General features: G+C 49.8%; 47 protein-coding genes (2 of these 47 only partly in view). 28 read left to right on the top strand and 19 right to left on the bottom strand.

Annotated features, from left to right (window positions below; all coding sequences use genetic code 11):
* The 3 genes in view from ACFS7Z_RS09500 to ACFS7Z_RS09490 are tightly spaced (at most 29 nt apart) and all read left to right on the top strand, a layout consistent with a single transcriptional unit that may run on beyond the window.
* Positions 1-444, top strand: partial view of a TonB-dependent receptor gene (locus ACFS7Z_RS09500; protein ID WP_377483762.1) — the 3' end only. It extends 2,328 nt beyond the left edge of the window; the window shows 444 of its 2,772 coding nt (coding positions 2,329-2,772); the start codon falls outside the window, past its left edge; the stop codon is at positions 442-444.
* 20 nt (positions 445-464) lie between these two features.
* The gene (locus tag ACFS7Z_RS09495) at positions 465-1,619 is read left to right on the top strand and encodes a DUF4249 domain-containing protein (protein ID WP_377483760.1); all 1,155 of its coding nucleotides are present in this window, start codon (positions 465-467) and stop codon (positions 1,617-1,619) included.
* 29 nt (positions 1,620-1,648) lie between these two features.
* Positions 1,649-4,087, top strand: coding sequence for a hypothetical protein (locus tag ACFS7Z_RS09490; RefSeq protein WP_377483758.1), 2,439 nt, complete (start codon positions 1,649-1,651; stop codon positions 4,085-4,087).
* A 128-nt stretch (positions 4,088-4,215) separates the two neighbouring features.
* On the opposite strand, the gene ACFS7Z_RS09485 is transcribed toward ACFS7Z_RS09490, so the two are convergent.
* A complete protein-coding gene (locus ACFS7Z_RS09485) occupies positions 4,216-5,406 on the bottom strand; it encodes a sensor histidine kinase (protein ID WP_377483756.1) in 1,191 nt (396 codons plus the stop codon).
* A 268-nt stretch (positions 5,407-5,674) separates the two neighbouring features.
* The gene (purB, locus tag ACFS7Z_RS09480) at positions 5,675-7,027 is read right to left on the bottom strand and encodes an adenylosuccinate lyase (RefSeq protein ID WP_377483753.1); all 1,353 of its coding nucleotides are present in this window, start codon (positions 7,025-7,027) and stop codon (positions 5,675-5,677) included.
* A 314-nt stretch (positions 7,028-7,341) separates the two neighbouring features.
* Here purB and ACFS7Z_RS09475 point away from each other — a divergent pair, with 314 nt between their 5' ends.
* From ACFS7Z_RS09475 to ACFS7Z_RS09465, 3 genes are all read left to right on the top strand, one after another.
* Complete coding sequence (locus ACFS7Z_RS09475) at positions 7,342-9,336, top strand: transglycosylase domain-containing protein (protein WP_377483751.1); 1,995 nt, start codon at positions 7,342-7,344, stop codon at positions 9,334-9,336.
* Between the two features lie 97 nt (positions 9,337-9,433).
* Positions 9,434-10,483, top strand: coding sequence for a bile acid:sodium symporter family protein (locus ACFS7Z_RS09470; protein WP_377483750.1), 1,050 nt, complete (start codon positions 9,434-9,436; stop codon positions 10,481-10,483).
* Between the two features lie 46 nt (positions 10,484-10,529).
* A complete protein-coding gene (locus ACFS7Z_RS09465; RefSeq protein ID WP_377483749.1) occupies positions 10,530-12,047 on the top strand; it encodes an ATP-binding cassette domain-containing protein in 1,518 nt (505 codons plus the stop codon).
* Positions 12,048-12,671: 624 nt separating this feature from the next.
* Here the strand turns inward: ACFS7Z_RS09465 and ACFS7Z_RS09460 are convergent.
* The 8 genes from ACFS7Z_RS09460 to hemG form a co-directional block, all read right to left on the bottom strand.
* Positions 12,672-12,992 carry a DUF3817 domain-containing protein gene (locus tag ACFS7Z_RS09460; protein ID WP_377483747.1) on the bottom strand — a complete coding sequence of 107 codons (321 nt, stop codon included), beginning with the start codon at positions 12,990-12,992 and terminating at the stop codon, positions 12,672-12,674.
* A gap of 109 nt (positions 12,993-13,101) precedes the next feature.
* Entirely contained in the window at positions 13,102-14,223 is a 1,122-nt protein-coding gene (locus ACFS7Z_RS09455; protein ID WP_377483744.1) for a chorismate mutase, read from the bottom strand.
* Entirely contained in the window at positions 14,210-15,403 is a 1,194-nt protein-coding gene (locus tag ACFS7Z_RS09450; protein WP_377483742.1) for a pyridoxal phosphate-dependent aminotransferase, read from the bottom strand. The genes ACFS7Z_RS09455 and ACFS7Z_RS09450 overlap by 14 nt, the downstream gene beginning before the upstream one ends.
* Position 15,404: 1 nt before the next feature.
* Positions 15,405-16,280, bottom strand: coding sequence for a prephenate dehydratase (locus ACFS7Z_RS09445; protein WP_377483739.1), 876 nt, complete (start codon positions 16,278-16,280; stop codon positions 15,405-15,407).
* Positions 16,281-16,597: 317 nt separating this feature from the next.
* The gene (locus ACFS7Z_RS09440) at positions 16,598-17,704 is read right to left on the bottom strand and encodes a 3-deoxy-7-phosphoheptulonate synthase (RefSeq protein ID WP_377483737.1); all 1,107 of its coding nucleotides are present in this window, start codon (positions 17,702-17,704) and stop codon (positions 16,598-16,600) included.
* Between the two features lie 309 nt (positions 17,705-18,013).
* On the bottom strand, positions 18,014-18,958 hold the full coding sequence (locus ACFS7Z_RS09435) for a TerC family protein (protein ID WP_377483735.1): 945 nt from the start codon (positions 18,956-18,958) through the stop codon (positions 18,014-18,016).
* 283 nt (positions 18,959-19,241) lie between these two features.
* The gene (locus ACFS7Z_RS09430; protein WP_377483733.1) at positions 19,242-19,976 is read right to left on the bottom strand and encodes a polyprenol monophosphomannose synthase; all 735 of its coding nucleotides are present in this window, start codon (positions 19,974-19,976) and stop codon (positions 19,242-19,244) included.
* 17 nt (positions 19,977-19,993) lie between these two features.
* A complete protein-coding gene (gene hemG, locus ACFS7Z_RS09425; RefSeq protein WP_377483731.1) occupies positions 19,994-21,340 on the bottom strand; it encodes a protoporphyrinogen oxidase in 1,347 nt (448 codons plus the stop codon).
* A 143-nt stretch (positions 21,341-21,483) separates the two neighbouring features.
* On the opposite strand from hemG, the gene ACFS7Z_RS09420 reads away from it, so the two are divergent.
* A complete protein-coding gene (locus ACFS7Z_RS09420) occupies positions 21,484-22,014 on the top strand; it encodes a D-glycero-alpha-D-manno-heptose-1,7-bisphosphate 7-phosphatase (RefSeq protein ID WP_377483728.1) in 531 nt (176 codons plus the stop codon).
* 35 nt (positions 22,015-22,049) lie between these two features.
* Here ACFS7Z_RS09420 and ACFS7Z_RS09415 read toward each other — a convergent pair whose 3' ends face one another.
* Together ACFS7Z_RS09415 and ACFS7Z_RS09410 are read right to left on the bottom strand one after the other, a co-directional pair.
* The gene (locus tag ACFS7Z_RS09415) at positions 22,050-22,214 is read right to left on the bottom strand and encodes a hypothetical protein (protein ID WP_377483725.1); all 165 of its coding nucleotides are present in this window, start codon (positions 22,212-22,214) and stop codon (positions 22,050-22,052) included.
* Between the two features lie 94 nt (positions 22,215-22,308).
* A complete protein-coding gene (locus ACFS7Z_RS09410; protein ID WP_377483722.1) occupies positions 22,309-23,709 on the bottom strand; it encodes an arginine decarboxylase in 1,401 nt (466 codons plus the stop codon).
* 204 nt (positions 23,710-23,913) lie between these two features.
* Here ACFS7Z_RS09410 and rocF point away from each other — a divergent pair, with 204 nt between their 5' ends.
* The 4 genes from rocF (at position 23,914) to ACFS7Z_RS09390 (ending at position 28,456) form a co-directional block, all read left to right on the top strand.
* Complete coding sequence (gene rocF, locus ACFS7Z_RS09405) at positions 23,914-24,885, top strand: arginase (RefSeq protein WP_377483719.1); 972 nt, start codon at positions 23,914-23,916, stop codon at positions 24,883-24,885.
* Positions 24,885-26,675, top strand: coding sequence for an arginine--tRNA ligase (gene argS / locus ACFS7Z_RS09400; RefSeq protein ID WP_377483716.1), 1,791 nt, complete (start codon positions 24,885-24,887; stop codon positions 26,673-26,675). The genes rocF and argS overlap by 1 nt, the downstream gene beginning before the upstream one ends.
* Before the next feature lie 167 nt (positions 26,676-26,842).
* Positions 26,843-27,460 (top strand): glutathione peroxidase, encoded by a 618-nt coding sequence (locus tag ACFS7Z_RS09395; protein ID WP_377483714.1) that lies wholly within the window; start codon positions 26,843-26,845, stop codon positions 27,458-27,460.
* 63 nt (positions 27,461-27,523) lie between these two features.
* Positions 27,524-28,456: a 1,4-dihydroxy-2-naphthoate polyprenyltransferase gene (locus tag ACFS7Z_RS09390; RefSeq protein WP_377483711.1), complete on the top strand. Its 933-nt coding sequence runs from the start codon at positions 27,524-27,526 to the stop codon at positions 28,454-28,456.
* 154 nt (positions 28,457-28,610) lie between these two features.
* On the opposite strand, the gene ACFS7Z_RS09385 is transcribed toward ACFS7Z_RS09390, so the two are convergent.
* The 4 genes from ACFS7Z_RS09385 to ACFS7Z_RS09370 all read right to left on the bottom strand — a co-directional run bounded on the left by ACFS7Z_RS09385 (position 28,611) and on the right by ACFS7Z_RS09370 (position 34,622).
* Entirely contained in the window at positions 28,611-29,330 is a 720-nt protein-coding gene (locus tag ACFS7Z_RS09385; protein WP_377483709.1) for a hypothetical protein, read from the bottom strand.
* A 249-nt stretch (positions 29,331-29,579) separates the two neighbouring features.
* Positions 29,580-32,015 (bottom strand): outer membrane beta-barrel family protein, encoded by a 2,436-nt coding sequence (locus tag ACFS7Z_RS09380; RefSeq protein ID WP_377483707.1) that lies wholly within the window; start codon positions 32,013-32,015, stop codon positions 29,580-29,582.
* Between the two features lie 399 nt (positions 32,016-32,414).
* Entirely contained in the window at positions 32,415-33,026 is a 612-nt protein-coding gene (pncA, locus tag ACFS7Z_RS09375) for a bifunctional nicotinamidase/pyrazinamidase (protein WP_377483705.1), read from the bottom strand.
* Between the two features lie 141 nt (positions 33,027-33,167).
* Entirely contained in the window at positions 33,168-34,622 is a 1,455-nt protein-coding gene (locus tag ACFS7Z_RS09370; RefSeq protein ID WP_377483703.1) for a DEAD/DEAH box helicase, read from the bottom strand.
* Positions 34,623-35,275: 653 nt separating this feature from the next.
* Between ACFS7Z_RS09370 and ACFS7Z_RS09365 the strand changes: the two genes are divergently transcribed.
* The 5 genes from ACFS7Z_RS09365 (at position 35,276) to ACFS7Z_RS09345 (ending at position 40,977) form a co-directional block, all read left to right on the top strand.
* A complete protein-coding gene (locus ACFS7Z_RS09365; protein WP_377483701.1) occupies positions 35,276-36,028 on the top strand; it encodes a YebC/PmpR family DNA-binding transcriptional regulator in 753 nt (250 codons plus the stop codon).
* Positions 36,029-36,256: 228 nt separating this feature from the next.
* On the top strand, positions 36,257-37,372 hold the full coding sequence (locus ACFS7Z_RS09360) for a CaiB/BaiF CoA transferase family protein (protein WP_377483699.1): 1,116 nt from the start codon (positions 36,257-36,259) through the stop codon (positions 37,370-37,372).
* A gap of 137 nt (positions 37,373-37,509) precedes the next feature.
* Positions 37,510-38,190: a hypothetical protein gene (locus tag ACFS7Z_RS09355; protein ID WP_377483697.1), complete on the top strand. Its 681-nt coding sequence runs from the start codon at positions 37,510-37,512 to the stop codon at positions 38,188-38,190.
* A gap of 381 nt (positions 38,191-38,571) precedes the next feature.
* Entirely contained in the window at positions 38,572-39,693 is a 1,122-nt protein-coding gene (locus tag ACFS7Z_RS09350; RefSeq protein WP_377483695.1) for a sulfatase-like hydrolase/transferase, read from the top strand.
* 171 nt (positions 39,694-39,864) lie between these two features.
* Positions 39,865-40,977 carry a hypothetical protein gene (locus tag ACFS7Z_RS09345; RefSeq protein WP_377483693.1) on the top strand — a complete coding sequence of 371 codons (1,113 nt, stop codon included), beginning with the start codon at positions 39,865-39,867 and terminating at the stop codon, positions 40,975-40,977.
* A 54-nt stretch (positions 40,978-41,031) separates the two neighbouring features.
* Here ACFS7Z_RS09345 and ACFS7Z_RS09340 read toward each other — a convergent pair whose 3' ends face one another.
* The 3 genes from ACFS7Z_RS09340 to ACFS7Z_RS09330 form a co-directional block, all read right to left on the bottom strand.
* Complete coding sequence (locus tag ACFS7Z_RS09340; RefSeq protein ID WP_377483691.1) at positions 41,032-42,918, bottom strand: ABC-F family ATP-binding cassette domain-containing protein; 1,887 nt, start codon at positions 42,916-42,918, stop codon at positions 41,032-41,034.
* 94 nt (positions 42,919-43,012) lie between these two features.
* Positions 43,013-43,402, bottom strand: coding sequence for an SPW repeat protein (locus ACFS7Z_RS09335; RefSeq protein ID WP_377483688.1), 390 nt, complete (start codon positions 43,400-43,402; stop codon positions 43,013-43,015).
* Between the two features lie 91 nt (positions 43,403-43,493).
* Entirely contained in the window at positions 43,494-43,994 is a 501-nt protein-coding gene (locus tag ACFS7Z_RS09330; RefSeq protein ID WP_377483686.1) for an RDD family protein, read from the bottom strand.
* Positions 43,995-44,309: 315 nt separating this feature from the next.
* Between ACFS7Z_RS09330 and murI the strand changes: the two genes are divergently transcribed.
* The 12 genes from murI to ACFS7Z_RS09270 form a co-directional block, all read left to right on the top strand.
* Complete coding sequence (gene murI, locus ACFS7Z_RS09325; protein WP_377483683.1) at positions 44,310-45,125, top strand: glutamate racemase; 816 nt, start codon at positions 44,310-44,312, stop codon at positions 45,123-45,125.
* Positions 45,126-45,286: 161 nt separating this feature from the next.
* Entirely contained in the window at positions 45,287-45,835 is a 549-nt protein-coding gene (locus ACFS7Z_RS09320; protein WP_377483681.1) for a hypothetical protein, read from the top strand.
* 31 nt (positions 45,836-45,866) lie between these two features.
* A complete protein-coding gene (locus ACFS7Z_RS09315; protein ID WP_377483679.1) occupies positions 45,867-47,045 on the top strand; it encodes a glutathionylspermidine synthase family protein in 1,179 nt (392 codons plus the stop codon).
* 2 nt (positions 47,046-47,047) lie between these two features.
* Positions 47,048-48,184 (top strand): glycerate kinase, encoded by a 1,137-nt coding sequence (locus tag ACFS7Z_RS09310; RefSeq protein WP_377483676.1) that lies wholly within the window; start codon positions 47,048-47,050, stop codon positions 48,182-48,184.
* A 19-nt stretch (positions 48,185-48,203) separates the two neighbouring features.
* On the top strand, positions 48,204-49,562 hold the full coding sequence (locus ACFS7Z_RS09305) for a GntP family permease (RefSeq protein WP_377483674.1): 1,359 nt from the start codon (positions 48,204-48,206) through the stop codon (positions 49,560-49,562).
* A gap of 145 nt (positions 49,563-49,707) precedes the next feature.
* Positions 49,708-50,811, top strand: a complete 1,104-nt coding sequence (locus ACFS7Z_RS09300; RefSeq protein ID WP_377483672.1) for a complex I subunit 1/NuoH family protein — start codon at positions 49,708-49,710, stop codon at positions 50,809-50,811.
* 199 nt (positions 50,812-51,010) lie between these two features.
* Positions 51,011-51,625 (top strand): NuoI/complex I 23 kDa subunit family protein, encoded by a 615-nt coding sequence (locus ACFS7Z_RS09295; protein WP_377483670.1) that lies wholly within the window; start codon positions 51,011-51,013, stop codon positions 51,623-51,625.
* A gap of 80 nt (positions 51,626-51,705) precedes the next feature.
* Positions 51,706-52,218 carry an NADH-quinone oxidoreductase subunit J family protein gene (locus ACFS7Z_RS09290; RefSeq protein WP_377483668.1) on the top strand — a complete coding sequence of 171 codons (513 nt, stop codon included), beginning with the start codon at positions 51,706-51,708 and terminating at the stop codon, positions 52,216-52,218.
* 2 nt (positions 52,219-52,220) lie between these two features.
* Entirely contained in the window at positions 52,221-52,532 is a 312-nt protein-coding gene (gene nuoK, locus ACFS7Z_RS09285; protein WP_377483666.1) for an NADH-quinone oxidoreductase subunit NuoK, read from the top strand.
* Positions 52,533-52,543: 11 nt separating this feature from the next.
* Positions 52,544-54,730: an NADH-quinone oxidoreductase subunit L gene (gene nuoL / locus ACFS7Z_RS09280; RefSeq protein WP_377483663.1), complete on the top strand. Its 2,187-nt coding sequence runs from the start codon at positions 52,544-52,546 to the stop codon at positions 54,728-54,730.
* A gap of 179 nt (positions 54,731-54,909) precedes the next feature.
* Entirely contained in the window at positions 54,910-56,655 is a 1,746-nt protein-coding gene (locus ACFS7Z_RS09275) for a complex I subunit 4 family protein (RefSeq protein WP_377483661.1), read from the top strand.
* Positions 56,656-57,671 carry the 5' portion of an NADH-quinone oxidoreductase subunit N gene (locus ACFS7Z_RS09270; protein WP_377483659.1) on the top strand. It continues 484 nt past the right edge of the window, so only the first 1,016 of its 1,500 coding nucleotides appear in the window; its start codon is at positions 56,656-56,658; its stop codon lies beyond the right edge, outside the window.

Genomic DNA, 57,671 nt, shown 5'->3' with positions numbered 1-57,671 from the left:
GATGCGGTGACCGGCGAAAAGATAAACAACGGCGAATATTACCCGAGCAATTTCGATAAGCCGCACGATGTGACCATGATAAGCAATTACCGCTTCAGCCAGCGTTTCAGCACCTCGGTGAACTTTACCTACAGCACCGGCAGGCCAATCACGCTGCCGCTTGCCAAGTACACGATGGGCAACAGCCAGCGCATCTACTACTCCGAGCGAAATGCCTACCGGGTTCCTGACTATTACCGCCTGGATCTGGCGCTGAATATAGAGGGCAACCATAAAATAAAGAAACTGGCCCACAGTTCATGGACCCTGGCGGTTTACAACCTCACCGGGCGGCGAAACCCTTACTCCATATACTTTAAGTCAGAGGAGGGCAGGATACGAGGGTATAAGATGTCCATCTTTGGCCAGCCTATTCCAACCATCACCTACAACTTCAGATTTTAACGCAAATGTATACCCGAAGCTTGAAAAGCATTATTTACTGTTGTTTATTACTGCTGTTTGGCTGTGTGGAGCCGTATGCGCCGGAAGTAATCGAAGGGCCAAACAACTACCTGGTGGTGGATGGTTTAATCAACGCTAACGGCACCACGCGTGTCAAGCTGTCGCGCACTCAGAATATCTCAGAAACGCTTGCACCGATGGTGGAGGCAGGAGCCACCCTGTTGCTGGAAGAGGAGCAGGGGGCGCAGTATCCTTTGACAGAGATGACAGCCGGTACTTATGTCAGCAATGACCTTGACCTGAATCTTAATCAGAAGTACAGGCTTTACATCCGGTTGAGCTCTGGCGAAGAGTATGCCTCCGACTTTGTTTCCGTGAAGCAAACACCGCCAATTGACCAGGTGGGTTGGCTGGCGCAGGACGAAAGGGTGAACATCTACGTAAGTACCCATGATTCTCAGAACGATACCCGCTATTACCGCTGGGAGTACGATGCCACCTGGGCCTATACTTCAGCCTTTGCAGCCAGTATCCGCTACGATCAGGCAACTGGCACCATCATCCCCATTACGGGTAAGGATGAGGACATCTATCACTGCTGGAGAACAGAGTCTTCGACAGACATAAAGCTGGGCAATACAGTGAAGCTCGGCCAGGATGTCATCCACGAATACCCCATCGTATCGCTGCCTGCCGGCACCGAGGAACTGCGTATTAGATACAGCATTCTGGTGAAGCAGTATGCACTGACCCGGGAGGCATACCAGTATTGGGAAACACTCATGAAAAACACCGAGAGCATCGGCACATTGTTCGACCCGATGCCTGCGCAGTTAACAGGTAACGTGCATCGCCTGACTGACCCGGATGAGCCTGTTATTGGCTATGTCGGCGCCTCATCGGTGCAGGAAAAACGGATTTTCATAAGTGGAGAGCAATTGCCGCAAGACTGGCGGTCATTTTATCCTACCTGCCAGCTGGATTCTCTATTACCAGCAGAAAATCAGTCGTTGGCTGAGCTGGCCGGCGTGTTCCAGAACGGTAATTATATGCCTGTCGGGGAGATTTATCCTCCGGTCGGATTGCCTGTTGCCATTGGCTACCTGGCTGCGCAAAAAGGATGTGTCGACTGCCGGACACGCGGCACGAACGTGAAACCTAGTTTCTGGGAATAAAGCAACACCGACGCATGAAAAGCAATCTGATGAAATTACGAAGCCTTTCAGTTAAAGCTGCCATCAGGGGCAGCCAGTATTTTGTGCTTGGAGCTACACTTGTCATGGCCGCAACAGAGCACACGCACGCCCAGTCCGAACCATTGGGGAATATTGTGCAGCAGTTTGATGCTTACCGAAGTAAGGCGCTTCAGGAGAAGTTGTACCTGCACCTCGACAGGCGCTTCTATGCCTGCGGCGAAACCATGTGGTTTAAGGCCTATAATACAGATGGGGTACTGCACAAGCCGCTGGATGTAAGTAAAGTAGTGTACGTAGAGGTGCTGGACGAGACACAGAAGCCTGTACTGCAAGGGAAAATAGCCTTGAAAGACGGCACAGGCAACGGTTCTTTTGTACTGCCTGTTTCACTGGCATCAGGTAAGTACAAGGTGCGCGCCTATACCAACTGGATGAAAAATTTCGGGCCGGAGTTCTATTTTGAGGCGCCTGTTACAATAGTTAATTCTTTTACCAGCCTCGGTCTTGCCCCTGAAAAGGCTGCTGCGGCTTACAGCGTGCAGTTCTTCCCGGAAGGTGGAAACCTGGTGCAGGGTGTATCCAGCAAAGTGGCCTTTCAGGCAGTGAACACTAAAACCGGCAAAGGCATAGACTTTACAGGGAAGGTAGTGGACGGGGAGGGCAACGAGGTGGCGCAGCTCCAGCCGCACAGGTTTGGCATTGGGCAGTTTACCTTCACGCCTGCTGCTTCTGCCTCTTATACAGCCATCATTGAACTCCCCGACAAGCAGGTAATCCGGCAGAAGTTACCCCAGGTGTATGAGCAGGGGTATAGCCTGCACCTGCAGGAACTTAACGCAGAACAGTTGCAAATAACAGTTTCAGCCGCAGGTCCTCAGCAACTGGAACCTATATACCTGCTGGGGCATGCCCGGCAACTAATTGGGGTGGCAGAAAGTGCAAGGCTACAGCAAGGTTCGGCTACCTTTGTAGTGGACAAAAGCAAACTGGCAGAAGGCATAACGCACTTCACCGTTTTCAACAGCCAAAAGCAACCTGTCAGTGAACGCCTGTACTTTAAGCGCCCTACCCAGATGCTGCAGGTTAAAGCCGCATCAGACAAGAGCCTTTACACCACAAGAGAGAAAGTTACCACAAACCTTCTGACACAGGCACAGGCAGGGCAGGCAATACCGGCTAACTTGTCGGTGTCAGTTTACAAGCTGGATTCTCTGCAAAATGAGAGTGCTACCGATATCTACGCGTATTTGTGGCTGACCTCTGACCTGAGAGGAACTGTGGAGCAACCGTCATATTATTTTACAGCATCCGGACCACAGGCTGATGAGGCCCTCGATAACCTGATGCTGACGCATGGCTGGAGCCGTTTCCGTTGGGAAGAGGTACTGCAGGAGCAGCAAGCCGCCTACAAATTTCTGCCTGAGTTTGATGGCCACTTTATCAGGGGTAAAGTAACTGATGCTGAAACGGGTGCCATTGCTAAGAATATTACCACCTACTTAAGCGCCCCTGGCAGGCATGTGCGCCTGTACAACTCCACCAGCGATGAAACCGGATTGATTCAGTTTGAGGCAAAGGACTTTTATGGGCCAAAGGAAATTGTGGTACAGTCAAACTTTAAGAAAGACAGCCTGTATCATTTTGAGATCTTCAGCCCTTTCTCAGAGAAGTATGCGGCAAGGCCGTGGCCGGCTTTAGAACTGGAAGAGCACCTGCAGCAGGAGCTGACGCAGCGGCATATTGGGGTACAGGTGCCTTATGCTTATCACGAAAAGCACCTGAATGTTTTCAGCGCACCGGGCATAGACAGCACTGCCTTTTATGGCAAGGCAAGTGCCACCTACCTGCTTGACGATTATGTTCGCTTTAAGGTGATGGAAGAGGTGATGCGGGAGTATGTGCCGGGGGTGCTGGTTCGCCTGCGAAAGGGTAAGTTTCATTTCAATGTTGTAAACTCTCCTCATTCCACACTCTTCAACACGAACCCAATGGTGCTGCTGGACGGTGTTCCAGTTTTTGATATAGACAAGATCATGGCATTCGACCCGCGTAAGGTCAGGAAGCTGGAGGTGTTTACCACAAGGTACTTCCACGGTCCGGAGGTGTACCCGGGACTTGTCAGTTACACTACTTACCAGGGCGACCTGGCGGGTTTTCAACTGGACCCGCGCTCTTTGCTGGTCGAGTACGAAGGCCTGCAACTGCAGCGCGAGTTTTATGCGCCCGCTTACAACAACGATCAGCAAAGACAAAACCGCCTGCCTGATTTCAGAAACCTGCTCCACTGGGCACCTGATGTGGTAACAAGGGCAGACGGAAAGGCAGCCCTTAGCTTTTACACATCAGACCAGCCAGGTACATACGTGGTGGTGGTGCAGGGGCTAACGAACAGCGGCCTGGCAGGCAGCAGGAGCATTACGTTTGAGGTAAAGCAGCAGCCACTTTAAAGCAGATGCCACTTAGAAACAAAAGGCTTTACTTTTAGTCCCGCTGGAATTGTTGCGTAATAGCAGCTTTGAAGCAAAAAGCTAAACTATATATGGCTACCTACTAAATGGGAGGAAGCTGTGCAAGTTTACCGTGGCCAGGTGAAGAAAAACGTAGCGCCTTGACCTGTATCTGATTCTATCCAGATATTGCCGCCCTTGTCTTCTACTATCTTTTTTACGGTGGCCAGTCCTATACCAGAACCTGGCGTCTTGCTGGAGTCCCTGATCAGGCGCTGAAAAATAGCGAAGACTTTCTCCTGGTGCTGCGGAGGGATACCCGGACCATCATCCTTCACACAGAAAGTATAATGCTTCTCTGATTTTTCATTTGTATCAACCCAAATATTGCCTTTGCCTGTGTGGTGGTATTTGAAGGCGTTGGAGATAAGATTCGCAAAAACCTGCTGCAACAGCACTCTCTCAGTAACAAGTACCGGCAAATCAGGTGAAACATGCGTTCTTATTTCACGGCCGCCGATATGTTCTGCTATAAGGCCCTGCACCAGGTTGTAGGTATTAACCTCTTCTTTAGGCAGGTCTTTTACCTGCGTCATAGCGTACTGCAGAAGCCCTGCCACCAGGTCCTGCATAGCTGCGGCACTGTCTTTTATCAGGAGCAGGTTGCTGCCCATATTGGACAGGTCTTTTGCATTCAGGTCTTCCTGCAGCCATTCTGTTATAGTGCTGATGTTCATGATGGGCTCTTTCAGGTCGTGCGATACCATTCGCACAAACTGCTCGAGCTTTTCGTTTGCAGCTTTTAACTGACTCTTCTCCTTTTGCAGTTGTTCCTGTTTCAGGCGCAGGTCAAAGTTAGTGACCACCTGCCGTGCGAGGGTTGTTAATGCACGCCTCTGCACTTCGGTGAGCTGCCTCGGAATGGTATCGAGCACACAGAGCGAGCCAAGATTGTGGCCCTTGTTGGTGATAAGCTGCGCACCAGCATAAAACCGGATATAGGGAGCATCGGTCACAAGAATGTTATCCCTGAAGCGTTCATCCTCCAGGGTATCATTTATCTCTAAGATATTGTTCTGAAGGATTGTATGTTGGCAAAATGAAATAGAGCGGGGGAGCTCGCACACATCCGTGCCTACCTTGGATTTAAACCACTGCCTTTCTTCTGTTACCAGCGTGATAAGCGAAATGGGCGTGTTGCAGATGTGTGCGGCAAGTGCGGTAATGTCATCAAATTCTTTTTCGGCAGGAGTATCAAGAATGTTGTAAGCTTTCAACGCCTTCAGTCTTTCTCCTTCCTGCTTTAGAGTAACAGCCATTTTGTTTTCTCCTATTATAGTGATGTATTTTTACACCATGTACAATTATATTTACATACGTAATTTCACAGATTCGTGCCTATACGTGTGTCTATAGGAAAAAGCGATGAAGGAAATGAAATTTTCTGTTCTTCCCGAAGCATTACGATGTCTTTATAACGAAGGAGCAGTAATCCAAATTATAATATGGTGTTAATGACCAACAGCCATAAACTGAAAAAGCCTCTGTAGGCATCCCACAGAGGCTTTTCTATAAACAGCATAAACTTTATAGTAACTCTACGCCAGTATAATTGAAAGGAGAAATCCGCTTCAGCTCTGATTTGATTTCATCCGTCACCTGCAGGCCATCGATAAAACCGTGGATGCGTTGCTCTGTTATCTTCTCGTTTTTGCGGGTCAGTTCCTTCAAAGCCTCATATGGCTGCGGGTAACCTTCCCGGCGAAGTACAGTCTGGATACCTTCTGCCACTACAGCCCAGTTATCCTCCAGGTGCCTGTTCAAAGCGGCCTTATTCAATTCCAACTTCCCTATGCCACGCTCCAAAGATTTCAGGGCAACGACAGTATGCGCCAGCGGCACTCCTACGTTGCGCAGTACGGTAGAATCCGTCAGGTCGCGTTGCAGGCGGGAGATAGGCAGTTTTGCTGATAAATGCTCCAGCACGGCATTGGCTATTCCCAGATTGCCCTCCGCATTCTCAAAATCAATGGGGTTTACTTTATGTGGCATAGCCGACGAGCCTACCTCACCTGCTTTGATTTTCTGCTTAAAATAGCCCATCGAGATGTATTGCCAGATGTCACGGGAAAAGTCAGTCAGGATGGTGTTCAGGCGCTTTAAGGCATCAAAATAAGCAGCCAGGTTATCGTAATGCTCTATTTGGGTGGTGTACTGGCTGCGGCGCAGGCCCAGTGCCTCTTGTACAAACCTGTTCCCGAACTCCGGCCAGTTGATTTCCGGATAAGCCACATGATGCGCGTTGAAGTTACCTGTAGCGCCGCCAAACTTAGCAGAAAAAGGAACCTGGCGCAGCTGCGTCAACTGTGCTTCCAGCCGCTCTGCAAACACCATAAACTCTTTGCCCAGGCGGGTGGGGGAGGCAGGCTGGCCGTGTGTGTGTGCCAGCATCGGGATGTCCTTCCACTCCTGCGCCAGCGACGCCAGCGTCTGCTGCACATGCTGGTAGGCTGGGTGCAGCACCTGCTCGTCTGCCTCCCGCAGGGAAAGTGGGATAGCCGTGTTGTTCACATCCTGAGAAGTCAGTCCAAAGTGGATAAACTCTTTGTAGTCGCTCAGGCCAAGTTCGTCAAATTTGTCTTTGATAAAGTACTCTACTGCCTTTACGTCATGGTTTGTCACCTTTTCTGTTTCTTTTATAGTAAGGGCGTCTTCTTCGGAGAAGTTTTCATAGATGGCGCGCAGGTCCGGGAAAAGGCTGCTGTCTACATGCTGCAGCTGCGGCAGCGGCAGTTCGCATAATGAGATAAAGTACTCCACCTCTACCAGCACGCGGTAGCGGATAAGGCCAAATTCTGAGAAAAAAGTAGCAAGTTCAGTCGTGTGGCGGCGGTAGCGGCCATCCACCGGCGAAATAGCAGTAAGTGAGGTTAGGTTCATGCTGAAGAAAATTCTTTGGCCAAAGATACACAGGTTTGCCAAAGGAAGCCAAGCATGCCTGCTGATTTAACCCTCCCCTTATTTTTAAAGGAATTAGATAAGCTAAGATGTTGTTTCCTATTTAGTTATAAAGGCTGAATTTGCACAGCTTTGGCACTATGCTTGTATAAAGGGCATAGAACATATATCTTATGCTACATACTGCCGTAAGAAGTGAGGTGTTATTGCATTATTTTAGCGCTATATATGTTCACCAGCCACATGTGCTGCCTGAGTAGATATAATTAATAAGTTTTAATTCGCATCAGAATATTTTGGACCATCGATTAAGAAACAGACTTTTAGCTGTGTTTGGGGGTATAATTGCCTTCTTCCTGCTGGTTATTGTACTTCTTTTTATTTTCAGAAGCAGAGTGTTGGAGTATACCATTAACCGTGTTATCGCGAAGGTGGAGAATAAATACCCTGCTGATTTAAACATAGGCAGTGCCGAGTTTACCGACTGGACCTCTGTGGTGCTGACCGATATCTCTTTTGTGCCCCATGGGCTTGACACGCTCTTTACTACAGACAGCGTGAATGCCACTGTTTCGTTCCGCTCCATTTTCGCCGGACGCATTGTGTTTAAGCGCCTGGAGGTAGACAACAGCTACCTGACTGCCGTTAAAAACGGAGACGAAACCAACTTTGGCTTCCTGTTCAAAAAAGAGGCGCCCAAAGAACCTGTAGATACCACCAAGGGCCGCAATTATGGTGAGTTACTCAACCGCGTTATCGAAACAGCTTTTGAGAACGTACCGGACCAGGTAGACTTCAGTAACCTGAATGCGTCCTACGTATCCACCAACCGTACCATTGACGTTAAAATGCCCTACCTGCGCATGGACGACGGTGAAATCGACTCCGAGGTATCCGTCCGCACAGACTCATTGGTGAACAACATGCGTGTGCACGGCACCATAAACCCGCGCGACTACCGTATTGCAGGCAGCCTGTATGGCTTTGATAACAAAGGAATTCGGCTGCCTTACGTTAAAAGAAAGTATGATGCGGAGGTGGCTTTCGACACGGCACATTTCAGCCTTGATAGCAAACGGTTCAGAAACGACAAACTGACGATAAGTGGGAGTGCCATGGTGAACGACCTGATTCTGAACCACCAAAAGCTGGCAGGCGAAGACGATATTCATGTGGAAGAAAGCGCGATTGATTATGTCATTACGCTGGGGCCGAACCTGTATGTTATCGACAGCCTGACGGAGGTACGTGTAAACAAGGCAAAAGCAAATATTTATGCCGCTTATCAGAACAAAGATTCCAAGATAATTGACCTGAAGGTGAAGACAGAGCAGGTGCCTGCCAATGACTTCTTTAGCTCACTGCCTACAGGTTTGTTTGAGAACTTAGAGGGCATTAAAGCACAAGGCGAGCTGCAGTATGATATGAACTTCCATGTGAACATGGATAGCCTGAAGCACGTAGTTTTTAACTCTGACCTGGATGCGTCAGAGGATTTCAAGATACTGGAATGGGGGAACACCAACATCGAGAAAATTAACGGCACGTTCACTCACACCGTGTATGAGTACGGGAAACCTGTCCGTACTTTCCCGGTAGGTCCCTCTAATCCTTTCTACAGCCCGATAAACCAGATATCACCCCACTTGCGCAATGCCATTCTTACCGCCGAGGATGCAGGGTTTTACAGTCACGACGGTTTCCATGAGGAGGCATTCCGCCAGGCAATTGTGAAGAACCTGGAAGAAGGGGAGTTTGCACGGGGTGGCAGCACCATTTCCATGCAGTTGGTAAAGAACGTATTCCTGTCCCGTAAAAAGACAGTTGCCCGAAAAGTGGAAGAAGCCATTATCGTGTGGCTGATCGAGAACGAGGACCTTGTCTCAAAGCACCGCATGTTTGAGGTATACCTTAACATTATTGAGTGGGGCCCGGATGTATACGGTGCCAAAGACGCTTCAAGATTTTATTTCGGAAAGCAACCGTCTGAGTTGAACGTGGCAGAGGCCATTTTCCTGACGAGTATAATTCCGAGTCCGAAACGCTACCGTGCCTCCTTCGACAGCTATGGCAATCTGCGAAACCACAAGCACGGCTACTACAGGCTGATAGGTGGGCATATGCGCCGTCGTGGTCTTATCTCTCAGGAAGAGTATGAGAACCTGTACCCGAATGTACAGCTCTATGGCCGCGCCCGCGATTTGATAGTAACAGCTCAGGATACCTCCTCTGTGGTGGAGGAAGATACTTCGCAGAATGAGCTGGAAACGATAGATCTGCTGGATTTCTAAGCTGCTGCAGCATAAACCCTGCCTGACGGCCCCGCATTTAATGTGCGGGGCCGTCATTCTTTTAGTGTGGCAAAGGATTTAGTTTTATACTTGCTAGATGAAGAGAGAGCAAAAGACAGCCGAAGATGCTGTGAGCCTTGTTCCGAGAGTTGGTGCACTGGCTGCGCGCGCAGGCCTAGACTGGTTTTTGCTGGCCCTGATTGCCATGATTTTTTTGGCATACCTCTTTCCGCAGGCAGGTCTAGACCATGAGCCGCTTTCGTTAGGTGATGTGGCAAGCTATGGCGTGTCAGTAATTTTCTTTTTCTATGGATTGCGCCTGAGCCCGGCGAAGCTGAAAGCTGGCCTCAGCAGCTGGCGGCTGCATGTGGTGGTCCAACTGAGTACTTTTGTGCTGTTCCCGCTGTTGATTTTGCCGCTGCATACTCTTTTTGAAGGTGGAGACAAAGAAATGCTTTGGCTGGGCACGTTTTACCTGGCAGCCCTGCCGTCCACTGTTTCTTCTTCAGTGGTGATGGTGTCAATAGCAGGGGGCAATATTCCGGCTGCCATTTTCAACGCAAGCATCTCCAGCCTGCTGGGTATTTTCATCACACCGCTCTGGATGGGCCTCTTTCTGACGGCAAGCACAGAAGGGTTCGACATCTGGAGTGTGATGGGCAAATTAGTATTGCAGGTACTCCTGCCCGTAATACTGGGGATAATGCTACACCGCTACTGGGGTAGTTTTGCAGAACGTAACAAAAAGCAGCTTCGCCTATTCGACCAGAGCATTATCCTGCTCATCGTGTATACTTCCTTCTGCGAGTCTTTTGCCCGCAGAATGTTCAGTGGCTACAGCATTATTGATCTGCTTACGCTTGGCGCAGCGATGATTGGTCTTTTCTTCCTGGTGTACGGCATCACAAATGGCATCAGCCGCCTTTTGGGCTTTAACCACGAAGACCGGATCACCGCTATTTTCTGCGGCTCTAAAAAATCACTCGTGCATGGCACTGTTATGTCAAAGGTGCTTTTCCCCAATGCCAATATGGTAGGTATTATCCTGCTCCCGATTATGATGTACCATGCACTGCAGCTTTTAGCCGCCAGCATCATCGCACAATCCACAGCACGTAAAGCCGGCCTAGAGGTGCAGGGGGAGTAGGAGAAAAGACGACTACAATTTTTAATTATAGATTTAATAGATAAAGATGATTGATACAGTGCGCAATGCCTTGGTTCTATTGGAAGATGTTTCTGTGCGGCTACATGGGGAAGTTCTCTTCCAAAACATCAGCTTTGAAGTAAAGACTGGTGAGCATTGGGCCGTAATAGGAAATCAGGAGAAGGGAAGAAGTGCCCTGCTAGAGACAATTGCTGGTCATTTGCCGGTAGTATCAGGCAATGTTACGTACCCGTTTCTTAGCCAGTTCCAGCTAAACAATCCGGTGCAGTCGCCTCCTACTTCGTGGCAAAAGCCTGTTAGCCTCGTCTCTTCGCGCCACAACTTCAGCAGTCTATCAGGAACGGAGACGCTCTTTTATCAGCAACGGTATAATGCTTCGGCTGCAGATGATGCACCCACTGTAGAGGAGCACCTGGCAAATGTCAGGCCCTTTACCGATACCCCTGTTTGGACGATTGAGAGAGCGGTAGCAGCACTGGACCTGCACCCGCTTCTCAGCAAGCGCCTGATCAAGCTGTCGAATGGGGAGACTAGGAGGGTACTTCTAGCAGCTGCCCTGCTTCGGAACCCGGCTATCTTATTGCTGGAGAATCCGCTGGTAGGCTTAGATGTCCGGTCGAGACAATACTTCATCCAGTTGGTTTCTACCATCACTGAGTCGGGCATTACCGTTATAATGACTACCTCGCCGGACGAAATACCAGATGCCATTACGCATGTAGCAGTTTGGAAAGAGGGGCAGGCGCTGCGTACGATGCCCCGGCACGCTTTCGAAGGAAGTGAAACAGCCACCGAACAGGAGCAGGACAAACCGGACGTAAAGGAGATCAAAACGCTTTTAGCTGATCATACACCTCCAGCCTTTGAGGTTATAGTAGGCATGGAGGATGTATCGGTCAGATATGGAAATAAAACGGTGCTGAACAACATCAATTGGCAAGTGAGACAGGGGGAGCGTTGGGCACTGGTGGGGCATAATGGGGCAGGCAAATCGACGCTGCTAAGCCTCATCAACGGAGATAACCCGCAGGCCTATGCAAACAAGGTCATACTTTTTGACAGGAGAAGAGGCAGCGGCGAGAGCATATGGGACATTAAGCGACACATTGGCTTTGTCTCGCCTGAATTATTTCAGTATTTCCCAGGTGGACAGACTTGTGAGGAGGTAGTTGAATCAGGATTTTACGATTCAGTAGGGCTGCACCGGGAGCGTGACCCATTGAAGCGTGAACGTGTGCTGCGCTGGATGAAATTACTGCAGGTAGAAGAGCTGGCGTGGAAAGTATTCCGAAACGTGTCGGTGAGTAACCAGCGCCTGTGCCTGCTGGCTCGTGCATTAGTTAAGAACCCTGCGCTCCTAATCCTAGATGAACCCTGCCAGGGCTTTGCATCCGCTCAACAAAGACACTTCAGAAGCCTGATTGATACGATTTGTGCCAGCAGCAACATTACATTGATTTATGTGAGCCACTATCAGCACGAAATTCCGGAAAGTGTAACGAAAGTGATGCAAATGGAGCAAGGCAAAGCCTTTGTCTTATAGTAAAGTGATCTGCAATTTATGTAAACTCCAGTTCCACCACTCTTCCGTATCCGGGTCAAACCACCCCTAACCCCTCCTTATCCAAGGCGGGGAATCTGTTCTTGCTGCTTTATGGGCTGTTGTTGCTTTGCTTCTGCTCATCCATGAAATAGCCTTACTACGGCAGAAGCAGTCCTCCTGTGGCATTAGAGGATGAAATCTGTAATGAAATACTAAGCGGGAATGGTTTTTTTTACCACATTCAAAGAAAACTGATAGCACGAAGTGAGCCTGTTTCCAGTCTTTGGGTTGAGCGCCTGGGGGTAGGGGCTCTCTATTGTAAATGTTGCGGTGCTGAGCGAAGCGAGGCAGCGCGAGGGGCAGCTTCAGTTACACAGCGCGATGCCCTTAAGAGGGCCCCTACCCCCAAGACGAGGCCCCTCGGCCTAGAGAGTTAAGAAAGAAGAGTTGAAACTATAGGTGAGCTAGCCATAGATAAGCTTTAACCACGGCAGCTTAGACCGAAACTTCTTCAGCAAAATCATTTATACAAACTACAGTCGATGACTACAAAGCAATCAAAAACGAAAAAAGCCTACCAGCAATACTTCGCTGATAGGCTTTCCTGTATTAGAAGCTATATGCTTAAGCTACCTGCTTTTGTTGCAGTGCCTTTTCCTCTTCCGTGTGCAGCAGTTTCTTATCCAGTATAAACGGGCCAAACGGCAGCAAAGAAGCTATAACGCCAGCTGCTACTTTCAGGATAGACCAGCGATGCACCAGCGTTACCTGTAGCAGGGCTACCATGTAAAGTATAAACAACACGCCATGCGCCCAGCCTACATATTTTACGACTTCGGGTATACCAAACATGTACTTTAGCGGCATGCCAATGCCTAAAAGGAGCAGGTAAGAGATACCTTCGTAAATGCCCACAGTGCGGAGGCGGGAAATCGGAGTTTTCATGCGATAATAATTTTCTTTGTTGATGCTGCTTTAAAACAGCACAAAGGTAGAAAACGTGCCCTGACTGCCACAACAAAATGAGGTATTATGTGCCGCTGGCTCTCGCCTTTTACTTGATTACTTCCTTTTTAGGCGAAGTAGCGGCAGTGTTCATTACCTCATTCTGCACACCGATGGAGTGCTGGTGAATTGCGTCTAGGATAGCTCTGATAAAGCCTTCTTCCACACCAATTTCATTTGCCAGTTTCACTCTGTCTTCGATAATCTCTTTCCAGCGGCCTGCCTGAAAAATATCCAAAGCATTCGCGCGCTTATACTCACCAATTCTCTTGGAAACATCAGAACGCAGGAACAACAGGTTGATAAGATCGTGGTCAAGGCGGTCGATCAGGCTGCGCAGGTCTTTTAACTGCTCTGCACTTGCGATGTGCTCGTGATCCAGGTCCAGGGCATTCAGTAATTTAGTGAGACCTTCTGGTGTTACCTGCTGCGAGGCATCGCTCAGGGCCACATCCGGGTTAATATGCGACTCGATCATCAGACCTTCTACCCCTAAGTGTAAAGCCTGCTGTGCAACTGTCTCCAGCAAATCACGACGGCCGGCAATGTGGCTTGGGTCGCAGAAAAGCGGAATACCCGGTGCCAGACTGCGGATTTGCTGTATCGTTTCCCACTTCGGGTGATTGCGGTAAGGCTTGTTGTTTGGTGTAGAGAAACCTCTGTGTATCAGACCCAAGTCAGTGATGCCAGCACGGTTCAGGCGCTCCAGGGCACCTAACCACAGCTGGATGTCCGGATTCACCGGGTTCTTCACTAGCACAGGGATGTCAACACCTTGCAGGGCATCAGCCACTTCCTGTACCGAGAACGGGTTAACCGTTGTGCGTGCGCCTACCCACAGAATATCAACACCATACTCGAGTGCCTCTTCCACGTGCTGTGTATTGGCTACTTCTACAGCCGTTGGGAGGCCGGTTTCCTGCTTTACAGTGCGCAGCCACTCTAATCCAACTTTACCTACGCCTTCGAACAGACCCGGACGCGTACGTGGCTTCCAGATACCAGCTCTGAAAATATGCACACGGTGGTCTTTTATCAACCCTCGGGCTGTCGCGAGCATTTGCTCTTCACTCTCGGCGCTGCAGGGACCGCTGATAAGTGTAGGAATGGAACTACTCTTCAATATCTTTGAGTCGGTAGTTAAGTTTAGGTTTGAGTTATTTGAGCTCATGGCTAACGGTTTGTAATATATGTTGTTTAATTCTTTTGATTGCTTCTTCTAACTGAGGCTCTGCTACACAAAGCGATACGCGCAGATATCGTTCCCCCTGGGTGCCAAAAATTTTACCTGGCGTTATAAAAACACCTGCTCCATAGAGAATGTCATCCAGGTACACCTCCACATCTGCTATATGGTCCGGAACACGGGCCCACACAAACATGCCCACGGTGTGCTGCTGGTACTGGCACTCCAGTGTATCGAGTAGCCGGTGCACCAGCACTTTGCGGCGGGCATACTCCTCGTTGCGGGCTGTATGCCACTCGTGGTCGTTTTGCAGTGCCTCTATGGCTGCCTGCTGTACAGGCAGAAACATGCCGGAGTCCATGTTGCTCTTCACTGCCAGGATAGTAGAAAGGTATTCCGGATGACCCAGCACCATACCCACACGCCAACCTGCCATATTATGCGACTTGCTCAGGGAGTTTAACTCCAGGCAGCAATCTTTGGCACCCGCAATACTAAGCAGGCTGAGCGGCGACTGGTTTGGCAGCACGAGGCTGTAAGGGTTATCATTAATCAGCAGTATCTGGTGCTGTCTGGCAAACGTTATCAGCCTTTCAAACAGTTCGGCTGTGGCTTCTGTGCCGGTGGGCATGTGCGGGTAGTTTACCCACATCAGCTTTACATTCCCTTCATTTACCAGTTGCAGCAACTCCTCTTCCTGTGGCAGCCAGCCGTTTTCCTCATCCAGGTTGTAGGAAACAGGTTCTGCACCAGCCAGGCGGGCCGCAGCGGCATAGGCCGGGTATCCCGGGTTGGGCACCAGCACTTTATCGCCGGGGTTCAGGAAAGCCATTGAGATATGGGCAATCCCTTCCTTCGAACCCATCAGCGGGAGTACTTCGGCCTCTGTGATAGTTACGTTATAGGCCTGTCCGTACCACGTGGCAATTGCCTCCCGCAACGACACAATACCGTTGTAGGACTGATACCCATGGCTCTGGGGTTCTGCCGCGCTGTTGGTTAGTGCGGCCACGGTAGCAGCGGAAGGCAATTGGTCCGGGTTGCCGATGCCCAGGTTAATAATCTGCTTCCCTTTGGCGGCAAGTGCCCGCACTTCAGCCAGCTTCCTGGCGAAGTAGTACTCCTGCACGTTCTGGAGGCGGTCTGCTTTCGGTATAATCATCATCTTAATGTTGTAAGGCCTTTACCTTTTTCTTTGGGTTCGGGTGCTTCGGGTACTTAGTCTTTTGGTAGAGCCCCAGTAATCGTTGGTACTCCACCAATGGCTCCAGAGTAGTGATGGTTTCCTGCAGGTTGTTGCTTGAATCTCCCTCCAACTCTATGACCATATAATGGGCATGGCTTCGGGCAGTGGCCGGAAGCGTCTGTATCAGCGCTACATGAATCTCATGGATGTGCAGCTGCATGAAAACATCCGCTAAAGACCTTTCGTGAGGTACCTGTACTAAAAGAGTAGCCTTGTTCGCCGTGCCGTTTTCCTGGGGCTGCTCCCGGCTCACCACCAGGAAACGGGTGAAGTTGTCGCGTCTGTCTTCAATATTCTCAGCCAGCATCTCCAGCCCATAAAGAGCAGCGGCCTGCTTACTCGCAATGGCGGCTACACCTTTCAAGTCCTTCTCCCTGATTTCCTTTGCGCTGTCGGCCGTGTCGTGGCTTTCCTGCAGTTGCAGTTGTGGCTGTTGTGTCAGAAACTCCATGCACTGGTTCAGGGCCATCGGGTGCGTGACCACTTTGGTCAGGTCCTGCAGTTGCTGCCCCGGCAGCGCCATCAGGTTCTGCTCAATCGGCAGCCACAACTCGCCAGTCACAAACAGGTTGAACTGGTGCAGCAGGTTGTAATTAGGCAGAATACTACCTGCCAGCGTGTTTTCCACAGCCATAACGCCCACGTCTGCTGTGCCCTGCTGCAGTGTTTCGCACAGTTGCCGGAAAGACTGGCACGGCACACTCGCCACCTCATACTGGGGGTAGTACTGCTGGGCAGCCACTTCGTGGAAAGAGGCCGGACCTCCCTGAATTGCTACTTTTAATTTCTGAGTCATATAAAGAAAAAGCCCCGCTTTAGGCGGGGCTCTCTGAGTTCTATACTTTGATGCACTTACGCAATAGCATATCTCTGGAGCCCCGGCGGAGTACCAAAAAAGTAATAGCTAAAGTAAAACGCAATGTGCTGAATCATGTCTTCTGTTATTTTCTGTGCTAAACTTACGCAGGTAATTTTATAAAATCAAAAGTACAGTTATTTTTTTTATGAAAAATTCGAAAAAAGAAGTGGAGCTACTTGAAGCAGACGTAAAAACAGCTTAATCCTACAGGCAAAAGCACCTTTCTTAAACCGATAAAAGGAAGGTGCTTTACCTTAAGCTACGGCAGATGCTCCCATGCCACCGCTTTGCGTGCTCTGCTGCTGTATGGCGCTCAGCACAGACATAACAAGGCCTTTGTCTACTGCAGCGGGGTCGGCCTGCTGCAGCCACTCGTCCATTTGCTTTTGCCACCTCTGCGTCGTCTGCAGGCTCGACTGCAGGCTCCCCATCTGGCGCTCGCTCATCCTCCTTGAAACTTCTGTGCGGCGCAGCAACAACTCCAGCAAGGCATCATCGAGGCTGCCTATCTGCTGACTCAGTTCATCAAGCTGTTCTACCAATTCGGTGGTGCCTCCTAGTTTTACGTTGGAAACTACGGCATTTATCAGCAAATCAAGCTCCTGCGGCAACAACTGCTGCTGCGGGCTGCTCAGCGCGGCAGCGGGGTTCATGTGCGATTCGAACAGCAGACCATCTGCTCCCAAATCCACTGCCTTCTGACTCACCGGGTAAAGCAGGCTGCGTCGGCCCGCGATGTGGGCCGCATCGCACAGCACAGGCAGCTGCGGGTAAAGCTCTTTCAGCTGCAGCATGTGATCCCAGCGCGGGTGGTTGCGGTACGGTGACTGTTCATCGGTGGAGAAGCCCCTGTTTATCACACCAATATCGGTAAGGTCAGCATACTGCAAACGCTCCAGCGCCCCAATCCACAGGTTCAGGTTCGGGTACACCGGGTTGTTTACCAGCACAGGCGTGCTGGTGCCTTTTAATACAGCGGCTATCTCTTCCATCGCAAAGGGGTTCACAGTGGCTCTGCCGCTGACGGTCAGAATGTCAACCCCATGCTTCAGGGCTTCTTCCACGTGCTGGGCGTTGGCTACTTCGCAGGCAGTCCGGAGGCCTGTTTCCTGCTTCACCATAGAAAGCCACTGTAGCCCCACCAGCCCCACCCCTTTAAAGGAATCAGGGCGCGTGCGCGATTTCCAGATACCTGCCCTGAAGACAGAAACGCCCTTGATGTTTTGTAACTGTTGGGCTGTCTTTAGCATCTGTTCCTCGCTTTCGGCACTGCATGGGCCCGCAATCAGCACAAGCTTGCCGTCTGCATGGCGGAAACTGCTTTGTGGTGCTACATTGAGAGGGGTTCTACTTGCTTTCATGGTTATGCATTTAATTTTATTTTTTTCTGGCTTGTTCTGTTATAACTGAAAGAGGGCTGAAACGAAAGAAGCCCTGCTTTTGGCAGGGCTTCTTAGGTATTTCTAGTCCGAAAACTATGTGCAACGCACTACCAATGGAGCCCCACCTGAGGAACCTTGAAGGAATTGGTAAGAATTTGCGCGACAAGTCTGGTCATCTGTTTTCTAATTTCGAATTAAAGTAAGGCAATATTTTTAATATATACAACCAATCAGAAAATTAGTTGATGAATTAGTAATAAATATTTTGAGCGGCTACAACTGTACAATTTATTCCTGTACCGGAGGCTGTGGGAGCTCATCTTTTGGTTTAGGAAACAGAAGTGATGCAACAACTGAAATTGTGAGTATAGCACCAACCACGAGCAACGCATAGCGCATATCAATTTCTACGATATCGCTTAAAAGCAGCTTCGCACCAATAAACACCAAAATGGCAGACAAGCCATAGTGCAGGTAGTGGAACAACTGCATAATGCCGGCCAAGGCAAAGTAAAGCGCACGCAGGCCTAAGAGGGCAAACACGTTAGAAGTATATACAATAAAAGGGTCTTTGGAAATAGCCAGAATGGCAGGAATAGAATCCGCCGCAAACACCACATCTGTGCTTTCCACCATAATCAGCACCAGGAAAAGTGGCGTGGCGTAAAGCTTGCCGTTATGCTTGGTGAAGAATTTTCCTCCATCCGGTGTTTTCGTGACCCGCATATGCTTGCTTACCCAACGCACCAACGGGTTGTCTTCCGGGTGCAGTTCTTCGGCACCGTGCGAGAAGAGCATCTTTATACCCGTAAAAATAAGGAAGGCGCCCAAGATGTAGATGATGAAGTGGAATTTGGCAATAAGCGCCACACCCACTAAAATGAATATCCCCCTTAGCACCAAGGCTCCTATAATACCCCAGAAAAGGATTTTATGCTGAAACTTGAGCGGTACCTTAAAGTAGCTGAAGATCATGATGAACACAAACAGGTTGTCCACGCTCAGTGATTTTTCTATCAGGTAACCTGTCAGGAATTCCAAGGCCGGGCCGGGGCCCTGCCAATAGTAGATGAGCGCATTGAAACCCAGGGACAGTAAAATCCAGAACAGGCTCCACAGCAGGGCTTCCTTTATCTTTACTTCATGCTCTTTGCGGTGAAACACAAACAGGTCCAGTCCCAGGAGCAGGAGCACGAAACCATTAAATATAATCCAGAAAAGGACGTCGTTCATAATAGCGAGGTAAGCAGGTGTTACTTCTGAAAATTACAGGTACAACTGTACTTGTAACCCGTAAATTTAGTGGAAAAGGCTACAGTTCTAAAGAAAGAGCAAGAATTATAATTTGGACCGGAAAAGTAACGGGGAGAGACCAAGCTGGTAACCTGCTACTGCTCAATTCTTAAGCAAAGGGGGTAGGCGGTGCCTGTTGAGGCATGTATAAAAGCACCGCGGGCATACCCAAGGGCCTTCTGTAGGTGCATCAGCTTTATTGAAACAGGGGAATGTTAAGCGTTTAGTACCTGTCGAAGTGGCGGAAATAGCTGTTGATTTTCATTTGCAGTACCCCCAGCACAGCCTCTTTAAAGATGCCTGATGACATCTTGGATACTCCCTTTGTCCGGTCAGTAAAAATGATGGGCACTTCCTTTATTTTGAAGCCGTACTTGTAGCTCAGGAACTTCATCTCTATCTGAAAGGCGTAGCCCACGAAGCGTATCTTGTTCAGTTGTATCGTTTCGAGTACTTTGCGGCGGTAGCACTTAAAGCCAGCCGTGGTATCGGCAATAGGCATGCCGGTGACCATGCGCACGTAATAACTCGCAAAGTAAGACATCAGCACGCGGCTCATGGGCCAGTTCACTACATTTACACCTTGTATGTAGCGGCTGCCGATGGCCACGTCGTAGCCGTCGATGGCGCAGGCGTGGTAGAGGCGTATCAGGTCGTCGGGGTTGTGCGAGAAATCGGCATCCATCTCAAAGATGTACTCATAGCCTTTGTGCAGGGCATACTTAAAGCCGTGGATATAGGCAGTGCCCAGGCCCAGCTTCCCTTTGCGGGTTTCGAGGTGCAGGCGGCCGGGGTACACGAGCTGCATTTCCCGGACAATGTCCGCTGTGCCATCCGGTGATCCATCGTCAACAATCAGCAGGTCGAACGGGTGCGCCAGCAGCATGACCTTCCGGATCATGACCTCAATGTTTTCACGTTCGTTATAAGTTGGGATGATCACCAACGAGTCTTTCATGCCTTAAATATAGACAATCAGCTATTCAGGACATGAGGCCGCTTTAAATTAATTTTGTGAGCAAGTTCCTTTGCATGGTGAATGCAGTTTGCCACCGATACCCCCGATTGCCAGTTTGAAGCGATGAAAAGGCCCTCCTGCTCCAGGTCTTTTGCCAGGGTATGGGCATCTTCTATGTGCATGTCATACTGCGGAATGGAGTGCTGCCAGAGAAAAGCGTGCTGAAAGTTCGGCTTTTCGGTAGCGATGGAATGGAGCGCCGACAGCTCTTCGTGCACCCGCTGCATCAGCTGTGGCTGCCGCATCAGCGCTTTCTCCGGCGCTTGGCTTCCGCCTACAAAGGTTGTAAAAAGCACCTCATGCGGGCGGCATCGGCCGTCAAAAACGGAACTGCTCCAGACAGAGCCAGTGGCAAAAGCGGACTCTAAAGCCGGGTGCAAAGCACCGGACCCGTTCGGGTAGTGGGTCACGTCTTTGCGATTATAAACGGTGTGCACCACTGACAGGGGAGGATAGTGAATGTTCTGCATGGCTGCCGAAAGGCCCGGAAATGTATATTGCAGAAGCTCTGCCGCTTTGTAGGCCGGTAGCGCGAGCACCAGCAGGTTGTATTCCTCGGTGTCGTAGTCGCCGGGGGAGGCGCAGGAGACAATGTATTTGCCCTGGTTGCGGGTAATCATCTCCACGCGGTGATCCAAATGCAGCGAAATGAGTTTCTCGGCAATGGCTTTGGGCAAAGTCTTCATGCCCTTGGAAAAGGAAAACGTCTTCTGCCGTACAAAAGAGCTTTTTTGATGTACCAGCCCTTTCAGTACAGAGCCGTACCGCATCTCCAGTTCCTTTATCTTCGGGAGCGCTTTTTTCACCAACAGCTTCTCGGGGTCTCCTGCATACAAACCGGGCATAAAAGGACTGACAGTATAGGCTGCCATCTTGCCGCCAAAGCGGCGCTCAAAGAACTGGGCTACTGTTTCATAATCTATGTCGGCAGGCGGAATGTCCTTTTCTTTCAAGATGCGGTACTTGGACTTCCATGAGAACGAGTTGCTGGACAAGAGCGAGAACGGGGAGGAGGGCAGTTTGGTGTAGATGCCATCGCGCAGCACATAGCGGTGCTCGTTTTCAGAAGAGGCATACACCAATTCCCGCTCCAGTTTCAGTTCCCGTACCAGGTCTTTCAGTTCAGGTGTGCTTTGCAACGAGTTGGGACCCATCTCCAGCAGGTACTCATGCACTTTCAACGTCCGGATGTTGCCGCCAACGTGCGAGCCTGCCTCAAACAAGTCATAAGCAATACCCAGCTTCTGGAGGTAATACGCCAGCGCCAGCCCCGATATGCCTGCTCCTATTATTGCTACTCTCATCTCGAACTTAACTTGTAAATGTGCCTCTGCAGTACAACCAGTTTATGTTTTACAGCTGCTTTTTAAATCCTGTGCCGCATTGCCTGCTCAACCTAAACGTAATAATTTGTAATTTAGCGCCTGTACCAGTTCCTGCTATACCCATGCAAAAGAACAAATGTGTCTTCCTGGATCGCGACGGCGTGCTGAACCGTGAGCGGGGAGACTATACTTATAAGTTAGAGGAGTTCGAGGTGCTGCCACGCGTGACGGAGGCCCTGGCGTTGCTGAAAGAAAACGGTTATTTGCTGATAGTGGTTACAAACCAGGCAGGCGTAGCCAAAGGATTCTACCGGCGAACCGATGTGCTGGCATGCCACCAGAAGCTGCAGGAGTCGTCTGACTCGATTATCGATGCCATCTTTTACGCTCCCGGCCACCCCAGCTCTTCTGAATCGCTGTCGCGCAAGCCAGACAGCCTGATGCTGGAAAGGGCAATAGCCCGGTATAACATTGACCCGGAAGCGTCGTGGATGGTAGGAGATTCGCTGCGCGACCTGCAGGCCGCCGCTAAAGTGGGTGTGGCTGCTGTTCTGGTGGGGGAGCAGCACCCTGCGCAGACACATCCGTGGCAGGTGCAGGACCTGTGGGAGGCAGCACAACTTATACTGCAGAACGCAAAAAAGCCGGCTTAGGGCCGGCTTTTTATATGGTCAGACATGATGTCAGTTTAGCTTTTAGCTACATCAGTTGCTTCTTCAGCAGGTGTGGCAGCCTTTACTTCATCCTGTGCTGGTGTTTCCACCTGCGCATAGTTGTAGGCCGGGCAATACGTTTTGCAAGAGGCCATACCCAAAGCTAAGCACAGGGAGCCCAATAAAATAACTTTCTTCATGACAGTATTCTTTTCAGAGGATTTCAGATCAAAAATAATTCAATTAGTTTAAAAGGCAAACATTTTCACCATAATAAATATTAAGCTTTCTATATTAAGCTTCCACTTCGTAGCCCAGTATCTTCAGCATAGACTCCGGCGTTTGCTCCGACGCAAACTGCCAGGTGGTAATGTCTCCGTTCTCATCCCTGTCTACCAGAATGTGCTGCGGCGAAGGAATCAGGCAGTGCTTGATGCCGCCATACCCACTCAGCTGCTCCTGGTATGCCCCTGTATGGAAGAAACCGATATAAAGCGGCTCATCCTTTGGTATCTTCGGCAGGAACACCTGGAACGAGTGCATCTCCGAGTTATAGTAGTCCTGGCTGTCGCACGTCATACCGCCTAACTGTATCCTGCGATACTCTTTGTCCCAATGGTTGACTGCCAGCAACGGCCAGCGCTGGTTCAGCGCCCAGGCATCCGGCAGGTTCGTGATGAATGAACCATCAATCATGTACCATAGTTCCTTATCGTTCTGAAGCTTAGCATCCAGAACAGAATAAATGTTAGCAGCGCTCTCGCCAACAGTAAAGATTCCGAACTCCGTAAAGATGTTTGGCTCCGGTACACCTTCCTCAGCACAGATGCGCTTGATGATGCGCAGAATCTCCTGAATCATGTACCCGTAGTCGTAATCCGCCTGAATGGAGGTCTTGATTGGAAAGCCACCGCCAATGTCTACCGTGTCCAGCTCCGGGCAAAGTTTCTTCAGCTCGCAGTACTTACGTAAGAAACGGCTAAGCTCCGACCAATAGTATGAGGTGTCCTTGATTCCTGTGTTGACGAAGTAGTGGAGCATCTTCAGCTCAAAGTTCGGATTAGGCTTAATCTGCTGCTCATACAGGTCAATCACATCGTCGTAGCGCACACCGAGGCGGGAGGTATAGAACTCAAACTTAGGCTCCTCGTCAGAAGCCAGCCGGATACCGACCTTCGTTTTCACGTTCACGTTCTCCTTGTAATACTCAATTTCACCCAGGTGGTCGAGTATTGGCATGCAGTTTACGAAGCCTTCGTTCAGCAGCTCCGTAATCCACTGGCGGTAACGCTCCCGCTTAAAGCCGTTACATATTATATAGGTGTTCTTGTCTATCTTCCCCTTTCTGTACAGGGCCCGCACAATCTGCATGTCATAGCCGGAAGAGGTTTCGATATGAACGCCGTTCTTCAAGGCTTCCTCCATCACGAATGAGAAATGGGAGGCTTTGGTGCAGTAGCAGTAGGTATATTTACCCTTGTAGTCCAGCTTCTCAATATTCTCTGCGAATAAACGCTTTGCCTTCTGAATCTGGGAACCGATCTTAGGTAGGTATGTTAGTTTAAGAGGAGTACCATATTCTTTGATGAGGTCCATCAACGGAATACCGTTGAACTGTAACTCATCATTAACTACCTGAAACTCATCTGTCGGGAAATCGAAAGTCTGATGTATAAGATCTGTGTATTTGTCCATTTACGATGGTTGTGATATAAGAAAAAATGCAATATTGTTCGTTATTTACCATCTTTGCAAAAACTTTGTTCAGATAATGTAAAACGCAGTATGCTATACTGTGATTCAAACAAAAAAGCTCATAAAATAAATTCATCAGTATTTTACCTTTTGCAACGAGAGCAAAAGGCCAACCAGATGCTAATGAAGAGCTAACGAAAAAATATGAAGAAAATTAAACTGATAGAGGTAAGATCTGAGCTGGGAGCCGGAACCAGGGGCGCAAGTATGGGCATAGAAGCCCTGAAAGTTGCGTGCTGGGACAAAGGGTCGGATTACTTTAAGCGGTTTAACTCTGTCAGCGTACCTGATCTCAACTATACCCTTTTCGACAAGGACTTATTTCCTAATGCGCACCGCATCGACAGCATCTTGACGGTGCAGAAGAATATCGCAAATGTTGTAGAGCAAACCATCGACATAGATATGTTCCCGCTGGTATTGTCGGGAGACCACTCCAATGCACATGGCACCATCGCTGGTATAAAAGCCTCTTTCCCTGATAAGGAACTGGGCGTTATCTGGATTGATGCACATGCTGATATACATTCACCCTATACCTCACCCTCCGGAAACGTGCACGGCATGCCGCTGGCCATGGCTCTGAACATCGACAACCTGGACCGCCAGATAAATGACCCGGAGCCAGAGACGGTGTTCTTCTGGAACTCGCTTAAGAAACTGGGCTTTGACGGGCCAAAGCTAAAGCCGGAGCACCTGGTATACATCGTGGTGCGCGACACGGAAGAGCCGGAAGATTACCTGATGGAAAAGCACGGCATCAAGAACTTTACCTATAAGGAGTTTGCGCAGAAGGGAGCTGAGCAGGTAGCCAAAGAGACGCTGGAGCGCCTCCGCAACTGCGACATTTTATATGTGTCTTTTGACGTAGACAGCCTTGACTCCAAGTTTTCCAAAGGCACCGGTACCCCGGTAGAGATTGGGCTGACCGTGGAGGAGGCGCAGCAACTGAACCATTGCCTGCTGCAGGACCCGCGCGTGGTGTGCTACGAGATGACCGAGATAAACCCGACCTTGGATACAGAGAATACGATGGCAGAGAATGCCTTCGAAATTCTGGAAACAGCCACCACTGCTATTTTACACAGAGAATTTAAAAGTACAGCTATACATTAATGCAACTTCAAAACGTCCTTAGCCAGAGCATCAGTCAGGCACTGCAAGCTTTGTTTTCTATTTCTGTTGATGCCTCCCAGATTGCCCTGCAGCCTACCCGCAAGGAGTTTGCCGGCACCTTTACCTTTGTGACTTTCCCATACACAAAACAGGTTGGGAAAGGCCCGGAGCAAATTGGGCAGGCGCTGGGGGAATACCTGAAGGAGAACACCACGGAAGTAAAAAACTTTAACGTAGTGAAAGGCTTCCTGAACCTGGAGATAGAAGAGAAGGAGTGGCTGCGCCTTTTCCGCGGACTGATGCAGGAGGAGCAGTATGGGCAGGGAGAGGCAAGCGGCCGGAACGTGATGGTGGAGTATTCCTCACCCAACACAAACAAGCCACTGCACCTGGGCCACCTGCGCAACAACTTCCTGGGCTACGCCACAGCAGAAATTCTGAAAGCGAACGGCCATCAGGTGATGAAGGTGAACCTGGTGAATGACCGCGGTATTCATATCTGTAAGTCGATGCTGGCTTATGAGAAGTTTGGTAACGGCGAAACGCCGGAGAGCAGCGGCATCAAAGGCGACCACCTGGTGGGCAAATACTATGTGCTGTTCGACAAGGCTTACAAAGAGCAGATAGACGAACTGGTGGCGCAGGGCATGGACAAAGAAGAAGCCAAGAAAAAGGCCCCGCTCATACTGGAGGCACAGGACATGCTGCTGAAGTGGGAGCAGGACGACAAAGCCGTGGTGGACCTCTGGAAGCAGATGAACAGCTGGGTGTACGCCGGCTTTGACCAGACTTACCGCAACATCGGCGTTGATTTCGATAAATTTTATTACGAGTCGCAGACCTATACCTTAGGAAAAGAAAGAGTTGAGGAAGGCCTGCAGAAGGAAGTTTTCTTTAAAAAGCAGGATGGTTCTGTTTGGGTAGACCTGACAGACGATGGGCTGGACGAGAAACTGCTGCTACGTGCAGATGGCACCTCGGTGTACATCACACAGGATTTGGGCACAGCTGAGCTGAAGTATAATGACTTCCCGTACGACCAATCAGTGTATGTGGTGGCGGATGAGCAGAATTACCATTTCCAGGTGCTGCAGGCTACGCTCAGGAAGCTGGGTAAGTCTTACGCAGAAGGCATTTATCACCTGTCTTATGGCATGGTAGACCTGCCTTCGGGCAAAATGAAATCCAGGGAGGGCACGGTAGTAGATGCCGATGAACTGGTGCAGGAGATGGTTGACACAGCGCGCCAGCAGACGGAGGAATTAGGCAAGATAGAAGGCTTTACAGAGGAGCAGGCGAAAGAACTCTACCATACCCTGGCAATGGGAGCCCTAAAATATTTCCTGCTGAAAGTAGATCCGAAGAAGCGCATGCTGTTCAATCCGCAGGAGTCCATTGACTTCCGTGGCAATACAGGGCCTTTTATCCAGTACTCACACGCGCGCATTTCCGCTATACTTCGTAAGGCAGCTGAGATGGGTATATCCGTAGATGTGTCAGCTTTTGATACCGTTGAGAACCTGCACGAAACAGAGCAGGAGGTGATTGTGCAACTGGTGAATTATCCGGCTGTGGTAAAAGAAGCAGGCAACTTGTTTGCTCCATCTGTTATCGCAAATTACGCCTACGAGTTGGCAAAAGCATACAACCGCTTCTACCAGGAGGTTTCCATTTTCAACGAGACAGACGAGCAGGCGCGTACCTTCCGTATCGCCCTGTCAGCCATGGTAGCCCGCTCTATCAAGCACAGCATGAGCCTGCTGGGTATAGAGGTGCCGGAGAGAATGTAAATTAATGTAGATCCTTATTGGCTGATGCGGGTTTAAAGCACGTATTCCTTGAAATTAGCGGTATGTGCTACAGTCCCGCACTGCAGAAATTTTTTGCTAAACATACAGCAAGCTTTTCTGTTACAGGAGCAGCATGAGCGATATTTGATACTATTAGTCAATTAAAGATGACCAGAACCTTTACTTTTCTTTTACTGATAACAGCGCTGATGGGCCTGCTTACTACTTTTGTGGCTTGCCAGAACGGTGCAAGCAAGAACTTAACCTCAGATTCAGAAACGATGGCAGCAGAAACAACCTCCAATCCAAATGCACAGACCAGTGACTTCTATGGTTTTCAGGTGAAGACTTTAGACGGCAAAAATGTCAACTTTTCTGATTACAAAGGCAAGAAAGTACTGCTGGTGAACACAGCCTCTGAATGTGGCTATACGCCACAGTATGCCGAGTTGCAGCAACTGCACGAGAAACATGGAAATGAGGTGGTGGTGTTAGGTTTTCCGGCAAATAACTTTGGTGGGCAGGAGCCGGGCAGCAATGAGCAGATAGCTTCTTTCTGCCAGAAGAACTATGGCGTCACCTTTCCGATGTTCGAGAAAGTGTCGGTGGTAGGAGAGGACAAACACCCGCTCTATGTGTGGCTGCAGCATAACGCGCCAAACCAGGAGGAACCAGCCTGGAACTTCAGTAAATACCTGGTGGATGAGAATGGGCAGGTAATGGGGTTTTATCCCTCAAAGGTGAAACCGATGAGTGAAGAGCTGTTGGCTGCTATAAAAAAATAATTTACACAGAGGATGGCTGGCAAAGGTAAAACCCTGGTCCAGTAAACCGCATCAGAAACAGCATTGAATACCAAAGAACATATAACACCGAATCCAGGTCTGGTAAAGGCCTGGATTTCGGCTTTTAGGCCACGCACGCTACCGCTGGCGCTTTCCTGCATTGGTATGGGCGGGTTTATGGCCGCTGCCCACCATGCTTTTAACGGTGCCATCGTCGGTCTTTGCGTGCTGACTACCCTCTTCCTGCAAATCCTGTCGAACCTCGCCAACGACTACGGCGACACAAAGCATGGTGCCGACAGTGTGCACCGCGAAGGGCCGAAGCGGGCGGTGCAGGCCGGCTATATTAAGGCAGCGCAGATGAAGAAGGGCATGCTGGTCTTTAGCCTGCTGTCGCTAGTATCCGGCCTGATGCTGCTCTGGGTTGCGTTCGGAACGGAGGGCATGCTGTTGTTTTTGGTGTTCCTGGTGCTGGGGCTGGCTTCTATCTGGGCCGCCATCAACTATACCGCAGGCGATAAGCCTTACGGCTATGCCGGCCTGGGCGACCTTTTCGTCTTTGTTTTCTTTGGCCTGGTGGGCGTGCTGGGAACATACTTCCTGCAGGCACAGGAAATGGATGCGGTGGTAATATTGCCTGCCCTTGTCTGTGGCTTCTTCTCCACGGCTGTGCTCAACGTAAACAACATCCGCGACATAAAGTCTGATGCACTGGCAGGCAAATACTCCATACCTGTGCGGCTGGGTCCTAAACGTGCCCGCCTTTATCACCTGCTGCTGCTGCTGGGTGGTGTGGCAAGCGCTTTTGCCTACGTGCTGCTGAACTACAATGGTTCGTGGCAATTCCTGTTTGTGCTGGCGCTGCCGCTGGTGCTGGTAAATGGGGTAAACGTGTGGCTCAAGCAGACCTCTCAGGAGTTGGACCCTTACCTGAAGCAAATGGCTCTTACCACGCTGTTGTTTGTGCTGCTGTTTGGGATAGGGCAAGTAGTATAAACGGCAGCGTATCAGCGTATAAAGCCCATCTCTGCCTGTTTCCGCAGAGTGAAGCAGGTCTAAGACCTGGTGTAATGCACCAAAATTGTGCTGCAGGTCCTGCTCACCCTGTTGATAGAAAGTTAGAACCGAAGCTTGAGTGGGAAAGGTAGCATCAAGCGTTCAGGGTGGTGCAGAATTGAAGCAGTTTTACCAGGTCCTCCTCTTTGTCTAAGTTAAGGGAATGCTCCTTTAGATAGCTGGAGATGGCCTTCCTGTGTTTAGAGAACAACTTTAGTATGTTGGGTTTGTTCGCTCTATGAAACTGGTTTCTCTCGTCTACCAGAAAATAAGTTAGCTTCTCTGAAAACACCACATCGCCTTTCTGTGCCAGGGAGTACCGTTGGCTGTTGTTGCTGATGATGGTGCTCGTGTTTCTGATGGAGGAGGCTCCAGAAGACTGGCCATAGGCGCCCACCTTGTCTGCTCCGGCGAACTCCAGCTTCTTTCTTTTTCCCAGCTTCATTTCATCGAATTCCTTCACAACTTCCAGAAATCCCTCTTCCTGGTTATACAGGTATTCACTTTCGCCAACTAAAACAGAATAAAGCGCAGGCTCACCCGCTATGGCCATCGTGTCTCCCTTGGAGTTGATGAACTGCACTTCGCCTAGCAGGTTATTATAGTTAAATGTAGCTGCCGTAAAGCTGCCATTCATGTACACTACCTTTCCTTTCTGAAACAAAGGGTAACGGTACTGATGCTCAACCGGAATTACTTTCATGGGTTCTTCTCCTGCTTTTACCCGGAAAGTAGTGGCAGTCTGCTGGGCCTGTGCAAAGCTGCCGCCGCACAACAATAAAATCATGATGATGTACTTTCCTGTTGTTTCCATAGCTGCATATTTTAGTTGTAGATGCGAACCCGTTTTAAATCAACTCCTTATGAATTTAGCTTTTTTAAAGGACAAAAGAAGTAAATACCGATTATAATTTTATATCCGTTGCCGGATGCTACCAGGTGCAGTGATGCTGCAGCGGTACCTACTTTTAGCAGCAGGCTTATGAAAGGTATGGAGAACAGATAAGCCCCAGCCTCTTATCAGCAAAGCTGGGGCATGTCTGTTTTCTAAAGCGAAGCAGCGTTAGTTGCCATTCCCGCCGCCGCCGCTGCTTTCACCGCCTTTCACGTCATCGTTCTTGATGCCGCGCCTGGTGCGCTTAATGTCTTCTTTCAGCTTACCGAATTTGTAGCTGACGCCAATGCTAATGCGGCGGCGTATGTTGCGGGACTCATTGCGCTGAATAAAATCCGGAGCGATGAGCTCGTTATAGTAGGTGAAGTACTTATCAAAGGGACTTTGCACCGATAGGCTGACACTGGCTTTTTCGTTTTTCAGGAAGCTCTTGCTAACGGAAGCACCATTCCAGAACTGCCCGGACGACCTGCCCTGCAGTAACACACGTGGTGCATAATACCCCATGTTCACGCTGGCACGCCAGTTCTTCTCAAACCTGTAGCTGATATTGCTGAACATGTAGCCGCTTATGCCGCTGTTCTCTAACAACTTACCGTTTATGTTGCCGCTGATGTCGCTGTAGTTGAGGGTGCCGTTCAGGCTGAGGCTCAGTTTTTTGAAAAGAGTGGCATTACCACCAAGCGAAAGCGTGGTGGTGGCGTTCTTGCCGATGTTACCAAAGGTCGTGCTGCTCACAGAGTCTGCCGGGTTATAGCTGGTATAGCTTTGGATGGCGTTATTGGTGAAGGCGTGCGTCAGGGTGCTGTTCATGGAGTTGCTTCCCTTAAAAAAGCTGTGCGACAGGCTGAACACATGGCTCGTGGCCGCCTCCAGGTTAGGGTTACCGAAAGAAACACTCTTCTCTGTCATCCTGTTTACATATGGGTTCAGGAAGTACAGGCCCGGCCGCTCAATACGCTGCGTGTAAGAGCCTTTCAGGGTCGCCATGTTTTTGAGCGTGCGGGTAACGGTAATGTTGGGGATCAGGTTCAGGTAATCCTGCTCCGCCACCGACCCGGATGATTTGAAGTTCGCATCTACTATCGTCTGCTCCAGGCGCGTACCCAGGCGCAGCCCCCATTTGTCGAAGCGCAGGCTGGCGGAGGTGTAGGCGGCGTAGATATCCTGGCTGTAATCAAACTCATTGCTCAGCCCCGGCACTTCCTCAAATGTGTTGGTTTCGGCGTTGTAGTTGCGGTAGAAATAATCGCTGCCGTTGTCACGCAGGATGGTCTTGGCGCCAACCTCCAGTGTGTGCTTCTGAAACGGGTGCACATAGTCGGCCTGGAATGTTTGCTCTACAGATTGTCCGTCGTTCACCGTGTGGGTTACCAGAGGCCCTGAGTAGTTTAGGACAGGGTTAAACAGCAGGTCAGCTTCGCTTCCATTCTCTTCGCTCCCGATCTTGTAAGAGAGTGTCAGCAGTTGGTTCTTGTTGCGCTTAAAAGTGTGCTGGTAATCAAGTCCTGCTTCGTAATTATACCAATGGCCCGTGGAAGGGTTAATGCGCTCATAGAACTGCGTACGGATACCTGACCTGTTCAACTCCTCCACTGTCTGCAGCCCCTGCGACTCAAAGTCATTCCCATTGAGGCTGAACTTGGCAGAGATAAGGTTCATGGTGTCAATCTCATAGCTCATTTCACCGGACACATAGCTAAAGTAGCTTTGGTTCTGGCCCGAACCCAACTGTATCACCCTGGCACCGGTTTTTAAGTTCGTGCGCTCAAAAGTCGAGGTAAAGCCCGGGCTGGTGAACATGTTTGTTCCGCCGTAAGCGGAGAGGCCAAACTTACCCACTTTTGCAGTAACGTTGGCAGAGCCGTACCTGCTGTCTGGGGTGCTCTGCGACAGGTAGATGCTGCCATTGTAGCCGTTGCTGGGCGCATTGTGGGTAATAATGTTGATGATGCCTCCAATTCCTTCGGCGTCATACTTGGCAGGAGGATCAGTGATAACCTCGATTCGCTTGATGGTGTTGGCAGGCATGCTGCGGAAAACATCTTTCGGGTTGCGCGCAAAGAGGGTAGAGGCCTTGCCGTTCACAAGCACCTTAAAGCTGCCGCTGCCATTTAACTGAATGTTCTCTTCAGCGTCGAGGCTCAGCATCGGCACTTTGCGCATCATATCGAGGGCGGAAAGCGTTTTGCTCTCCGGGTCGAACTCCACATTGTAGCTGATTTTGTCGATGTCTTGGGAGATGAGCATCTTTTCTGCCGTTACCTCCACTTCCCGCAGCTGCTTGGCAGTACTGGCTATGCTTAGCTGGCCCACATCGGCTACGGCATTACCCGCCTCCAGCGCGGGTAATGCCATAGAGAAAGGCTTGTAACCTACAAAGGTAAGAATGAGCTTGTAGGGGGCCAGCGGTAATCCTGTAACTTCGAATTTACCATTATCCTGTGTGAAGGTAGTTTTGACGGGTACGTCTTTGTCAGGCCTGCTGATGACTACAGTAACGTAGCTGAGCGGTTTCTGTGTGGCGGAGTCTACCACCACACCTTTTACGGTGCCGGTTGCGGGGCTTTGGGCCCAGAGGCAAGAGAACTGAATAGCAGGCACAAAGCCAGCAGCATAGTCTGTTTCATGTGTATAGGTTAGGTTAGAATGAGTGTGCTAAAGTTTCCAGTGGATCACAGCTTCTGCCTGTACCCTTCCCTTTAGCTCTCTATTTCCCTATTACACATGGGGCAGGTATGCCTGCCGCTGTCCCTGAAGCTATATGGCGGAATGCAAAGCCTTGTATTAGTGCCGCTTTGCCTAAACAAGGTAATAAAATTTGTAAACTATAACTATAGTTGATAAATTATTTTTTGTTTAAACACTAAAAATTATTTTTGAAGAGAATTAGACTGCTATTCCTGCTGAGGATGTACGATTTTACTTTTGTTTTTGCGGTATAGGCGAAAAAAAACCGCCCTTGTGGAGCGGCTTTCAAGCTTTTGCACCTGATTTACCTTATCAGCTTATCAGCGTATGGCTCTGCACCAGTTTGCCTCCTTTGCTTTCTATATCTGCCTTCGCCTTTTCAAAGCCCTCCGGGCTGATTGCGCGTGTGGCGTCTTCTACTATAGATACACTAAAGCCTTCCTGTAGCGCGTCTTTGGCGGTAAAGTACACACAGAAATCAGCGGCTAAGCCGGCAACGTACACTTCAGTTACCTCTTTGCCTCGCAGGTAATCTGTCAGGCCGGTGCTTTTCAGGTGGCCGTTGTCGTAGAAACCGCTGTAGGAGTCTATTTCCGGGTTCATGCCTTTGCGGAAGATGGTTTCTACCCGACTCATGTCTACTGCATCAGAGAACTCGGCACCCTTTGAGCCTTGCCGGCAGTGGTCCGGCCACAGTACCTGATTGAGGCTCTGCAGCTTAATTACTTCGAAGGTGTTTCTGCTCTTGTGGCTGGAGGCAAAGCTTTGATGGTTTTCCGGGTGCCAGTCCTGGGTTGCCACTACCAAGTCAAACTGCCCCTGCAGCCTGTTTACTACCGGAATAATGGCATCGCCTTCCGGTACAGCCAGTGCGCCACCCGGTAAAAAGTCATTTTGAATATCTATCAGTAATAATGCTCTCATTGTCTGTCTGCTACTGTTTTGCCTGATTTACACAAAGGTACTGCTTCGTTCTGGCTTTGAAAGGAGAATGCAGCGAACATTGTGCCTAAAACAGGCAAAGCCGCTTTGTGAGCGGCTCTGGCTATTCTTATTTTGATGCTGCTATGATGCAGGCTGGTTTTCCTCTTTCGGCCCCTGACCTGCTGCACCACGGTTCCGGTTGCGGTTGTTGCGCTTGCGCCTTTTCTCGCCGCCCCCTTCGCCTGCTACGGCCGCCTTGTCTCCACCACCTTCGGGGCGAGGACGGGGAGTATGGTTGGCAGCCTTTACCGGTCTTTTGCTGCCTTCATCGGCGTGGCGTGGCTTGCTGCCTTCCCTGTGGTGTTTGCTGCGGTGCTGCTTGTCTCTGCCTCCGGCGCCAGGGCGGTTGCCGCTTCTCTGGCGATGGCTGCCGCCGTCATGGCGTTTTGTCGGATCATAAGCCGGGGCAGCCCCGAAGTCCTCAGGAAGTGGCAGCTTGGGTACTTCCCGCTCAATCAGGCGCTCTACCTTCTGCACACGGAACATGTCTTTTTCGTTTACAAACGTAATAGCCACTCCGGTAGAGGAGGCGCGCGCTGTACGGCCCACGCGGTGCACATAGTCTTCGGCGTCCTGCGGCATATCAAAGTTCACCACATGGCTCAGGCTGTCTATGTCAATCCCTCTGGAGAGAATGTCGGTGGCCACCACAATCTGGTATTGCTTGTTCTTGAAGCCTTGCAGCGCCTTTTCACGCTCGTCCTGCGTCATATCCGACGAGATACCCTCGGCAGTGAAGCCTATCTTCAGCAGCGACCGCACAATCTGGTTCACATTGGATTTGCGGGAGGTGAAGATGATCATGCTCTGTACATCTAACTCTCGCAGCAGGTGCTCCAGCAGGGGCAGCTTCTGGTTGTCGTAGGTCAGGTAAATGCGCTGGTCTATTCCCTCGGCCGGTTTGGCAACTGCCAGGTTTATCTCAGCAGGATCTTTAAGAATCTGCTGCGCCAGGTCACGGATTTTACGGGGCATGGTAGCCGAGAAAAGAAGCGTCTGGCGCTGTTTTGGCAGCTGGTTAATGATCTTCAGGAGGTCATCCATAAAGCCCATGTCCAGCATTTTATCCGCCTCGTCCAGCACAAGGTGGTTCAACTGGTCCAGCTTTACATAGCCCATGGCAAGGTGCGAGAGCAAGCGCCCAGGCGTGGCGATAATAATATCGGCACCTGTGGTAAGGGCACGCTTTTGCTGATCCCAATCATCTCCTTTGTTGCCTCCGTAGATGGCAATAGAGCTCACGGAGGCAAAGTAACCGAAACCTTCCACCTGCTCGTCTATCTGCTTGGCCAGCTCACGTGTCGGCACCAGAATCAGGGTGCTGGTGTGGTCAAAGTTCCCATGGGATATCTTGTCGATGAGCGGAAGCAGGTAAGCTGCAGTTTTGCCGGTGCCCGTCTGGGCGCAGGCAATCATATCTTTTTGGTCGAGTATAAGTGGAATAGCCTGTTCCTGCACAGGTGTGGGGCTGTTGTAGCCCATGGAGTTGATTCCTGTTAATACGTCGTCGTGTAGGTTAAATGAACTGAAATTCAAAGTCTGATATATTATGTTTCCTCACAATCAATCACACATACGCTTTATGTTGAGTGTCTGCATGGTAAAGATAACATAAATATAGGTTTGAAGCTCAAAAGACGCTGTGAAACATTTTTTCTTGAAATCGTTTAAATATTAAATATAGTATTATATTTGCATAAAATTAGCTGAATATATAGTGCCTGTAATATTATATAAGCTTTAAGTGCTGCTTCTGATTATGAAGGCAATACGGACTTGAAAAGGGGTAAATGGCAGCTTAACTATATATTAAAACTTAAATATTATAATATTTGTTTTAAAAGTCATAACTGCTGCAACATTGTGTGGAAGCAGGCGTAAAAATGCTTGTGTTTAGCAAAACCAGAATCTAATTTAATATATCATAAATTATATATTCATGAAAAAGGTTATACAAGAATCCCCTAACTTCTTTTTACTGTTAGGCGTGAACATCGTTAATGCCATCTTTATGTTTGTGCTTTAAGCAGATAAGTTTATAGATAGAAACTATACTCACTATAAAGAGCAGCCTTGCCATAGCGCAGGGCTGCTCTTTTTATGCCTCCTCCATCATATACAACCCTGTTTTCGTACTGTCAGGCAAAAGAAACCGTATGTCTTACTAAACTTAACAGATTCATCTCTATATGGCAGGACACAACAAATGGTCGCAGATAAAGCGCAAGAAAGGCGCGCTGGATGCTAAACGATCGAAAATATTCACGAAGCTGATAAAAGAGATAACGGTAGCTGTGAAGGAGGGCGGTCCTGACCCCGATGCAAACCCGCGCCTGCGCCTGGCAATACAACAGAGCAAAGGAGCTAACATGCCGAAAGACAACATAGAACGCGCCATTTCGAAGGGGGAAGGGGCAGACGGAGATTATAGTGAGGTAACCTATGAGGGCTATGCCTCCAATGGTGTGGCGGTATTTATCCAATGCCTGACAGATAATATTAACCGAACTGTACAGAACATGCGTACAATTTTTAATAAAGGGAACGGCAGCCTGGGTGTAAATGGCTCAGTGGAATTCCTGTTCGACAGGAAAGGTGTTTTTACTGTGAAGCAGGACCCGGAGCAACCTGTGCAGGAAGAGGTACTGATGCTGGAATTAGCGGATGGCGGTGCTGAAGACGTAGAGTTTGATGAAGATTATATGACCGTGTACTGTGCCATGGAAGATTTCGGGGCGATGCAGAAGAAGATAGAAGAACTGAACTTAAATTTGGAAAGTGCCGAACTGCAGCTGTTTCCTCAGACAACGGTAACAGTGGAAGACCCCGAGGCTGTACGCCAGGTACTGAGGTTACTGGATGCCCTGGAATACGATGACGACGTGCAGAAAGTATATCATAACCTCGAACTAAGCGAAGAGGTATTGGCAGAGCTGGAGTAGTTTTTAAAAGACATTTGTAAAGAGACGGAGACAGGATATGTTTTCGTCTTTTTTGTTTAGAACAGAATGGGTTACTGTCACGGCTGCACACCTGCAGATTAGTTCTGCCAGCAAGAAACCCAGGTTACACCACTTTCTCTGCCCGAACCTGTAACAGAATTCCTACTGATGTTTGTGTATATTTGAAAATGTACCATCAGGCAAAGGCCTGAGATATGAGCAGTGTATATGCAGAACCCGATGTTTGAAGATTTGCTGGTGCTGGAGTTGGCAAGCGTGCTGGCGGGGCCAAGTGTGGGGCAGTTCTTTGCGGAATTAGGCGCCATGGTCATCAAAATAGAGAATGCTGCCACACAGGGAGATGTAACCCGCCGCTGGAAAGTAAGCAGCGAGCAGGCTGACACAGACACTCCCGCCTATTTCTGTGCTGCCAATTGGGGGAAGCAGTCGCTGCCACTGGACCTGACAGAGCAAAGCGACCTGAAGCGCCTGTACACGCTGGTAGAGCAGGCAGATATTGTGATTGCCAGTTATAAACCAGGCGATGCCGAAAAGCTAAAGGTAGATTACAGCACACTCAGCAGTATAAACCCGCGCCTGATCTATGGCCACATCACAGGTTATGGCCCAAACGACAACCGGGCAGGCTATGATGCCGTGGTGCAGGCCGAAAGCGGCTTTATGTACCTGAACGGAGCACCTGAAGGAGCACCCACTAAAATGCCCGTTGCGCTAATGGATATCCTGACGGCGCACCAGTTGAAGGAGGGGCTACTGGTAGCCCTACTGTACCGGGAGCGGACAGGTAAGGGGCAGATGGTGCAGGTGTCGCTGCTGGAGGCGGCGGTGTCGGCGCTGGCTAACCAGGCAACTGGCTACCTGGTGGCGGGATACAACCCGCAGCGCCTGGGGTCTGAACACCCCAGCATAGTGCCTTATGGCAGCGCCTATACTGCTAAAGACAGAAAACAGCTGGTGCTGGCAATAGGGGATGACCGGCAGTTCCGGAAGCTGTGTCATATATTGGGCGCAGCTGAAATTGCCGATGATCCCAGGTACAGTACCAACTACAACCGTGTGCAGCATCGTACTGAGATAAACGAGTTGCTGCGTAACCTCATCCTGCAGCAGGAGCGGGAGCCTCTGTTGCAGAAATTCCATCAGCAACATGTGCCTGCAGGAGCTTTGAACAGCATTCCAGAGGTTTTTGAATTGCCTCAGGCACGGAATATGCTATTGCATCATCCAGGGGCAAAACCGGGATTAAGGCAGGTAGCGTTTCAACTGGAAGGACAGGGGCGAAGCAGCGTCACGCCACCACCAGGGTATGGTGTAGGGCCATGAAAAGTAAACGATTGGCACAAAAGTATGAGCGTTCTGCTTAGCTGGCTACCAGTTTTGAGTGTGGGTACTTAAACAAAGTGTCTGTTTCTGATGTAAACACAGAGTTGAACACATTATTGAATACCGTATAAGGGATTATGGAAGATAAATTAGATGATATTATAAACGGGCTGCACCAGAAGTCCAAGACAAAGCAGGCTATTTACCGCAATACCAAAGAGACATTTAACCGCATGAAGGAAATTTCTCAGGAACTGGTAGCAGAGCTGACGGAGCGGTTAACAAAGCTGGATGATAATGTTGCTATCGAATACAAAAACGTAGGAGAGCATGAGTTTCAGATAAAGTTTTCTGGTGATTTACTTGTGTTTGTGATGCACTCTAACATCATCACGTTCCCGGACGATTACGAGATCATGCGAAGCGATTATGTGGAGGAGGATTTTCGGCGCAGGTTCTTCGGGCACATCATGGCTTATAACTTTATGGCCGATACCATCAAGTATAACCGCCTCGAAGACCCCGGCTATCTAGTAGGGCGCATGCTGGTGAATATAGATATGCACTTCTGCATTGAAGGAGTGAGGCAACTGGACCTTCCGAAGGAAAAAATCTCGAACATTGAGGAAAACAAGATCAACGACAAAACACTTCGCATTATAGTGGAAAGCGCCATGATAGCAGCCGTTAACAATGACCTGATGGGGCAGGATGTAAGTGACATCGAACGCATAACACTGAAGCAGAAACTGGAAAATACCCACGTTACGAAGCCACGCAAACTCGGTTTCCAGATCAGCCATGAGCTGACTCATTAAGAAGAGCTTATTCAACGCATCAAAAAGAGCCCGGCCATAAGCGACCGGGTTTTTTGTTGCAGATTGTTGACAGCCCTGATTGTTCTACAAGGTAAGTTATTGGTTGAAAAAATGAGCCGGGAGTCGCCGTTACTGTAAGCTAAGGCCAATACGCCTTACCAGTTAAACTAATAGAATCCTGCCTTGTTATGGCCAGACATAGCAAGCAGGTGAAAAAGGTAAAAGTTCGCCTGAAGCGTTCCTGATACTGTTCTGATTGCTTTTTAGGTATAACACATGCCGTCAAATTCTTTTCTATAGCGCATGATGTCTTAAAAACTATATAATTCGTATATTTATTTAGATGTAAGGCAGGAAAGGCCCGAGTAAACCACTACCGAAATGGGGTTATTTGCTTCCACAAAGACAGGAAAAGGAATTCTAAGCTCCGGTATAAGGCTGTGCTTTTCAGCCTTAACCCTGCTTATGTTCTGCGCCTCACCTCAGCCAGCTACATCACCTCAGGAAGCCAATTACCAGGCACAGAAAAAACCGCTGCGCACCAAAAACGTGATTATCGTGGTGATTGATGGTCCGCGTTACTCCGAAACCTGGGCAGTTACGCCAGGGCTTATCCCGAACATGTCTGCCAGAATGAAGCCCAAAGGAGGCTTTTTGAGTAATTTTTACAACGATGCCTACACCTACACCAACTCCGGTCATGCGGCTATCACCACGGGTGTTAACCAACCAATAGATAACAATGGAGATGAACTTCCTGCCAACCCTTCTATATTTCAGTATTTTCTAAAGCAATCTGGTAAGCCAGCTACCGCTGCGTGGATTGTCTCCAGTAAAGATAAGCTGCACATGCTTGCCAATACCCAACGGCCTGACTGGCAGGGAACGTACCAGCCGTCCTTCGATGGTGGGATCAGTGGGCCCGGATCAGGATACCGTATGGACTCCCTTACCCTGGAAGCAGCTAAAAATGTGCTGAACACACACAAGCCGAACCTGGTGCTGATAAACTTTATGGAGCCTGATGGCTTTGCCCATGCGGGGAACTCAGAAAATTACCTGAGGGGCATCTCCAGGAACGACAGGTATGTAAAGCAGCTCTGGGATTTTCTAAATGATGATTCCTACTACAAGAATAAAACAACACTCATCATCACCAACGACCATGGCCGCCATTTAGACGGGATAGATGGTGGCTGGATGGAGCACGGCGACAGCTGTGAAGGATGCCAGAAAATAAGCTTACTGGCGCTGGGGCCGGATTTTAGAAAGGGCAGGGTGATAGAGAACAGGTATACATTGGTGGATATCGCCCCCACAGTTGCTCGTTTGCTCAGGTTTGAAATGGACCCTGCGGTAGTAGTGCCACGGGCTGATACCACGGTGGTAAAAGTAGCCATGGATTCTACAGCAGTAGCGCAAGTGTTGGACTCCATACGCATAGAGATAAAAATGGAGCCTGCAACAATGAAAGGACAAGTGATAAAAGAACTGTTTAAGTAAGCTTAAGGCCAAGATTACTTGCTGCGTACCGCAGACGCAGCTATAAAACTTTTCCCTAAACCCAAAAGGCAGGAACTCTCTTCAAACTTAAAATGCACCCATGCCATCTCCCTTTCTATCCTGACTGGAAAAAGTATTGGAGCGGATACCAAGTGATTTAAAACTACAGATATGAAAAAGTTCGTCTTGTATGCGCTCATCAGTTTCTTGTTGCTTCTTCCCCTGCCGAGCCGGACACAGTTGCAAACAGACATTCAGGCTGCTGATTCACTTCCAGTGGAGCAGTGGGAAGAAAACCCTCTTTTTAAAAGCGAAGAGCCGCTCCTGTTCAGCATTACAATGGAGATGAGGACTGTGCTGAAGGACAGGGGGGAGGAAAGAGCGTATCATCCGGCGGTTATCTCTTACAAAGGGAAAGATGGCACAGCGGTGTCAGAAAACCTCAAGATAATGGTGCGGGGGAACCGCCGCCGCGATCCCACAGTATGTGGCTTTCCGCCCCTGATGCTGAATTTCTCCCGCAGCACAGTCGGTAAAACAGTGTTTGGAAAGGTAAATAAGCTGAAACTTGTAACGCACTGCAACGGGGAGGAGTACCTGCTGCGTGAGTACCTGGTGTATAAGCTCTATAACATCATGACAGACATGAGCTTCCGGGCGAGGCTCTGCAAAGTGGAGTACGTAGACCTGGAGGGTAAAAGGAAAACAGAGACTAAGTATGGTTTCCTGTTAGAAGATGACGACGACATGGCCAAAAGAAACAAAGGCCATATCGTTCAGAAAGAGCTTGTGCTGAGGATGGATGGCACAGATGAACTGGCGATGGCAAGGGTGGCTATGTTTCAGTACATGATTGGTAACACAGACTGGTCTGTCCCGTTCCGCCACAACATAAAGCTTGTATCCCTCGACTCACTGAATTCCCCATACCCTGTCCCGTATGATTTTGACTATTCGGGTATTGTGTCTACGCCGTACGCGGTACCCCCTCCCGAGTTAGGAATTACCTCAGTGCGGCAACGCCTATTCAGGGGTTATGCTTTCCCGGAGTCTACTTACAGAGCAGTTGTCAGTGCGTTTAACGCGCACAAAATGGCTTTCTATGACGTATACCTGCAGAGTACCCTGATTGACCAGAGATACCGGAAGCAGACCATCAAGTTCCTGGACGGTTTTTATGAAACCATAAACGATCCCAAATCCTTTAAAAAGGAAATTGTGCGGGTAGGGGAGCAAAATATGAAAGGCGCTGTTGTGATCAAAGGCCTGAACCACATGCCCTGAGAATCCTCCGGCTCTCAGGGCATGTGGTTCAAGTGCATGATGTGAACCGGGAACTTACATCAGTTCAGACAACTCCAGCCAGCGGAATTCCTTTTCCTCCAGGGAGTCATTGATATTCTCCAACTCCGTGGCCCAGGCTGTAAGCTGCTCGTGGTCTGTGGTGGTGCCTGCGTTCATCGTTTCCATAAGTTCGGTCTTGCGGCTCTCCAGCTTCGCAATATCCTTTTCGAGCTGCTCATACTCCTTCTGCTCCGCAAAAGTGGGCTTGCGCTTATTGCTGCCGGGCTGTTCTGTCTTCTTTGCTGCCACTGTTGCCACTGCTGGTGTGGCAGCGGCTCTGATGACCTCTTCGCGTTCCTGTTCTTTCTGCCATTCACGGTAGTCAGTGTAGTTGCCCGGGAAGTTCCGGATTTCGCCCTCGCCCTCGAATACGAACAGGTGCTCTACCAGCCGGTCCATAAAATAGCGGTCGTGGCTCACAATGAGCAGGCAGCCTCCGAAATTGAGCAGGAAATCTTCCAGGATATTCAGCGTGATGATGTCCAGGTCGTTTGTAGGCTCATCGAGAATCAGGAAGTTTGGGTTCTTGATAAGGACGCGCAGCAACTGCAGGCGGCGTTTCTCGCCACCGCTCAGTTTGCTCACAAAAGTATACTGCTGCACCGGAGGAAACTGGAAGTGCTGCAGAAACTGGCTGGCCGTGATCACCTCGCCGTTGGCCATTTCAACCACTTCTGCAATTTCCTTTACAATATCAATAACACGCTGGTCCTCTTTGTAGGAGAGCTCGTCCTGGGTGTAGTAGCCAAAAACGGTGGTTTGGCCGGCATCTATGGTGCCTGCATCAGGCTGTAACTTACCGGTAAGCATGTTCAGGAAGGTAGACTTGCCGGCTCCGTTCGGACCTACTACGCCTATTCTGTCTTTCTTCTTGAACACATAGGTGAAGTCATTCACAATCTTCTTATCGCCAAAGGACTTGGAGATGTGCTCTACCTCAATGATTTTACCGCCCTGCCGTGTGGTTTTAACAGAGAGCTCCAACTGAGGGCCACTTGTTTTCTTAGCTGCTTTTTCCTTCAGTTCCTCAAAGGCATCTACCCTGTACTTGGCCTTGGTGCCGCGCGCCTTCGGCATGCGCCGTATCCACTCCAGTTCTTTGCGCATCAGGTTGCGGGCCTTCTCTGTCTCGGCTACGGCAGCCTCCTCACGCTCTGCCTTCTTCTCTATAAAGTAGCTGTAGTTGCCTTTGTAGGTATAGATTTGCCCGTTGTCAAGTTCAGCTATCTCGTTGGCCACCTTGTCCAGGAAGTAGCGGTCGTGGGTTACCATCAGCAGCGTGGTGTTCTGCGTCGACAGCATTCCCTCCAGCCATTCGATGGTATCGAGGTCCAGGTGGTTGGTTGGCTCGTCCATAATAAGCAGGTCCGGTTCCTCTATCAGTACACGGGCCATGGCTACCCGCTTGCGTTGCCCGCCGGAGAGGTTCTTAATAACTACATCCAGGTTATTGATGCCTAGTTTGGAGAGTACCTGCTTTACCTTCACTTCAAAATCCCAGGCCTGCAGCTCATCCATGCGCTCCATCAGTTCCTGCATTTTCTCACCGCTGGTGTTAGGGTTGGCCATGGCGGCTTCATAGTCCCGTATTAGGTCCAGCGTCTCGTTCTGTCCGGAAAAGATGTTTTCGTGCACCGTCAGCTCTTCGTTAAACACAGGGTTCTGGCCCAGGTAGCCAATGCTCACCTCTTTCCGCACACTCACACTTCCCTCATCGGGGGGCAGGTGGCCTGCCAGCACATTCAGTAAGGTAGTTTTGCCTGAGCCGTTCACACCCACCAGCACAATGCGCTGGCCTTGGCTAATACCGAAGTTCAGGTTTTTAAAAAGCCAGCGTTCGCTGAAGCTTTTTGATATATTTTCTGCTGATAGGTAATTCATAGTGCAAATTTAGGGATTTATCTGCACAGGTGCAGGCAAAATAAAACAGGCCAGCCATCTGGCCAGCCTGTTCTACAATGTAGCTTAAGATAGTTTACCCTACTCTGTCGTGTTGTGTATGGGTTCTTCTGTATGACTCGCTCGGTACACGGTGCGTGGTAAGCGAAGCCAGAATAGCGAATAGACCACCAATCAGGTGCGGCATGTATACTTCCTCCGCAAAACTGAATATCCAGGGCGACAAGGCCAGGATAACACCCATACCAAAATCAACCATCAGGTGTGTCTGCATCGGAATTTTGTGGATAATGCCCACTTCAAAATCAGTGAAGATAGTTTGTAAAAGTGCCGCAATACCGGCAGCTACTATAATCCAGGTAGCATAGGCTACGTCAGAGAAACCGAACAACCATGGGGAAATTATCAATACCAGCCCCACAACATAATCTAATATCCCGTGAAAACGGGTTGGAATAAATCTCATAATAATCCTCCTTTCAGTTTGTTTTCAATACACATTTATACGGCTTACTGAAAAAAGGTAGACGAGAAAGTGCAATTTTTTAGTGAAATTTCTAGTCGGTCACCACTACGGTGCGGGAAAGGTAGTCATGCAGCATTTGCTTGCGGCGTGTGGAAAGCAACAGTAGAAAGCCCAGGCACAGCGGTATGAGGGAGAATATTTTAGAGAAATAGCGGAGGTTTGCCTGTGCAAAATTGATGCGCTTCCCGCGCAGATCCGTTACCCGTAAACCCAGCGTAAACTTGCCGATTGTTGCCTGCTTTGGCGAAGAGTGCAGCAGGGTAAAGTACAGCCAGTGCATGATAATGAAGTAGGGGTTGAGGAACAGTGTTTTGCTCAGGGCAAATAACTCATTCACGTTAACGCCGTTCTGAAAGATATCCTGCCAGGTATATACCTGCTGCTGCGCATCGCTGATGCCATAGAGCACAAAAGAGTAAGAAAACACAAGAAGCGTTGTATCTACCAGAAAGGCGATGAAGCGCGCAGTCAGATTACCGTATAAAGCAGATTTCTTTACTGTAGGTGCCGGTGGCGTAAAGGTTCTTTGCATAATACTCCTATTTGTTTACTTAATAAGACAGCCTTTCTTTCTGTTCTGCGTTGTTCGCTTTTTATGCCACACCTGAAGCTCCACTTCAGGATGAAAAGCTGGTGGAGTAATTCATTTCTAAATTAGAATTATTGCTTTAAAGCAACAAATATTTAAACATAATTTATTTCATAACATAAGCTATGGTATCGTTGTACTTTTGAATTTAACTTTTCTGATGAAGTGCAGAAGTGCAGTTTGGGGCAAAAGCAAGTGCAATCAAGCTTGTTTTACCTGGTAAGGTGACATATGAAAGCTTTTAATTAAATTCGCTCTATGGTTGAGGATAAAAAACAGAGGCCGGTTGGCATTTTTGACAGCGGCATTGGTGGGCTGACAGTGGCGCAGGCCATCATTAATGTGCTGCCAAGCGAGCGCCTGATATACTTTGGCGACACCGCCCACTTGCCTTATGGCGACAAATCGACCGCTGCCATACAGTCTTATGCGGTGAAGATTTGTGACTTGCTTATTAAGCAAAACTGCAAGTTGATTCTGATTGCCTGTAACTCGGCCTCGGCTGCGGCCTATGAGCTGGTGAAAGAATATGTGGGGAGCAAGGCAAAAGTGCTGAACGTAATTGACCCGATTGTGCAGCACATCGGGCAAACGTACCCGAACAAGACCATTGGCCTGATTGGCACGAAGCAAACGGTAAACTCTAATGTGTACCGCAAAAAGGTAGATGAGCTTGGTTCCGCTATCAACCTTAAGTCGCATGCTACCCCATTACTGGCTGCCATGATAGAAGAAGGGTTTTTCAACGATTCTATTTCCGAGAGTGTCATCCACACATATTTATCTGATCCGGACCTGCAGGGCATAGAGGCGCTTATCCTTGGTTGCACACACTACCCACTTATCAAAAAGCAGATTGAGCACTTTTATGAAGGAGAGGTAGACGTGCTGGATGCCAGCCAGATTGTGGCGCAGCATGTAAAAGCTTACCTGGAGGCACACGATTTAGCCTCCGATAAGCTGGTGGGGGACCATAAATTCTATGTCTCTGACTTTACCCGCTCTTTTGAAGAAAGCACCCGGATCTTCTTTAAGCGGCAGGTACACCTGGAGCATTACCCTTTGTGGGAATAGGAGGCGGCGCTTTGCGCCAGTTACGAATTAAGAATTCCGAATTATGAATAGGGGTAATGTGCCTGTGGAATATGGAACCGGGAGTTAGCAAAGTATAAAAGTAGACTGCTTGCTGTCGTTTTTCCGTACAAGATAAACCTCCCTTTAAGAACTTACAGATTATGAAGAAAAGATACCTTTCTATAGGCGACTTTAAGCGGAATGCTTTTATTGTGGCCGCTGCTGCTTGCATGGGCTTAACCAGTTGCAGCAACAGCTCTAACCAGGATGAATGGAATGCAGATAGCGAAGTAGCCGTGCCGGATGGCATTGTAACAGAGCTGACGGAGGAGGCTCCGGATCAATGGAAAATAACCGATGAACGCACAACGGCTCCCGGGCAGAGCATGGCCATATTAAAGTATAACGACGGGCGCATCGATACCCTGCAGGGGCTGGAGTTGGAGAACCAGATGAAGGCATTAGCTAACAACCAGCAGACTTACCAGCAGGGCGGGTTTGGTTTGGGCAGTGTGCTTTGGTGGAGCGGAATGGGCTATATGGCCGGCCGTATGATGGCACCACGCCCTGGCTATTATGCCAATCCTAACCTGATCAACCGCACGGATTCCTGGCGCCAGAATGTGCAGAGTTACAGGCAGCGCGCCACAGCGCCAACTTCTGGCCGAAGTGGTTTCTTCAGAGGCCGCAGCGGTGGGGCAGGGGCTTAAGTCTGTACGTAAAAGAAAAACATGATTAACGATGGGAAATAAAACCGTACGCCTGACCTCACATACAGGCGACGTGGAAACTGCTGTGCGCGGCCTGGGTTGGGAATGGTGCGTGGAAGACGGCTGCGCGAACTACGTACCTGGTGAGGCTGTCATCGTTTCCGAGAAAGAGGCGGATGCCTTGTTAGATGCCGCCGACACACTTTACGACATGATGGTACAGGCAGTGCCGGATGCTTTGCCCGATGCCTTCCTGCAAGTCTTAGGTATACCTGAAAACCTCTGGCCATTAGTGCGGCAGTCCTGGAATGATGAGCGGCACTGGCACCTGTACGGCCGCTTTGACTTGGCGCAAACGCCGGAAGGTCCTAAACTGATAGAATTCAATGCCGATACGGCTACCTCTATACCAGAGACCGCGGTGGTGCAGTGGGCGAGCCTGGCTGCTGCCGGTAAGAAAGATGCCAACCAATACTCGGGCTTATACGAGGCGCTGGTGGAGCAGTTCAAATCCTGGCGCATGCTCAACGACGACCTGCCGCCTGCCTTGCTGCTGACGTATATAGGCGCCAGTGCTGAAGACGAAACAAACTGTGCCATCATAGCGCAGGCTGCCCGCGAGGCAGGATTCGACGCCCATCTTTGCCCCATAGAGGATGTGACAGTTTCCACGGAAGGCGCTGAGAAAGGGGTTTGGGCACAGGTAGGAGCAGAGCAGTGGCAGCAGTTTCCGTTCCTGTTTAAGTTGCTGCCCTGGGAGCAGATAGCCTGGGAGGAGCCTGAACTGCTCGAGAGCCTCACGCTGCTTTCCCGCACCCGCAACGTGGTTATCGCCAATCCTGCTTATACGTTGCTTTTCCAGAGTAAAGGCATGCTGGCGTGGCTCTGGAAAGCTTTCCCGTACCACCCGTTGCTGCTGGAGGCCGATTTAGAGCCCTTAAAAGGCAAGTATATCCGCAAACCGTACTTTGGCCGTGAGGGGCAGAGTGTGGAAGTGGTGGACAGGGTGCGTGTCACGAAAATGGAAGGAGAGTATGATGCTCAGAAGCAAGTGTACCAGCGCTGGTGCGACTTGCCGGAAGACGGCAACAATTACCAGTACCAGGCAGGTGTGTTCTGGGCAGGAGAAGGCTGCGCCATTGGATTCCGCCGCGAAAAAGGCATCATCACAAATCTATCGCAGTTCGTGCCGCATCTGGTGGAGGGGTAGGTATGAAAATAGTCATTGCTCCGGATTCCTATAAAGGCAGCCTATCCGCTAAGGAAGTCGGTAACACTATCAGGAAAGCCTTTAATCTCGAGATTCCTGAGGCGGAAGTAGTGGTAATCCCCATGGCTGATGGAGGCGAAGGTACGTTGGATGCGCTGCTCTTCTCTACCCAAGGTCAAAGCGTAAGTACTACAGCAACTGGTCCTTTAGGAGAAAGAATCAATACCTGCTACGGCATTTTAGGCGACAAAGAAACGGCAGTCATTGAAATGGCCCGGGTGGCAGGTCTGCTGATGGTGCCGGAGGACAAGCGAAATCCAGCGCTAACTACCACCTTCGGTTTAGGTGAATTAATAGCAGAGGCAATAGACAAAGGGCTGCGGAAATTCATCATCGGTTTAGGAGGAAGTGCCACAAACGATGGAGGTCTTGGTATGCTACAGGCCCTGGGAGCGGGTTTTTTGGATCTGGAAGGGAATCAGGTAAAGCCAGTTGGCGAGTCATTGCAGAAAATTGCAAGGCTGGATTTTTCTAATCTTCACCCTAACCTGAAGGCATGTAAGTTCAGGATTGCCAGTGATGTGGAAAATCCATTATGTGGAGAAAACGGAGCTTCTTATATTTTTGGTCCGCAGAAGGGGGCGACAGGAGAACAGGTAATGGCATTGGATAAAGGCATGAGGAATTATGCTGACCTGGTAGAGGAACAACTGAATAACAATTTGCAAAACATACCTGGCGCAGGCGCAGCAGGAGGACTAGGTTTTGGCTTTCTGGCTTTGAGCGCAGAAATCATTTCAGGTTCACAGGTAGTAGCCGAGGCAGCAGGCTTGGAAGACCAAATCAAAGAAGCAGATTGGGTGATAACAGGAGAGGGTCAGAGTGATTACCAGACCCTCTATGGCAAAGCGCCCTTGTATGTGGCGAATCTGGCGAAGAAATACGGAGTAGGCACCATACTGATTTCGGGAGGATTGGGAAAAGGTCACGAGCAGCTGCTGGAACATTTTGTAAGCTGCCATGCTATTGTCAATGCCCCAATGCAAGTAGAACAAGCCATCGCAGATGCAGAAGCACTTTTATTTTCCTGCGCACGCAACATCACACGTTTAATCAATAAAGCATCTCAACTCAAATAAAACTGCTTTCAAAATCCCCATGGTACAAGGCCCCTTGCTTTTTCTGATTCTGCTGCTGGGCGTGGGGTTCATTGTGCTGGCTACTGCAAAATTCAAGCTTCATCCTTTTCTGAGTTTACTGATTGCCGCTTTCGGAGTCGGTATAGCTGCTGGTTTGCCTTTGGGCGAAGTCGTGAAGGCAATAAATGAAGGCTTCGGCGGCCTGATGACTTATATTGGGATTGTCATTGTGGCTGGTACGGTTATCGGGAAAATACTGGAGAAATCAGGGGCGGCTTTGCGAATGGCAGAGGTGGTGTTGCGGGTAGTAGGAGAGAAGCGGCCGCAATTGGCTATGTCGCTGATTGGTGCGATTGTGAGCATACCTGTGTTCTGCGATTCTGCTTATGTTATCATGGCTAGCCTGAAGAAGGCGCTGGCGCATCGGGCACAGGTCCCCTTGGCCTCTATGTCCATCGCACTGGCCACAGGCCTATACGCCACACATACCCTTGTTCCGCCAACGCCAGGACCTATTGCTGCTGCTGGTAATATTGGTGCCAGTGGCTACCTCGGCACCATCATACTGATTGGCTTAGTAGTATCTGTACCTGTGATAGCTGTGGGTTATCTTTGGGCTGTCAAGGTAGCGTCTAAAATTTATATTAAAGGGGAAGACAAAGTAGCGTATACTTATGAGGAGGTGGTGAGGGAGTTTGGTGAACTACCTTCCACAGCCAAGGCTTTCACTCCCATCTTTCTACCCATTCTTCTGATAGGTGTAGGTTCGGTTGTAAGTTACCTGCAGTATACAGGAGGCGCAGCTGACTTTCTTCTCTTCCTGGGTACGCCTGTGGTAGCCTTGCTCATAGGTGTTTTTGCTGCTTTCCCGCTGTTGCCGAAGTGGAACGAAGAAACCTTAACAGGCTGGATAGGAGAAGGTCTGAAAGATGCAGCCATCATCCTCTTGCTGACAGGTGCAGGAGGAGCGTTCGGTTCTGTGATCAAAGCCACACCTGTCGCTGGCCTGATACAAGGGTTTGCAGCAGGCGAATCACTGAGCGGCGCCTTCATCTTGCTGATACCTTTCTTTGTGGCTGCTGCCTTAAAAACGGCACAAGGCTCTTCTACAGCAGCCCTGGTGATTACTTCAGCACTGGTAGCGCCCATGCTGGCTCAGGCAGGAATAGCAGGTGCGGTACCGCTGGCCTTAGTAGTCATGGCCATCGGGGCAGGCGCTATGGCCGTAAGCCACGTTAACGATAGCTATTTCTGGGTGGTAACCCAGTTCAGCGGCCTAACAGTTACCGATGCCTACAAAGCACATACTATGGCTACTTTAATGCAGGGCATTGCCGCTATATTGGTGACGATGTTGCTATGGTTTATTTTAGTTTAAACTCTGGAGCAACAGAACTACTTTCTGCTTCACATTCAATAGGCATACCACACGCTATTCCCAAAATCTCAATTACCACACCTTCTTATTAGCACATTCGCATATTAACTCCTAACTTTGCTTTCTTAAAACAACCAGAACGCCTATGCTTGCTTTCCTGCTGACACTGATGCTCTTACTTGGAGTTGTGATCGTGCTGGCGTACGCGGAGCGGAAGGTGGCGGCCTTTATGCAGGACCGCTTGGGACCAACCGAAGCCGGGCCCTATGGCTCGCTGCAGGCGGTGCTGGATGTGGTCAAGCTGCTGCAGAAAGAAGACATTGTGCCTGCCCTGGCCGATAAAGGCCTCTTTAAACTCGCACCCATACTTATTTTTGCCGCTGTTTTCGCTGGCTTCGCGGTTATTCCCATCTCACCTACACTGGTGCCTGCGGGTATTGGCATCGGAGTTTTTTACCTGCTGGCTATTATTTCGCTGGATGTGATTGGATTACTGATGGCAGGCTGGGGTTCGAATAATAAGTATGCTATGCTGGGGGCGATGCGCTCGGTGGCGCAGATTGTGTCTTATGAGATTCCGGCTGGTCTGGCTATCTTATCTGCTGTCATGATAAGCCAGTCGCTGGATTTCCAGGAGATAAGTTACCAGCAGGGGGTGCTCATGAATGCATTCCCGGGCATGGGATACGACACAAACTGGCTTTTCGGCATTCAGGCCCTGGGTATTGACACGACCAACATCGGAGGCATCACCACCTGGAATATTTTCCGGGCTCCCATGCTGCTGGTGGCTTTTGTGATATACTTTATTGCATCATTGGCAGAGAGTAATAGAGCTCCGTTTGATATACCAGAGGCTGAGTCGGAACTGGTAGCAGGTTTCCACGTGGAATACTCCGGCTTCCGTTTTGCGGTGCTGTTCCTGGCAGAGTATAGTATGATGGTGCTGGTGAGCCTGGTGGCGGTTATTCTTTTCCTGGGAAGTTGGAACACGCCTTTGCCGAACATAGGCTCCATAGCACTTGCCAACTGGACCACCGGCACGATAGGTGAAATTTCCGGAAACCTATGGGCAGCTTTCTGGTTGATCTCCAAAACTTTTGTGCTGCTATTTGTGCAACTCTGGGCTCGCTGGACGTACCCGCGCCTTCGCGTGGACCAGCTCATGTACCTGTGCTGGAAAGTCCTGACACCGGTAGCCCTTGTAGTTGTGCTCTTAGCAGGCATCTGGCGATTATTGATGATATAGTTTAAGTTGGAAAGTTTAGAATTAGAAAGTGGAATGGTAATACTGTCCTTCTAAGCTTTTCTCTGCCGCAGGATTTTATTTTGTGGTTTTACATGATGCATGTTTTCAGCTTGCGTCGCTGTAGTATGTAGTATAAAGTAAGTTTTCAAAAGCTAAGGCTTACTTATTTTTCCCAAGACAAAGTCTTGTGGTTTGATATATGGAAACATTAAAAAAAGAAGCATATAAGCATAAAAATGGGTTTTGGCACGTGATAAAGTCGCTGCTGAGTGGCGCACGCCTGACACTTCGCCACTTCGCAAACGCAAACAAACGTCGCAAACCGGTGTATGTGTCCGACGACAGTTACTTTAAGCAGCCGGATGGCCTGACTACGCTCACGTATCCGTATGAAGCGCTGCCCATACCTGACAACGGCCGTTACCGCCTGCACAACGAGATAGAAGATTGTATTGTGTGCGACCTCTGTGCGAAGATTTGCCCAGTGAACTGCATCACCATCGAGTCGGTGAAAGCAACAGAAGACATTGGCGTAACTTCAGACGGAACAAAGAAGCGCCTGTACGCGCCAGTGTTCGATATTGACATGGCTAAGTGCTGCTACTGCGGCCTCTGCACCACCGTGTGCCCAACCGACTGCCTCACCATGACGCCGGTATACGATTTCAGCGAAGTGAACATCAAGAACATGATCTACCACTTCACTGACCTCTCACCGGAGCAGGCACAGGAAAAGCAGCGCCTGTTTGAGAAGCAGCAGGAAGAAATGGCGGCAGCGAAGGCTGCAGCATTGGCAGCGCGGAAGCAGGCATAAAAGCATAGACTTCGCACACTGCGAGGAATTTGAGAAACTCACATTGATAAGTGTTCAATGTTAACTGATAACTGAAAGGCATGCTTTTCTACATTTTTGCCTTACTGGCGGTACTTTCGGGGGCTTACATGGTGCTGACGCGCAACCTGCTGTACGCAGGCTTTTCGCTGCTGATCACATTGCTGAGCGTGGCCGGTATATACGTGCTGCTGTACGCTGATTTTGTGGCGGTCACGCAGCTGATGGTTTACGTGGGTGGCGTGCTGGTGCTGATTCTGTTCGGTATCATGCTGAGCAGCCGCGTGCACGACCAGACCGTTATGTCGGAGAGCGTGAACAAGGTATGGGGCACCGTCATCACGTTTCTGCTGGTTTTGGGCCTGTGCTACACCATCATGCGCGCGAACCTCCACATGATTCCGTGGCTGCAAACAGCAGATACGGATGTGCTGGGGCCGGAGAAGAGCACGGTGCATACCATCGGTATCAAGCTGATGACTGATTTTGTAGTTCCTTTTGAGGTAGCCTCGCTGCTCTTGCTGATTGCCCTGATGGGAGCCGCTTATATTGCCACAGACAAACAGAATGTATAGAAATGGAGGGAGTCCCTTTAGAGCATATTCTGATTTTGAGCGCCCTGCTTTTCAGCCTGGGTATACTGGCCGTTATCACAAAGCGGCATGCCGTGGTGGTGCTGATGGGGATAGAACTCATCTTCAATGCAGCCAACCTGAACCTCGTCGCCTTCAGCCGTTTTGACCCGCTGCTTTTGCAGGGGCAGCTGTTTTCGCTGTTCGTAATGGTGGTGGCTGCCGCCGAGGCTGCCGTGGCCCTGGCCATTGTGCTACGGGTGTATCAACTCTTTAAAACAGCCAACCTAAATCAAATCAATCACCTGAGCAAATAAAAAAGGACACGTTGGAGCTATCCTCACTTTTAGAGCCTTTGGCGGGCACAGCGCAGACTACCCTTGCAATAGCGGTGCTTCTGCTGCCCCTGCTGGCTTTTCTGGTTCTGTTCTTTTTCGGCAGGCATTTACCCCGCCGTGGCGATTGGCTGGCGGTGGGTATTTCTGCGCTTTCCTTTGCGTTATCTGTCTGGCTTTTTGCGCAGACCTGGAACACGGCCACCTTTCATAGCCGCATCGTGTGGTTTAGCATGGCATCAATGGGAGGCACCTTAGCTGATTTTACAGCAGGTATACTGATTGACAACCTCACGGTGCTGATGCTGGTTATCGTCACCTTCATCTCCACACTGGTGCAGCTGTTCTCGGTTGGCTATATGCACGGCGACAGAGGCTATGGGCGTTATTTTGCTTATCTGGGCCTGTTTACGTTCAGCATGCTGGGCATTGTATTGGTAGATAACCTGCTCCTGCTTTTTATGTTCTGGGAGCTGGTTGGCCTGTCTTCTTACCTGCTCATTGGGTTCTGGTTTACGAAGCCTGCTGCTATCGCGGCAAACAAAAAAGCCTTCCTGGTAAACAGGATAGGAGACATCGGATTGTTGCTGGGTCTCTTCGCTTTCTATACCTATTTCCGCACCTTCGATTTAGAGGCGTTGCGTGCCCTCATCGCCACAGGCATTTGGACGGACGATGGCTTTGGAGTTTCTTATATACTAAATGGCCAGCAGTGGCGGGTTGTGATGGGGCCGGTGCTGCTAACGTTGGCTGGCTTAGGCTTGTTTATGGGCTGTGTGGGCAAATCGGCTCAGTTTCCGCTGCAGGTCTGGCTTCCGGATGCCATGCAGGGACCTACACCTGTTTCTGCCCTCATTCACGCCGCCACCATGGTAGCGGCTGGGGTGTACTTACTTGCCCGCTGCTACGCCTTCTTCACTATAGACGCCCTCACAGTGATAGCCATTGTCGGTGCTGTTACAGCCTTATTAGGGGCTGTTGCGGCCCTCACACAGTATGATATAAAAGGAGTGCTGGCGTTTTCTACCATCTCGCAACTGGGCTATATGGTGATGGGAATGGGAACAGGCGCGCATGATGCTTCCCTTTTCCACCTCACCACACATGCTTTTTTCAAAGCAGCGCTCTTCCTGAACGCTGGTATCATCATCCATGCTATGCACCGTGGCCTGCACCATACGCACCAGCCAAAAGATGTAGATCCGCAGGATATCCGAAACATGGGTGGGCTGCGGAAAGCAATGCCGCTGACCTTCTACACCTACATAGTAGCTGCCGCAGCCCTGGTCGGTTTGCCTTTGTTCTCCGGTTTCCTTTCCAAAGACGCGATTCTATCCGGCAGTTGGGCCTGGGCGCAAACCATGAGCGCCAACGGCAGCAGTTTCTATTATGTTGTGCCGGTTATTGGCTTCACAGTGGTGCTGCTGACAGCTTATTACATGGGCCGCCACATGTGGTTCATGTTCTTCGGTTCCTTCAGGTTGCCGTTTGATGTGCGGGAACTGCGGGTATCGGCAGGGCAGGAGTTGGAGCGCGTGCTAGCGTTGCCGGTGGTACTGCTAGCCATACTTTCTCTGGGTGTGTTCTTTTCCCTAAACCCGTTCTCTTTCAGCAGCAGTTGGGTGATGCAGGGCATCGGCCTGGAAAGACTCGCGGTGGGTGGCGCTTTGCTGGCAGATGTCCTGCTACAGGCAGTGGTTGCGCAGGACGAAGCGAATCGTATCGCTCACCTGGTAATTGGCGTACTCTCTGCACTTTTGGGTGTGGCAGGTATAGGACTGGCATTAGGCAGGTACAGAAACAAGTCAGATGATGCTTTGCTACAGGAACAACCGCGAAGTGCTTTTGCCAGGCTGTCTTACAACCACTTTTACCTCGACCAGTTCTATTCAAAAATTTTTGTGAAGCCAACACTGCTCCTGGCCCGCAGCCTGTATCGCGTGGATAAGCGCGTGATTGATTATACCCTGAACTATGGCAGTAAATGGCTGGTCGTCTTCGCAAAAGTGATAGCGGGATTCGACAGGTTTGTGGTGGATGGCCTGGTGTGGCTGGTGGCCGCCGCCTCTAAAATGCTTGGCCGTATCGGGCAGGGGTTACAGAACGGGAAGGTACAGTCGTACTACGCCTATTCTCTCTTCGGATTTATTTTGATTATTCTGTACATCATCGTGTTTTGATGGTTAATTTCGCGCTCAGGATTTAAGAAGGTGAGGTTTGGCAGGATTTTAATATTGTAGATGAGTACTTATAGTGGTTTGCTGATTAGTTGTTGTTGAATTACTAAATCCGGAGAAATACTTCAGGCTTGCATGAACCGCAAACTATCAACAATGAACAATCAACAACAAAAATATTAATGGATTTTATACTTAGCAGTCTCATTTTTACACCTTTGCTGGCAGCGCTTGTTGTGCTGATGATACCCACGCAGCAGCACAGGCCGATAAAGGCAGTGGCGCTACTGGGAACGTTGGTGCAGATGGGGCTGGCTATTTTTTCATACCTGCGCTTCGATGGCAGTGCCTTTGCGAATGGGCAGCAGGGCTACCAGTTTGTGGAGAAGCTTAACTGGATAAGCTTTTCGCTTGGTAACCTGGGCCTTTTTCAGATTGAATATTTCGTTGGTGTGGATGGCATCAGCATTAGTATGGTGCTGCTCACAGGCATCGTAGGCGTAATCGGTATAATCTCCTCCTGGACCATCACCAGCAAAGTAAAAGGATATATCCTGCTGTACCTGCTGCTGCTCACCAGCGTGATGGGCTGCTTTTTAGCGCTGGATTTTTTCCTGTTCTACCTCTTTTTTGAATTTATGCTGCTGCCGATGTACTTCCTGATCGGTATCTGGGGCGGGCCAAGGAGGGAGTACGCAGCCATCAAGTTCTTTATCTATACCCTGGTTGGGTCGCTTTTTATTTTGATCGTGATGATCGGGTTATACACTTCAGTGGTTGACCCGGCAGCTACAGCGAGTCAGCTGGGGCTGCTGGAGCGTGGTGCAGCAGCCTCTCCGGACGTGATACGGCAGGTACAGCAGATGTTACAGCAGAAAGCCATCAGCACCCAAAATATGGTGCATACGTTCAGTATTCCCGCTATGATGGAGGCGGCTAATTTTGTGCCTGGTAGTCTCCTGCATGTGCTGTCGCGGGTAACGCTGTGGGACCTGCCAATACGTTTTATTGCTTTTCTGCTGCTGCTGGCCGGCTTTGCCATTAAAGTGCCGGTGGTGCCGGTGCATACCTGGTTACCGGATGCGCACGTGGAGGCACCTACACCTATTTCTGTGCTGCTGGCTGCCATCCTGCTGAAAGTGGGTGGCTACGGCCTTATCCGCATCGTTTTCCCTGTTTTCCCGGATGCGGCAACTTACTTCTCCGTGCTGGTGGGCGGTTTAGGCGTGCTGTCTATCATCTATGGTGCACTCAATGCCTTGGCTATGAATGACCTGAAAAAGCTGATCGCCTATTCTTCTGTATCGCACATGGGTTTTGTGCTGCTGGGCCTGGCGTCTCTTACTACTGAAGGAGTGAATGGCGCTGTATACATGATGTTCAGCCACGGTATAATCTCTGCCATGCTCTTCCTGGTGGTCGGGGTAATTTATGACCGGGCACACGACCGCATGATTATGAATTTCAGAGGCCTGGCTTCTGCGATGCCTGCCTATACTACATTTGTGGTCATCTCTTTCTTTGCCTCCTTAGGCTTGCCTGGTTTCTCTGGGTTTATAGCTGAGTTGCTGGTGCTGGTAGGAGGTTTTAGTGCCCCCGAAGCAACAGGCATGCTGCCTCGCTGGCTGACCATTGTAGCTGTGTTCGGCTTGCTCTTAGCCGCGGCTTATTACCTGTGGGCGCTGCAGCGCATGTTCTTTGGCAAGTTCTGGATATTCCCGGAGCTGCGGGGGAGTGCCGTTATCACCGACCTGAATTTACGGGAGTACCTGATGCTGGTGCCTTTAACACTGCTGGCCTTGCTTTTCGGAATCTTCCCGCACCTGCTCCTGGATAAAATTGGGGTAGCTGTGAATGGGTTTTCAGAGTTAGTGCTGCAGAACGGGCAGGAGCAACTGAACATCGTTTTATCTTCCATTGTACGCTAAGTGAACGAGCAGGCAGTCTATCTATCAGAAACCATTGATGCCATCTTAGCAGGTGCAGGTTCGCTGCTGCCTGAACTGCTGCTGGCTATCTTCTTTCTGCTGCTCGTTACCCTGGACCTGTTCAGATCTTTAAGAATAAAGCGCCTGCTGCCGTGGTTCGCCCTCTCCGGGCTGTTTGCTTCGCTGCTGCTGCAGATATTAGGTGGTTATACCTCCGGCGATGAGTACTTTCTGAACCTGCTGCTGTCTGATGGACTGGCGCGCTATGCAGGTATCCTCTTTAGTGCGGCAGGTATTTTTACCATCCTGCTCTCGTTACAGAACAGGCCATTGGAATACCTGCAAGAGGGTAAAGGAGAGTATTACGCCCTCATCCTGATGCTGGTGCTGGGGCTGAACCTGATGGGGAAATCCGTGAACCTGCTTATGGTATTCCTGGCCATAGAGACGGTTTCCATTGCCTCCTACATCCTGACCCTTACATTAAAGAAAGAAAAACGTGCAGTAGAGGCAGGTTTAAAGTATATTCTTTATGGTGCGCTTTCAGCAGGTGTCATGTTGTACGGCATGTCCTTTTTCTATGGCCTGACCGGAACGCTTGACTACTCTTCAGAAATGTTTAGACTGGGGCTGCTGCAGGCGAACACGCTGCTGGTAACGGTGGCGGCGGTACTGGTTTTCGCCGGTTTCTTCTTTAAAATATCAGCGGCACCTTTTCACTTCTGGGTGCCGGATGTATACCAGGGCGCGCCGCTGCCTGTTGTGGCGCTGTTCTCCACAGGGCCAAAAATGGCGGGTATTATCGTGATACTCCGCTTTGTCACTGCCTTTGATAATCCGCTGGCTTATGCCGATGTGCAATTGTTTCTCGGCGTAGCAGCCATTGCCACGCTGCTTGTCGGTAACCTGACCGCCCTCTGGCAAAACTCGCCCCGCAGGCTGCTCGCCTACTCTTCTGTATCGCATGCCGGTTTTCTGCTGACGGGGCTATTGGCTTTCCAAACGGACTATGCGCC

This window comes from Pontibacter toksunensis (assembly GCF_042686245.1).
Lineage (GTDB): Bacteria > Bacteroidota > Bacteroidia > Cytophagales > Hymenobacteraceae > Pontibacter > Pontibacter toksunensis.
Note: the sequence above shows the minus strand (reverse complement) of the source record. Positions and strands in the feature narration are given on the sequence as shown.

Coding starts and splice junctions, on each gene's coding strand:
- ACFS7Z_RS09460 (WP_377483747.1), bottom strand. CDS start 12,992: ATGAAAACTCCGATTTCCCGCCTCCGCACTGTGGGCATTTACGAAGGT.
- ACFS7Z_RS09455 (WP_377483744.1), bottom strand. CDS start 14,223: ATGAGCTCAAATAACTCAAACCTAAACTTAACTACCGACTCAAAGATA.
- argS (WP_377483716.1), top strand. CDS start 24,885: ATGCAACTTCAAAACGTCCTTAGCCAGAGCATCAGTCAGGCACTGCAA.
- purB (WP_377483753.1), bottom strand. CDS start 7,027: ATGAACCTAACCTCACTTACTGCTATTTCGCCGGTGGATGGCCGCTAC.
- ACFS7Z_RS09440 (WP_377483737.1), bottom strand. CDS start 17,704: ATGAAAGCAAGTAGAACCCCTCTCAATGTAGCACCACAAAGCAGTTTC.
- ACFS7Z_RS09410 (WP_377483722.1), bottom strand. CDS start 23,709: ATGGACAAATACACAGATCTTATACATCAGACTTTCGATTTCCCGACA.
- ACFS7Z_RS09355 (WP_377483697.1), top strand. CDS start 37,510: ATGGAAGATAAATTAGATGATATTATAAACGGGCTGCACCAGAAGTCC.
- ACFS7Z_RS09320 (WP_377483681.1), top strand. CDS start 45,287: ATGAAGAAAAGATACCTTTCTATAGGCGACTTTAAGCGGAATGCTTTT.
- ACFS7Z_RS09310 (WP_377483676.1), top strand. CDS start 47,048: ATGAAAATAGTCATTGCTCCGGATTCCTATAAAGGCAGCCTATCCGCT.
- ACFS7Z_RS09275 (WP_377483661.1), top strand. CDS start 54,910: ATGGATTTTATACTTAGCAGTCTCATTTTTACACCTTTGCTGGCAGCG.
- ACFS7Z_RS09435 (WP_377483735.1), bottom strand. CDS start 18,958: ATGAACGACGTCCTTTTCTGGATTATATTTAATGGTTTCGTGCTCCTG.
- ACFS7Z_RS09315 (WP_377483679.1), top strand. CDS start 45,867: ATGGGAAATAAAACCGTACGCCTGACCTCACATACAGGCGACGTGGAA.
- ACFS7Z_RS09470 (WP_377483750.1), top strand. CDS start 9,434: ATGAAGAGAGAGCAAAAGACAGCCGAAGATGCTGTGAGCCTTGTTCCG.
- ACFS7Z_RS09415 (WP_377483725.1), bottom strand. CDS start 22,214: ATGAAGAAAGTTATTTTATTGGGCTCCCTGTGCTTAGCTTTGGGTATG.
- murI (WP_377483683.1), top strand. CDS start 44,310: ATGGTTGAGGATAAAAAACAGAGGCCGGTTGGCATTTTTGACAGCGGC.
- ACFS7Z_RS09335 (WP_377483688.1), bottom strand. CDS start 43,402: ATGAGATTTATTCCAACCCGTTTTCACGGGATATTAGATTATGTTGTG.
- nuoK (WP_377483666.1), top strand. CDS start 52,221: ATGGAGGGAGTCCCTTTAGAGCATATTCTGATTTTGAGCGCCCTGCTT.
- ACFS7Z_RS09430 (WP_377483733.1), bottom strand. CDS start 19,976: ATGAAAGACTCGTTGGTGATCATCCCAACTTATAACGAACGTGAAAAC.
- ACFS7Z_RS09340 (WP_377483691.1), bottom strand. CDS start 42,918: ATGAATTACCTATCAGCAGAAAATATATCAAAAAGCTTCAGCGAACGC.
- ACFS7Z_RS09295 (WP_377483670.1), top strand. CDS start 51,011: ATGGAAACATTAAAAAAAGAAGCATATAAGCATAAAAATGGGTTTTGG.
- hemG (WP_377483731.1), bottom strand. CDS start 21,340: ATGAGAGTAGCAATAATAGGAGCAGGCATATCGGGGCTGGCGCTGGCG.
- ACFS7Z_RS09360 (WP_377483699.1), top strand. CDS start 36,257: ATGCAGAACCCGATGTTTGAAGATTTGCTGGTGCTGGAGTTGGCAAGC.
- ACFS7Z_RS09395 (WP_377483714.1), top strand. CDS start 26,843: ATGACCAGAACCTTTACTTTTCTTTTACTGATAACAGCGCTGATGGGC.
- ACFS7Z_RS09345 (WP_377483693.1), top strand. CDS start 39,865: ATGAAAAAGTTCGTCTTGTATGCGCTCATCAGTTTCTTGTTGCTTCTT.
- pncA (WP_377483705.1), bottom strand. CDS start 33,026: ATGAGAGCATTATTACTGATAGATATTCAAAATGACTTTTTACCGGGT.
- ACFS7Z_RS09330 (WP_377483686.1), bottom strand. CDS start 43,994: ATGCAAAGAACCTTTACGCCACCGGCACCTACAGTAAAGAAATCTGCT.
- ACFS7Z_RS09350 (WP_377483695.1), top strand. CDS start 38,572: ATGGGGTTATTTGCTTCCACAAAGACAGGAAAAGGAATTCTAAGCTCC.
- ACFS7Z_RS09465 (WP_377483749.1), top strand. CDS start 10,530: ATGATTGATACAGTGCGCAATGCCTTGGTTCTATTGGAAGATGTTTCT.
- ACFS7Z_RS09420 (WP_377483728.1), top strand. CDS start 21,484: ATGCAAAAGAACAAATGTGTCTTCCTGGATCGCGACGGCGTGCTGAAC.
- ACFS7Z_RS09365 (WP_377483701.1), top strand. CDS start 35,276: ATGGCAGGACACAACAAATGGTCGCAGATAAAGCGCAAGAAAGGCGCG.
- ACFS7Z_RS09305 (WP_377483674.1), top strand. CDS start 48,204: ATGGTACAAGGCCCCTTGCTTTTTCTGATTCTGCTGCTGGGCGTGGGG.
- ACFS7Z_RS09445 (WP_377483739.1), bottom strand. CDS start 16,280: ATGACTCAGAAATTAAAAGTAGCAATTCAGGGAGGTCCGGCCTCTTTC.
- rocF (WP_377483719.1), top strand. CDS start 23,914: ATGAAGAAAATTAAACTGATAGAGGTAAGATCTGAGCTGGGAGCCGGA.
- ACFS7Z_RS09450 (WP_377483742.1), bottom strand. CDS start 15,403: ATGATGATTATACCGAAAGCAGACCGCCTCCAGAACGTGCAGGAGTAC.
- ACFS7Z_RS09300 (WP_377483672.1), top strand. CDS start 49,708: ATGCTTGCTTTCCTGCTGACACTGATGCTCTTACTTGGAGTTGTGATC.
- ACFS7Z_RS09490 (WP_377483758.1), top strand. CDS start 1,649: ATGAAATTACGAAGCCTTTCAGTTAAAGCTGCCATCAGGGGCAGCCAG.
- ACFS7Z_RS09485 (WP_377483756.1), bottom strand. CDS start 5,406: ATGGCTGTTACTCTAAAGCAGGAAGGAGAAAGACTGAAGGCGTTGAAA.
- ACFS7Z_RS09290 (WP_377483668.1), top strand. CDS start 51,706: ATGCTTTTCTACATTTTTGCCTTACTGGCGGTACTTTCGGGGGCTTAC.
- ACFS7Z_RS09385 (WP_377483709.1), bottom strand. CDS start 29,330: ATGGAAACAACAGGAAAGTACATCATCATGATTTTATTGTTGTGCGGC.